The sequence below is a fragment of the Micromonospora phaseoli genome, assembly GCF_900109115.1.
Taxonomy (GTDB): domain Bacteria; phylum Actinomycetota; class Actinomycetes; order Mycobacteriales; family Micromonosporaceae; genus Micromonospora; species Micromonospora phaseoli.
On the sequence record NZ_FNYV01000011.1, the window covers coordinates 1 to 56,956 of the forward strand.

At 72.6% G+C, this 56,956-nt stretch carries 50 protein-coding genes and 1 pseudogene (1 of these 51 cut by a window edge); 22 read left to right on the plus strand and 29 right to left on the minus strand.

Translation table 11 applies throughout. From position 1 onward, the window contains the following. Positions 1-275 precede the first annotated feature (275 nt). The gene (locus BMY89_RS23700; protein ID WP_232521531.1) at positions 276-605 is read left to right on the plus strand and encodes an RDD family protein; all 330 of its coding nucleotides are present in this window, start codon (positions 276-278) and stop codon (positions 603-605) included. Positions 606-816: 211 nt separating this feature from the next. Here BMY89_RS23700 and BMY89_RS23705 read toward each other — a convergent pair whose 3' ends face one another. Beyond that, positions 817-1,506: a DUF4191 domain-containing protein gene (locus BMY89_RS23705; protein WP_092382276.1), complete on the minus strand. Its 690-nt coding sequence runs from the start codon at positions 1,504-1,506 to the stop codon at positions 817-819. Positions 1,507-1,713: 207 nt separating this feature from the next. Here BMY89_RS23705 and BMY89_RS30540 point away from each other — a divergent pair, with 207 nt between their 5' ends. Both BMY89_RS30540 and BMY89_RS23715 read left to right on the plus strand, forming a co-directional pair. Further along, positions 1,714-1,860, plus strand: a complete 147-nt coding sequence (locus BMY89_RS30540) for a hypothetical protein (RefSeq protein WP_170147687.1) — start codon at positions 1,714-1,716, stop codon at positions 1,858-1,860. 68 nt (positions 1,861-1,928) lie between these two features. Then, positions 1,929-5,057 (plus strand): helix-turn-helix transcriptional regulator, encoded by a 3,129-nt coding sequence (locus BMY89_RS23715; RefSeq protein ID WP_232521522.1) that lies wholly within the window; start codon positions 1,929-1,931, stop codon positions 5,055-5,057. Positions 5,058-5,166: 109 nt separating this feature from the next. On the opposite strand, the gene lipA is transcribed toward BMY89_RS23715, so the two are convergent. After that, on the minus strand, positions 5,167-6,159 hold the full coding sequence (lipA, locus tag BMY89_RS23720; protein ID WP_092382277.1) for a lipoyl synthase: 993 nt from the start codon (positions 6,157-6,159) through the stop codon (positions 5,167-5,169). A 502-nt stretch (positions 6,160-6,661) separates the two neighbouring features. On the opposite strand from lipA, the gene aspS reads away from it, so the two are divergent. Next, positions 6,662-7,948 carry an aspartate--tRNA(Asn) ligase gene (gene aspS / locus BMY89_RS23725; protein ID WP_092382278.1) on the plus strand — a complete coding sequence of 429 codons (1,287 nt, stop codon included), beginning with the start codon at positions 6,662-6,664 and terminating at the stop codon, positions 7,946-7,948. A gap of 124 nt (positions 7,949-8,072) precedes the next feature. Here the strand turns inward: aspS and lipB are convergent, their stop codons facing one another. After that, positions 8,073-8,717: a lipoyl(octanoyl) transferase LipB gene (gene lipB, locus BMY89_RS23730; RefSeq protein ID WP_092382279.1), complete on the minus strand. Its 645-nt coding sequence runs from the start codon at positions 8,715-8,717 to the stop codon at positions 8,073-8,075. A 223-nt stretch (positions 8,718-8,940) separates the two neighbouring features. Next, a complete protein-coding gene (locus BMY89_RS23735) occupies positions 8,941-10,758 on the minus strand; it encodes a DUF6311 domain-containing protein (RefSeq protein ID WP_092382280.1) in 1,818 nt (605 codons plus the stop codon). Positions 10,759-10,941: 183 nt separating this feature from the next. Here BMY89_RS23735 and BMY89_RS23740 point away from each other — a divergent pair, with 183 nt between their 5' ends. Next, positions 10,942-12,180 carry an extracellular catalytic domain type 1 short-chain-length polyhydroxyalkanoate depolymerase gene (locus tag BMY89_RS23740; RefSeq protein ID WP_092382281.1) on the plus strand — a complete coding sequence of 413 codons (1,239 nt, stop codon included), beginning with the start codon at positions 10,942-10,944 and terminating at the stop codon, positions 12,178-12,180. A gap of 100 nt (positions 12,181-12,280) precedes the next feature. On the opposite strand, the gene BMY89_RS23745 is transcribed toward BMY89_RS23740, so the two are convergent. The 6 genes and pseudogenes from BMY89_RS23745 to lpdA all read right to left on the minus strand — a co-directional run bounded on the left by BMY89_RS23745 (position 12,281) and on the right by lpdA (position 19,359). Next, a complete protein-coding gene (locus BMY89_RS23745; protein WP_092382282.1) occupies positions 12,281-13,180 on the minus strand; it encodes a TIGR01777 family oxidoreductase in 900 nt (299 codons plus the stop codon). A 47-nt stretch (positions 13,181-13,227) separates the two neighbouring features. After that, positions 13,228-14,301: an aldo/keto reductase gene (locus tag BMY89_RS23750; protein WP_092382283.1), complete on the minus strand. Its 1,074-nt coding sequence runs from the start codon at positions 14,299-14,301 to the stop codon at positions 13,228-13,230. A 125-nt stretch (positions 14,302-14,426) separates the two neighbouring features. After that, positions 14,427-15,752, minus strand: coding sequence for a low temperature requirement protein A (locus BMY89_RS23755; RefSeq protein ID WP_092382428.1), 1,326 nt, complete (start codon positions 15,750-15,752; stop codon positions 14,427-14,429). Positions 15,753-15,798: 46 nt separating this feature from the next. Next, positions 15,799-15,987, minus strand: a pseudogene (locus BMY89_RS31490) (SbtR family transcriptional regulator); the annotation flags it as partial. Between the two features lie 96 nt (positions 15,988-16,083). Then, positions 16,084-17,895, minus strand: coding sequence for a 2-oxoglutarate dehydrogenase, E2 component, dihydrolipoamide succinyltransferase (gene sucB / locus BMY89_RS23760; protein WP_092382284.1), 1,812 nt, complete (start codon positions 17,893-17,895; stop codon positions 16,084-16,086). Between the two features lie 72 nt (positions 17,896-17,967). Further along, on the minus strand, positions 17,968-19,359 hold the full coding sequence (lpdA, locus tag BMY89_RS23765; protein ID WP_092382285.1) for a dihydrolipoyl dehydrogenase: 1,392 nt from the start codon (positions 19,357-19,359) through the stop codon (positions 17,968-17,970). Between the two features lie 179 nt (positions 19,360-19,538). On the opposite strand from lpdA, the gene BMY89_RS23770 reads away from it, so the two are divergent. Beyond that, positions 19,539-19,868 (plus strand): hypothetical protein, encoded by a 330-nt coding sequence (locus BMY89_RS23770; protein ID WP_092382429.1) that lies wholly within the window; start codon positions 19,539-19,541, stop codon positions 19,866-19,868. Between the two features lie 103 nt (positions 19,869-19,971). On the opposite strand, the gene BMY89_RS23775 is transcribed toward BMY89_RS23770, so the two are convergent. Further along, on the minus strand, positions 19,972-21,543 hold the full coding sequence (locus BMY89_RS23775) for a leucyl aminopeptidase (protein WP_092382286.1): 1,572 nt from the start codon (positions 21,541-21,543) through the stop codon (positions 19,972-19,974). A 162-nt stretch (positions 21,544-21,705) separates the two neighbouring features. Here BMY89_RS23775 and gcvT point away from each other — a divergent pair, with 162 nt between their 5' ends. Beyond that, positions 21,706-22,830: a glycine cleavage system aminomethyltransferase GcvT gene (gene gcvT, locus BMY89_RS23780; RefSeq protein ID WP_092382287.1), complete on the plus strand. Its 1,125-nt coding sequence runs from the start codon at positions 21,706-21,708 to the stop codon at positions 22,828-22,830. A gap of 90 nt (positions 22,831-22,920) precedes the next feature. Here gcvT and BMY89_RS23785 read toward each other — a convergent pair whose 3' ends face one another. From BMY89_RS23785 to BMY89_RS23800, 4 genes are all read right to left on the minus strand, one after another. Next, complete coding sequence (locus BMY89_RS23785; protein WP_092382288.1) at positions 22,921-24,210, minus strand: DUF2314 domain-containing protein; 1,290 nt, start codon at positions 24,208-24,210, stop codon at positions 22,921-22,923. A gap of 67 nt (positions 24,211-24,277) precedes the next feature. Continuing rightward, on the minus strand, positions 24,278-25,051 hold the full coding sequence (locus tag BMY89_RS23790; RefSeq protein ID WP_092382289.1) for an adenosylcobinamide-GDP ribazoletransferase: 774 nt from the start codon (positions 25,049-25,051) through the stop codon (positions 24,278-24,280). Continuing rightward, the gene (locus tag BMY89_RS23795; RefSeq protein ID WP_092382290.1) at positions 25,041-27,068 is read right to left on the minus strand and encodes a bifunctional adenosylcobinamide kinase/adenosylcobinamide-phosphate guanylyltransferase; all 2,028 of its coding nucleotides are present in this window, start codon (positions 27,066-27,068) and stop codon (positions 25,041-25,043) included. The genes BMY89_RS23790 and BMY89_RS23795 overlap by 11 nt, the downstream gene beginning before the upstream one ends. 74 nt (positions 27,069-27,142) lie before the next feature. Continuing rightward, positions 27,143-27,349 (minus strand): Rho termination factor N-terminal domain-containing protein, encoded by a 207-nt coding sequence (locus BMY89_RS23800; RefSeq protein WP_092382291.1) that lies wholly within the window; start codon positions 27,347-27,349, stop codon positions 27,143-27,145. A gap of 225 nt (positions 27,350-27,574) precedes the next feature. On the opposite strand from BMY89_RS23800, the gene BMY89_RS23805 reads away from it, so the two are divergent. Beyond that, positions 27,575-27,775, plus strand: coding sequence for a hypothetical protein (locus BMY89_RS23805; protein WP_092382292.1), 201 nt, complete (start codon positions 27,575-27,577; stop codon positions 27,773-27,775). Next, positions 27,775-28,566: a site-2 protease family protein gene (locus tag BMY89_RS23810; RefSeq protein ID WP_092382293.1), complete on the plus strand. Its 792-nt coding sequence runs from the start codon at positions 27,775-27,777 to the stop codon at positions 28,564-28,566. The genes BMY89_RS23805 and BMY89_RS23810 overlap by 1 nt, the downstream gene beginning before the upstream one ends. A 73-nt stretch (positions 28,567-28,639) precedes the next feature. Here BMY89_RS23810 and BMY89_RS23815 read toward each other — a convergent pair whose 3' ends face one another. Together BMY89_RS23815 and BMY89_RS23820 are read right to left on the minus strand one after the other, a co-directional pair. Further along, on the minus strand, positions 28,640-29,638 hold the full coding sequence (locus tag BMY89_RS23815; protein WP_092382294.1) for an aldo/keto reductase family protein: 999 nt from the start codon (positions 29,636-29,638) through the stop codon (positions 28,640-28,642). A gap of 98 nt (positions 29,639-29,736) precedes the next feature. After that, positions 29,737-30,393: a TetR/AcrR family transcriptional regulator gene (locus tag BMY89_RS23820; RefSeq protein WP_092382295.1), complete on the minus strand. Its 657-nt coding sequence runs from the start codon at positions 30,391-30,393 to the stop codon at positions 29,737-29,739. A 110-nt stretch (positions 30,394-30,503) separates the two neighbouring features. On the opposite strand from BMY89_RS23820, the gene BMY89_RS23825 reads away from it, so the two are divergent. From BMY89_RS23825 to BMY89_RS23835, 3 genes are all read left to right on the plus strand, one after another. Beyond that, complete coding sequence (locus BMY89_RS23825) at positions 30,504-30,983, plus strand: quercetin 2,3-dioxygenase (RefSeq protein ID WP_092382296.1); 480 nt, start codon at positions 30,504-30,506, stop codon at positions 30,981-30,983. Positions 30,984-31,038: 55 nt separating this feature from the next. Further along, positions 31,039-31,587 (plus strand): DUF3558 family protein, encoded by a 549-nt coding sequence (locus tag BMY89_RS23830; protein ID WP_092382297.1) that lies wholly within the window; start codon positions 31,039-31,041, stop codon positions 31,585-31,587. Positions 31,588-31,742: 155 nt separating this feature from the next. After that, positions 31,743-33,275: a hypothetical protein gene (locus tag BMY89_RS23835; RefSeq protein ID WP_092382298.1), complete on the plus strand. Its 1,533-nt coding sequence runs from the start codon at positions 31,743-31,745 to the stop codon at positions 33,273-33,275. A gap of 38 nt (positions 33,276-33,313) precedes the next feature. On the opposite strand, the gene BMY89_RS31095 is transcribed toward BMY89_RS23835, so the two are convergent. The 4 genes from BMY89_RS31095 to nadA form a co-directional block, all read right to left on the minus strand. Further along, positions 33,314-37,384 (minus strand): WG repeat-containing protein, encoded by a 4,071-nt coding sequence (locus BMY89_RS31095; RefSeq protein ID WP_232521523.1) that lies wholly within the window; start codon positions 37,382-37,384, stop codon positions 33,314-33,316. Positions 37,385-37,892: 508 nt separating this feature from the next. Beyond that, complete coding sequence (locus BMY89_RS23845; RefSeq protein WP_092382299.1) at positions 37,893-38,495, minus strand: DUF3043 domain-containing protein; 603 nt, start codon at positions 38,493-38,495, stop codon at positions 37,893-37,895. A 90-nt stretch (positions 38,496-38,585) separates the two neighbouring features. Continuing rightward, complete coding sequence (gene murA / locus BMY89_RS23850) at positions 38,586-39,941, minus strand: UDP-N-acetylglucosamine 1-carboxyvinyltransferase (RefSeq protein WP_092382300.1); 1,356 nt, start codon at positions 39,939-39,941, stop codon at positions 38,586-38,588. A gap of 227 nt (positions 39,942-40,168) precedes the next feature. Then, the gene (gene nadA, locus BMY89_RS23855; RefSeq protein WP_092382431.1) at positions 40,169-41,344 is read right to left on the minus strand and encodes a quinolinate synthase NadA; all 1,176 of its coding nucleotides are present in this window, start codon (positions 41,342-41,344) and stop codon (positions 40,169-40,171) included. A gap of 68 nt (positions 41,345-41,412) precedes the next feature. Between nadA and BMY89_RS23860 the strand changes: the two genes are divergently transcribed. The 3 genes from BMY89_RS23860 (at position 41,413) to BMY89_RS23870 (ending at position 44,343) form a co-directional block, all read left to right on the plus strand. Next, positions 41,413-42,552, plus strand: a complete 1,140-nt coding sequence (locus BMY89_RS23860; RefSeq protein ID WP_092382301.1) for a glycerate kinase family protein — start codon at positions 41,413-41,415, stop codon at positions 42,550-42,552. 195 nt (positions 42,553-42,747) lie between these two features. Then, a complete protein-coding gene (gene erpA, locus BMY89_RS23865; RefSeq protein ID WP_092382302.1) occupies positions 42,748-43,116 on the plus strand; it encodes an iron-sulfur cluster insertion protein ErpA in 369 nt (122 codons plus the stop codon). 249 nt (positions 43,117-43,365) lie between these two features. After that, positions 43,366-44,343 carry a carbohydrate kinase family protein gene (locus tag BMY89_RS23870; protein ID WP_092382303.1) on the plus strand — a complete coding sequence of 326 codons (978 nt, stop codon included), beginning with the start codon at positions 43,366-43,368 and terminating at the stop codon, positions 44,341-44,343. Between the two features lie 93 nt (positions 44,344-44,436). On the opposite strand, the gene BMY89_RS23875 is transcribed toward BMY89_RS23870, so the two are convergent. Further along, on the minus strand, positions 44,437-44,667 hold the full coding sequence (locus BMY89_RS23875; RefSeq protein ID WP_092382304.1) for a sulfurtransferase TusA family protein: 231 nt from the start codon (positions 44,665-44,667) through the stop codon (positions 44,437-44,439). After that, entirely contained in the window at positions 44,664-45,815 is a 1,152-nt protein-coding gene (locus BMY89_RS23880; protein ID WP_092382305.1) for a cysteine desulfurase family protein, read from the minus strand. The genes BMY89_RS23875 and BMY89_RS23880 overlap by 4 nt, the downstream gene beginning before the upstream one ends. Before the next feature lie 195 nt (positions 45,816-46,010). On the opposite strand from BMY89_RS23880, the gene ctaC reads away from it, so the two are divergent. Further along, on the plus strand, positions 46,011-46,982 hold the full coding sequence (ctaC, locus tag BMY89_RS23885) for an aa3-type cytochrome oxidase subunit II (protein WP_092382306.1): 972 nt from the start codon (positions 46,011-46,013) through the stop codon (positions 46,980-46,982). A gap of 10 nt (positions 46,983-46,992) precedes the next feature. Then, positions 46,993-47,421, plus strand: coding sequence for a cytochrome c oxidase subunit 4 (locus tag BMY89_RS23890; protein WP_092382307.1), 429 nt, complete (start codon positions 46,993-46,995; stop codon positions 47,419-47,421). 167 nt (positions 47,422-47,588) lie between these two features. On the opposite strand, the gene trpD is transcribed toward BMY89_RS23890, so the two are convergent. The 3 genes from trpD to BMY89_RS23905 all read right to left on the minus strand — a co-directional run bounded on the left by trpD (position 47,589) and on the right by BMY89_RS23905 (position 50,291). Continuing rightward, entirely contained in the window at positions 47,589-48,641 is a 1,053-nt protein-coding gene (gene trpD / locus BMY89_RS23895; RefSeq protein ID WP_092382308.1) for an anthranilate phosphoribosyltransferase, read from the minus strand. An 83-nt stretch (positions 48,642-48,724) separates the two neighbouring features. After that, a complete protein-coding gene (locus tag BMY89_RS23900; protein ID WP_092382309.1) occupies positions 48,725-49,120 on the minus strand; it encodes a response regulator in 396 nt (131 codons plus the stop codon). Positions 49,121-49,289: 169 nt separating this feature from the next. After that, positions 49,290-50,291 (minus strand): cytochrome c oxidase assembly protein, encoded by a 1,002-nt coding sequence (locus tag BMY89_RS23905; protein WP_092382310.1) that lies wholly within the window; start codon positions 50,289-50,291, stop codon positions 49,290-49,292. A 108-nt stretch (positions 50,292-50,399) separates the two neighbouring features. On the opposite strand from BMY89_RS23905, the gene ctaE reads away from it, so the two are divergent. The 5 genes from ctaE to BMY89_RS23930 all read left to right on the plus strand — a co-directional run bounded on the left by ctaE (position 50,400) and on the right by BMY89_RS23930 (position 55,479). Then, positions 50,400-50,999, plus strand: a complete 600-nt coding sequence (gene ctaE / locus BMY89_RS23910) for an aa3-type cytochrome oxidase subunit III (protein ID WP_092382311.1) — start codon at positions 50,400-50,402, stop codon at positions 50,997-50,999. Positions 51,000-51,071: 72 nt separating this feature from the next. Next, complete coding sequence (qcrC, locus tag BMY89_RS23915) at positions 51,072-51,911, plus strand: cytochrome bc1 complex diheme cytochrome c subunit (RefSeq protein ID WP_092382312.1); 840 nt, start codon at positions 51,072-51,074, stop codon at positions 51,909-51,911. A gap of 11 nt (positions 51,912-51,922) precedes the next feature. After that, positions 51,923-52,999, plus strand: coding sequence for a cytochrome bc1 complex Rieske iron-sulfur subunit (gene qcrA, locus BMY89_RS23920; RefSeq protein ID WP_092382313.1), 1,077 nt, complete (start codon positions 51,923-51,925; stop codon positions 52,997-52,999). Beyond that, positions 52,996-54,621: a cytochrome bc1 complex cytochrome b subunit gene (gene qcrB / locus BMY89_RS23925; protein WP_092382314.1), complete on the plus strand. Its 1,626-nt coding sequence runs from the start codon at positions 52,996-52,998 to the stop codon at positions 54,619-54,621. The genes qcrA and qcrB overlap by 4 nt, the downstream gene beginning before the upstream one ends. A gap of 168 nt (positions 54,622-54,789) precedes the next feature. Beyond that, complete coding sequence (locus BMY89_RS23930) at positions 54,790-55,479, plus strand: DUF4142 domain-containing protein (protein WP_092382315.1); 690 nt, start codon at positions 54,790-54,792, stop codon at positions 55,477-55,479. An 83-nt stretch (positions 55,480-55,562) separates the two neighbouring features. Here BMY89_RS23930 and BMY89_RS23935 read toward each other — a convergent pair whose 3' ends face one another. The 3 genes in view from BMY89_RS23935 to BMY89_RS23945 are tightly spaced (at most 31 nt apart) and all read right to left on the minus strand, a layout consistent with a single transcriptional unit that may run on beyond the window. Then, positions 55,563-55,850, minus strand: a complete 288-nt coding sequence (locus BMY89_RS23935) for an Lrp/AsnC family transcriptional regulator (protein ID WP_092382316.1) — start codon at positions 55,848-55,850, stop codon at positions 55,563-55,565. Between the two features lie 31 nt (positions 55,851-55,881). After that, positions 55,882-56,760, minus strand: coding sequence for a sugar phosphate nucleotidyltransferase (locus BMY89_RS23940; protein WP_232521525.1), 879 nt, complete (start codon positions 56,758-56,760; stop codon positions 55,882-55,884). Then, a protein-coding gene (locus BMY89_RS23945; protein WP_092382317.1) for an NUDIX hydrolase crosses the window boundary here: on the minus strand, positions 56,757-56,956 show its final stretch. 343 nt of this gene lie beyond the right edge of the window; 200 of the gene's 543 nt are visible here — the last part of the coding sequence; its start codon lies beyond the right edge, outside the window — the gene reads right to left on this strand; it ends in the stop codon at positions 56,757-56,759. Before BMY89_RS23945 ends, BMY89_RS23940 begins: the two co-directional genes overlap by 4 nt.

Consider the following 56,956-nt stretch of genomic DNA (forward strand, 5'->3'; position numbering starts at 1 on the left):
TGGTGTCGCGGGTCGGGGGCAAGCGGTGGTGTCGCGGGTCGGGGGCAAGCGGTGGTGTCGCGGGTCGGGGGCAAGCGGTGGTGTCGCGGGTCGGGTCGGGCGATCGGTGTCGCGCGGGTCGGGCCATGCGGTGGTGTCGCGGTCGGGTCGGGGCCCGGTGCGTTCGGGGCTGGGCCCGGTGCGGCCGTCGGTGCTGACTAGGCTTGCCCGTTGTGACCGCCCAGCCGCACCGTCCACCGCCACCCGCCGCGGACCCCGAATTCACCCCGGCCGACCTGGGTCGGCGGTTCGGGGCCCTGGTCATCGACTGGATTCTCTGCCTGCTCGCGTCGGGCCTGTTCGCCAGCCCCACCCGGGACGCCTGGGCGCCGGTGGTCGTGCTGATCGTGGCGTACGGCTTCTTCCTCGGCCTGTTCGCCCAGACCCCCGGCATGTACCTGACCCGGATCCGCTGCGTCGACTGGACCGACGGCGGCCGGATCGGCCTGCTCCGCGCCCTGCTGCGCGGCGTGCTGCTGGCCCTGGTCGTCCCCGCGCTGTTGATGGACCGGCACCGGCGCGGCCTGCACGACCGCCTGACCGGCTCAGTCATCACCCCCACCTGACCGGGCCACCCCCCACCGGACCGCCCCACCGGACCGCCCCCACCGGGCCGCTCCCCACCCACCCCACCGCGCCCCCGCACCGCCCACGCGTGCGCGATCATGCAGTTGTGGCACCGAACATACCGTGAGAAAACCGGCAAAAAGGCAACCACAACTGCATGATCGCTGGCGCTGGCGCTGGCGCTGGGGTGTGGGGAGGGAGGGGGAGGAGTTAGCGGCCGCGGGACTGGCGGAAGGCGCCGCGGGGTGGGCGGAGGTTCTTGGGGATGGCGCCCTTGGGCATCTGGGGACGGGCGGTGAGGGCCTTGAGGCGCTTGTCCAGGGAGTTGACGTCCTTGCCGTTGAGGTTGCGCGGCAGCCGCATCAGCGTCATCCGCAGCTTGCGGATCGGCAGTTCGCCCTCGTCCTGCCCGATCACGTAGTCGTAGAGCGGGGCGTTGCCGATCACCTTCGCGAGCCGGCGCTTCTCCTGGCCGAGCAGCCCGCGTACCCGCTGCGGGTCCCCCTCGGCCAGCAGGATCACGCCCGGCCGGCCGATGACCAGGTGCACCATGTCCATCTGGGTGGTCGAGCTGACGGCGGGAGAGACCCGCCAGTCGCCCCGCATGTTCTCCATGATCTGCGCGGCGGCGCCCGGCTGGCCCTCGGCGGCGTTCATCATCGCCCGGTTGGACCGGAGGTTCAGCACGATCAGCAGGAAGAGCAGGGCGAACAGGATGCCCAGCGGCAACCACAGCCAGCCCCAGAGCATGACCGCGACCACGGTCAGCGCGAGCGGGATCAGCACCGCGCCGGTGGCCATCGGCGCGAACCACCTGTCCTGCTTGGCGGTGAACCGGAACACCAACCCGATCTGCTTCAGCCGCTGGCCGAACGAGACCTTCTCCTGGGGCTTTGCCATGGCGTCGAGTCTAGTGGTCGCCCGCCGCACCGTTGATCCGCGCCCGGTCCTCGGCCGACTGAGTACCTTACGCCGCCTCAGCGCTTCGTCGGGCCGGGTGTAAGGCGGACGAGCGGGCACAGATCAGGCGCTGCCCCCAATGCCCCGTCGGCACCTTCGCGAGCAGAGTCGAAGTCACCAGATGATGACGACCCGCAGGAGCCCGACATGTTCAGCAACGACGCCAACTTCCTTCTCGCCTACCACCGCACGCACTCGGCCGAGCTGCGCGCCGAGGCCGCCCGCGACCGGCTCGCCCGGACGCTGCCCCGCCGCTCGGCGCGGGGCTGGCTGAGTCGCCGCCGTGAGAGGTAAGGAAGGGCCCCTTCTTATCGCCTGGTGTAGAGGAAGGGCCCCCTGTTAACGAACTCGGGAGGAGCGACGTGGTCGGAGCCGGCTCGGCAGGACACCCGCTGGGCGGGGCGGAGGCGACCCCGCCCGGCTCCGGCGACGGCCCGGTCGGCGGGGACGGCCCGGTCGGCGGGGACGGCCCGGTCGGCGGGGACGGCCCGGTCGGCGGGGACGGCCCGGTCGGCGGGGACGGCCCGGTCGGCGGGGACGGCCCGGTCGGCGGGGACGGCCCGGTCGGCGGGGACGGCGCCGCGACGGGGCGTGGCATGCTCGGTGCCGTGAATCCCCGTACCAGCAGCACCATGCTCGTCGGCCGACAGGGTGAGCTGACCCGGCTGGGTGAGGCGCTCGCCCGCGCCCGCGCCGGGGAACCCGCCACCGTGCTGGTCGGCGGCGAGGCCGGGGTCGGCAAGACCCGGCTGCTGGAGGAGTTCGGCCGGTCGGCGGGCGACACCGCCCGCGTACTGGTCGGCCAGTGCCTCGAACTCGGTGAGGCCGGCCTGCCGTTCGCCCCGTTCGCCGCGGCGCTGCGCGCGGTGCTACGCCGCGACGGCGTCGGCGTCTTCGACGGGTACGAGGCCGAGTTCGCCCGCCTGCTGCCGGAGCTGGCCCGGGTGTCTCCCGGTACCGTCACGCCCGCCGCCACCGTCTCGGACGCCCCTCGCGGCTACCTGTTCGACCTGGTCGCCCAGCTGTTCGGTCGGCTCGCGGCGGAGCGGCCGCTGGTGCTGGTTATCGAGGATCTGCACTGGGCCGACCGGTCGACCCGCGACCTGATCGGCTTCCTGGTGCGAGCTGCCCGCACCGGCCGCCTGCTGCTGGTCTGCACCTACCGCACCGACGAGCTGCACCGGGGCCACCCGCTGCGGCCCTTCCTGGCCGAGCTGGACCGGGATCGGGGCGTCGACCGGCTCGAGTTGGCCAGGCTGGACCGGGACGGCACCGGTGCGGTGCTCGCCGGGCTGCTCGGCACCGAGCCGGGTGCCCGGGCGGTCGACGACATCCACGACCGTACCCAGGGCAACCCGCTGTTCATCGAGGAGCTGGCGGCGGCCGGCAGCCCGATCGGCTGTGCCGCGCTGCCGGACACCCTGCGGGACCTGCTGCTCGCCCGGGTGGACCGGCTGCCCGAGTCGGCCCAGCGGGTGCTGCGGATCGCGGCGGCCGGCGGTAACCGACTGACCCACCAACTGCTCGCCGAGGTCGCCGGGCTGCCCGAGCCGGAGCTGGACGACGCCCTGCGGGCCGCCGTCACCGCCCAACTGCTGGTCGCCGACCCGGATGGTGACTACGAGTTCCGGCACGCGCTGGTCCGCGAGGCCGTCCACGACGAGTTGCTGCCCGGCGAGCACGCCCGCCTGCACGCCCGGTTCGCCGCCGCCGTCGAGGCCCAGCCGCACCTCGTCGCCGCCGGCCGGGCCCCGGCCGAGATCGCCCATCACTGGTACGCCGCCCACGATCATCCCCGGGCCCTGGTGACCGCCCGGGTGGCCGCCCGCGCCGCCCGCGACCGGTACGCGTACGCGGAGCAGACCCGACTGCTGGAACGGGTGCTGGAGCTGTGGGAGCTGGTGCCCGACGCGGCCGACCGGCTCGGCATGGACCACCTGGCGGTGCTGGAGGAGACGCTGACCGCGGCGACCACCGCCGGTGACTACCAGCGCGCGTTGACCCTGACCCGGGCCGCGCTGGCCGAGGTGGACAGCGAGGCGCAGCCGCTGCGCGGGGCGCGGCTGTTGGACCGCCGCGGCCGGATGCTGGCCATGCTCGGCAAGAGCGACGGCGCGGTCGAGCTGCGGGAGGCGTACCGGCTGGTGGCGGGGGTGCCGGACGGCCCGGAGCGGCTGCGGCTGCTCGCCGACCTCGCCGACCACCTGGCCCGCATCGACCACGCCGACGGGGCCCGGATCGCCGCCGAGGTGGTGGCGGCGGCGCAGGCCGTCGGTACCGACTGCGCGCTGCTGCCGGTGCAACTCGCGGTGCTGCGGCGTCGGGACGGCGAGCCGGATCTCGGGCTCGCCGAGCTACGCCGGTGCGAGGCGCTGGCCCGGGCCGCCGGAGAGGTACCCGCCCTGGTCAGTGCGCTGGTGCACATCTCCGACGTGCTCTTCGAACTGGGCCGCTACGAGGAGTCGGCGCGGGCCGCCGCCGACGGGGTCACCGAGGCGCGCCGAGTCGGCATCAGCCGCTCCACCGGTGCGTACCTGCTCTCCAACCGTGCGGAGGCGCTGCTGGCGCTGGGCCGCTGGACGGAGGCCGACCAGGTGTGCGCAGAGGCGGCCCGCCTCGACCCGCCCGGCGTCTCGGGGCTGCACTGGCTGCAACTGCGGGCGGTGCTGCGGCTGGCCCAGGGTGATCCCCGCGCCGACGAGACGGTCGGTCGGGCGCTGAGTTTCCTGACCAAGCCGTACCTGCACCCACACAACCGGCTCCCGTTGCACCAGTTGCGCCTGGCGGCGGCGCTCGTCGCCGACGATCGGGACGAGGCACGCAGGGCCGCCCAGGTGAGCCTGGTCGATCCGGCGGTCGCCGACTATCCCCGCTACGGCTGGCCGGTGCTCGCCGCCCAGGCCGAGGTCGCCCGGCACACCGGCGACGAGGCGCTCGCCGCCGAGGTCGCCGCGTTGGCCGGCACCGTACCGGCCCGTTTTCCGGCCGAGCTTGCGTACGCCGCCGAGGTCGCGGCCACGGTGGCGCCCGGCACCGATCCGCTCGACGCCGGGCGGGCGGCGGTCGCGGCCTGGCGGACCGCCGGCCAACCGGCCGCGCTGGCGAGGACGCTGCTGGCGTACGCCGAGAGGGCGGCCGGTGCGGGGGAGCGGGACGAGGTGGTGGCGGCGGTGAGCGAGGCGATCGCGCTCGCCGACGGACTCGGCGCGATCCGGCTCGCCGAGCGGGCGGCGACCCTGGCCCGGCGGGTCGGGCTACGCGGCGCGGGCCGGGGCCGTCCGGGCGCTGACCTGTTGACCGGGCGGGAGCGGGAGGTGCTGCGGCTGGTCGCCGAGGGGCACAGCAACAGCCGTATCGCCGAGCAGTTGTTCATCTCGCCCAAGACGGCCAGCGTGCACGTCTCCCGGATCATCGCGAAGCTGGACGTGACCAACCGGGTGGAGGCCGCCGCCGTGGCCCACCGCCTGAACCTCCTCACCAACCCGTCCTGACCCCCACCGCCCCAGCCCCGCCGATCTTGGAGGTCTGGTCGGTGCATATGCCGCGCACGCCGCAGAACGGCGACCACAACTGCATGATCGCCGAGCCGGGCGGGTGGGGTCAGGGGGTGGGGAGGGCGACGGTTTGGCGGGCGGCGAGGGCCTGCTGGTAGAGGCGGCCGGCGCGGTAGGACGAGCGGACCAGGGGGCCGCTCATCACCCCGGCGAAGCCGATCTCCTCGGCCTCGGCGCTCAGCTCGACGAACTCCTCCGGCTTCACCCAGCGCTCCACCGGGTGGTGCCGGGGCGAGGGGCGCAGGTACTGCGTGATGGTGATCAGCTCGCAGCCGGCGGCGTGCAGGTCACGCAGCGCCTGGGAGATCTCGGCGCGCTCCTCGCCCAGGCCCAGGATCAGGTTGCTCTTGGTCACCAGGCCGGCCTCGCGGGCCTGCCGGATGACATCCAGCGAGCGCTCGTAGCGGAACGCCGGACGGATCCGCTTGAAGATCCTCGGCACCGTCTCGACGTTGTGCGCCAGCACCTCGGGCCGGGCGCCGAAGACCTCGGCGAGCTGCTCGGGTACGGCGTTGAAGTCGGGGATCAACAGTTCGACACCGCAGCCGGGCTGCAGGGCGTGGATCTGCCGGACGGTCTCGGCGTACAGCCAGGCCCCGCCGTCGGGCAGGTCGTCGCGGGCGACGCCGGTGATGGTGGCGTACCGCAGCCCCATCGACACCACCGACTCGGCGACCCGGCGCGGCTCGTCGGCGTCGAATTCGGCCGGCTTGCCGGTGTCGATCTGGCAGAAGTCGCAGCGGCGGGTGCACTGGTCACCGCCGATGAGGAAGGTCGCCTCGCGGTCCTCCCAACATTCGTAGATGTTGGGGCAGCCGGCCTCCTGGCACACCGTGTGCAGACCCTCGCGGGCGACCAGCCCACGCAGCTGGGTGTACTCCGGGCCCATCTTGGCCTTGACCTTGATCCACGGCGGTTTGCGCTCGATCGGCGTCTCGGCGTTGCGGGCCTCGATCCGCAGCAGCCGGCGCCCCTCCGGTAGGGGCGTCGCGGTACGCGCGGCCTGGCCGGTCGTCGGCGCGGAGTGCTCGATCGTCACAAAACGAGCCTACGCCGGATGGTGGCGGTCGATGAACGACGGGCGACGGCCGTCACCCCGGAAACTCTGTGACGCCGGACACCGAGGGCAGGAAAAACACGTAACAGGAGGAGCCGGCCGGGTGTTAGCGTGCCGACCGAGAGCGACGACGGAGCCGAGTAGCGCCCCGATCCGCCAGTTCAAGAGAGCCGCCGGTTGCTGCGAGGCGGTCTGGCGCCGGGCCGCGAAGACCCTCCCGAGCTGCGGGAAGAACGGCGTGCGGTGTTAGGAAGGGCCCCCTTGTAACGCCTGCGGTAGAGCAGGGGCCCCCTGTTAACACCCGCGCCCAGTAGAGCCCGCCCGGCTGGCCCCGGTGAAAAGGCGACGAACGAGGCCCCTGCCGATGCGGGGGCGAAGGTGTGGTGGCACCGCGAGGTTCCCGCTCGCCCACACCTCCCGGGGCCGAGGCGACGCTTCGCACCCGAGGGGTGCGGCGTCGCGATCGACCGAGGAGCAGCCCACCGTGCAACGCATCCTGTCCGACCAACTCGTCCCGCACACCGGCCGTACCGTCCGTATCGCGGGCTGGGTGCACCGCCGCCGACTGCTCAAGTCGGTGGCCTTCCTGATCGTCCGGGACTCCGCCGGCCTCGCCCAGGTGGTGGTCACCGACCCGGTGGTCCGAGCGGCGGTCGAGGCGCTGCCCGAGGAGACCGTCGTCGAGGTGGTGGCCACGGTGGTCGTGAACGCCGCGGCGCCCGCCGGGGTCGAGCTGACCGACCCGGTGGTACGTCCGCTCGGCCCGCCCGCCGCACCGCCCCCGTTCGACCTCTACCGGCCTGTCCTCGGCGCCGGCCTGTCCACCCAGTTGGACAACGCGCCCGTGGCGCTGCGGCACCCGAGCCGATCGGCCGCGCTACGGATCTCGGCGGCGGCGGTGGCCGGCTTCCGGGCCGCGCTCGACACCCGGCGGTTCGTGGAGATCCACACGCCGAAGGTGGTCGCCTCGTCCACCGAGAGCGGGGCGAACGTCTTCGCGCTGGACTGGTTCGGGCGGCCCGCGTACCTGGCCCAGTCACCGCAGTTCTACAAGCAGCTCATGGTCGGCGTCTTCGAGCGCGTCTACGAGGTCGGGCCGGTGTTCCGAGCCGAACCGCACGACACCGTACGGCATCTGGCGCAGTACACCTCGCTCGACGCCGAGCTGGGCTTTGTCGCCGACCACCGGGACGTGATGGTCGTGTTGCGGGACACCCTCGCCGGGATGCTCGACGCGGTCGGCGGCCGGGCCGGCGAGGCGTTGGCCGCGCTCGGGGCGCAACTGCCGGCCGTGCCGACGCAGATCCCGTCGGTGCACTTCGCCGACGCGCTGCGGATCGCCGGGGCACCCGCCGACGAACCGGACCTGGCTCCCGCTCACGAGCGCGCGCTCGGCGAGTGGGCACGACGCGAACACCGGTCCGAGTTTCTCTTCGTCACCGGGTACCCGATGGCCAAGCGGCCCTTCTACACCCACCCGGACCCGGCCCGGCCGGGCTACTCGAACGGCTTCGACCTGCTGTTCCGGGGATTGGAGCTGGTCACCGGCGGGCAGCGGCTGCACCGGCACGCCGACTATCTGGCGGCGCTGGCCGCTCGCGGCGAGCCGGTCGAGCCGTACGCCGGGTACGTCGAGGCGTTCCGTCACGGCATGCCACCGCACGGCGGCTTCGCCATCGGCCTGGAGCGCTTCGTCGCCCGTCTGACCGGCGCGCCCAACATCCGCGAGGTAACCGCCTTCCCCCGCGACCTGCACCGGCTGACCCCCTGAACCCTCAGCGCGCATCCACCCGAAACACGGGAGTTGATCAAGAAGTTTGCGTCGGGTACATGGCGAATTTCTGACGCAAACTTCTTGATCAACACGGCTGGCGCGGCCGGGCGCGGCCGGGGTGTTAGGGGGTGGGGAGGAGGGTGGGGAGGTGGCGTTCGACGACCGGGAGTACGTCGGCCACGGTGACCGGGCGGCCCAGCTCGGCGGTGAGCGAGGTGACGCCCGCGTCGGAGATGCCGCACGGCACGATCCGGTCGAAGTACGTCAGGTCGCAGTCGCAGTTGATGGAGAGGCCGTGCAGGGTGACGCCACGGGCGACCCGGATGCCGATGGCGGCGACCTTGCGTGCCGGCCCCCGCTCGTCGGCCGGTACCCAGACCCCGCTGCGGCCCTCGACCCGGCCCGCGGTCAGGCCGACCTCGGCGCACACGTCGATCAGCAACTGCTCGACCCGGCGCACGTAGGCGACCACGTCGACCGGGTCGGGCAGGCGCAGGATCGGGTAGCCGACCAGCTGCCCGGGGCCATGCCAGGTGATCTTCCCGCCGCGGTCCACGTCGACGACCGGGGTGCCGTCGACCGGGCGGTCCCATGCCTCGGTGCGCTTGCCGGCGGTGTAGACGCTCGGGTGTTCCAACAGCAGCACGGTGCCACCGCTCGCGCCGGCCACGACCGCCTCGTGCAGGCGGCGCTGCTCGTCCCAGGCGGCGGCGTAGTCGAGGACGCCGGCACGGATGGCCGTCAGGCCGGAGGTCGTCGTGGTCACGGCATTCAGCCTAGTCCGGTACCGGCTGGTCACCTGTGGTGAGCCGGCTCACCACCCGACCCGACCCGGCCGGCCCGACCCGCCCGGCCCGCTGGGCTGGCAGGCCCGGCCCGCTGAGCTGGCAGGCCCGGCCCGCTGGGCTGGCAGGCCCGGCCCGCTGGGCTGGCAGGCCCGGCCCGCTGAGGCGACAAACCCGGCCCACTGAGCCGCAGGACCGGCCCGCTCAGCCCTCCTGGACCCGCCAGAGCCAGACGTCCTCGACCCGCTCCGGCTCTCCGAACAGCATGATCAGGGTCCGTCGGATGGCGTCCTCGTCGACCGGCCACTTCGCGCCGTGCACGGCGTCGGGCAGCACCACCGTCTCGATCCGCCAGTGCTCCAGGTCCGCCCGTACCTCCTCGCGGGTGCCCTCGGTGACGATCGGCGGCAGGCCGCTGCGGGCGGCCTGGTCCAGCAGCGCGCCGAAGGGGCGCGGCACCGGCCCGATCCGGCCCCGGTCGTCGGGGCCGCCGGGGCCGAGGAAGAACCCGGACGGGATGGCGAACTCACCCTGCCGGTTCGCCAGCGCGTACGCCTGCCAGCGCTGGCCGTCGGGGTAGACGTCGAGGGCGAGCGGCGCGGGGGTCAGCACCCCGCCCGGGGAGACGTGGTCCCGCCAGGCCCCGGAGGTGATGAAGCGGGGGATCGGCTCACGTTCGCTGGTCAGCAGCGGTGTCGGGAACAGCGGCACCAACGCCACCGCGAAGCCGACCGTCCAGGCCACCGCGACCTTCCCCGACGGTGGGCGCCGGCGTAGCTGGTCTATCGCGTACGCCAGCAGCAGGCCGATCACCGGCGTCACCACCAGCGCGAACCGGGCGGGCAGCGCGGCGTTCACCACCGGCAGTTGCCCGAACAGGTCGAAGGGCATCGGCAGGTCGGTACGGTCCCCGTCGACCTTGGCCACCGGTCCGAAGGAGAGCGCGGCGAAGACCAGCGCGACGACTCCCAGCGCCCACAGGGTGGCCCGGCGGCGCGCGTCGGCGCGTTGCCACACCAGCACGAAGCAGCCGACGGCGAGGACCAGCAGCGGCAGCCCGAAGAACGAGTTCTCCTCGGTGGGATTCGGCGCCAGTGAGGTGCCGAACCCCGCCTCACCGGCCAGCGAGCGGCGCGGATAGGCGGCGTACGCCGCGATGTCCTCGGAGTGGATCACCGCGTCGAAGCCGGTGCCGTGGAACCGCTGCGGACCGGCGAAGTGCAGCCAGAGTGGGTAGGCCAGCAGCACCCCGGCGACGACCGCGGTCACCGCGAGCCCGCGCAGGAACGACGGCAGTACGGCCCGGGCCTGCACCCGGTTGGCGGGGTGCAGCGCCCACACGGCGACGAAGAGACCGAGCGCCAGCGCGGTGAAGAACAGCCCCTCCGCGGCGATGGAGAAGGCGATCGCGACGAGCACACCGAGGATGACGCCGTCGCGTAGCCAGTGTCCCGGCCGGCGCAGTGCGAAGACCCGCCACACCAGCAGCGGCACCAGCCAGCCGGCGGTCCAGTTCAGGTGGGCGTTGGCGTGCGAGACCATGCCGGGGGAGAAGCCGATGAACAGCCCGCCGATAGCGGCCGCGAGCGGGCTGCGGACCAGGTGTCGGGAGAGCAGCCAGTACCAGGCGACGGCGGTCGCGGCCAGGTTGAGGGTCAGGATCACCAGGAAGGTGGCCGGCGGGCCGATCAGGTACGTCAGCGGGGCGAAGACCACCGCGTACACCGTGATCGAGGTGTTGACCGCGAGGTTCACCCCGTCCGGAACGTTGATCAGGTAGGTGAAGAGCGGGTTGTCCCCGTGGGTGACCGCGTGGCCGCCGAAGGCCAGCAGCCATTCGAAGAGCGCCTGGTCGCTGGAGTTGACCGTGATCGCGCGCCCGTTCGGGTCGATCCACAGCCCGCTGGTCACCCAGACGGCGAGTGCCAGCGCGACCAGCGCCACGGTCAGGTCGGCGCGACGGTCGCGGGTGACACGTGGCGGCGAGGCGGGCGCGGAGGCCAGGGACGCGGAGGTGGGCACCTAGCGGACGTTACCAACCGTACCGGGACACGCTTGCACCTTCCCGGTGCATGCGCTGGTCGAGGAGCCCACACCTGGACATCGACGAATGTGTGAACCGCCGCCATGTCATAGGTATGACACATCTGCGTAACGTCGCGGCAATTGTTGGTGACTCAGCTCACATCATCCAGGAGGCTCCCTGTGCGCCGAACTCGTACCGTCCGCGGCCGGCTCGCCGGTGTGCTGGCCGGGCTGGTCCTGGCCGCCACCGCACTCGTGGCCGTCGCCGCTCCCGCCCAGGCCGCCTCGCTGACCCAGGTCAGCAGCTTCGGCTCCAACCCCGGCAACCTCGCCATGTACGCCTACCGGCCGGACAACCTGCCCTCCGGCGCCCCCGCCGTAGTGTTGCTGCACGGCTGCGCCCAGAACGCCACCGGCTACTTCACCAACTCCGGGTGGCGGAAGTACGCCGATCAGTGGAAGTTCGCGCTGATCGTGCCCGAGCAGCGGTCCGCCAACAACTCCAGCGCCTGCTTCAACTGGTTCGAGACCGGCGACACCGCCCGCGGCCAGGGCGAGGCGCTGTCGATCAAGCAGATGGTCGACCACGCCCGAGCCAACTACGGCACGGCCGCCAACCGGGTGTACGTCAGCGGGCTGTCGGGTGGCGGAGCGATGAGCGCCACCATGCTCGCCACCTACCCGGACGTGTTCGCCGGTGGCTCGGTCATCGCGGGCATCCCGTACCGCTGTGCCACCAGCATGCTCAACGCGTTCTCGTGCATGAGCCCGGGCGTGGACAAGACTCCGGCGCAGTGGGGCGACCTGGTGCGCAGCGCGTACTCCGGCTACTCCGGTCCACGCCCGAAGGTGGCCGTCTGGCACGGCGCCGCCGACTACACGGTGGCGGTGGCCAACGCCACCGAGTCCCGCGACCAGTGGACCAACGTGCTCGGCGTGGCGCAGACCCCCACCAGCACCGCGCAACTGCCGTCGGGCACCAGCCTGGAGGTGTACGGCAACGACGTGGTGCGGGTCTACCGGGTCTCCGGCATGGGCCACGGCACCCCGGTCGACCCGGGGACCGGCGCGGACCAGTGCGGCACCGCTGCGGCGTACTTCCTGGACACCATCTGCTCGACGTACCGCGACGCGCTCTTCTTCGGCCTCGACGGCGGCGTGACCCCCACCCCGACCCCGACGGCGTCGCCCAGCCCCACCGCGAGCCCCACCCCGACTCCCACCGCGTCGCCGACCCCCACCGGCGCCCCCACCTGCATCACCGCCAGCAACTACGCCCACGTCACCGCGGGCCGCGCCTACCACTCCGCCGGCTACGCCTACGCCAACGGCTCCAACCAGCGGATGGGCCTCTACAACACCTTCTACACCAGCACCCTGCGTCAGACCGCCGCCAACCACTGGGTGATCGGCTGCTGACTCGCCCCCCGGCATCCCTCGTCGGTCATGAGGTTGGCGGCAGTTCTGGAGATCGTCTTCGCCGCCAACCTCATGGTCAACCGCATCGGGCGAGCTGGCGTCAGTCGTGCAGGGCGGCGTGCAGGGCGGTGGGGAGATCGGGGTGGCGGAAGCTGAAGGCGGCCCGGTTGAGCACGCCGGGCAGTACCCGGGTGCTGGTGAGGGCCTCCTGGGCGAAGCCGCCGAGGGCCACCTTCAGGGCCAGGGTCGGGATCGGGATCACCGCCGGGCGGTTCAGTTGGCGCGCCAACTCGCGGGTGAACTCGGCGTTGGTGACCGGCGCCGGACCCACCACGTTCACCGGGCCGGCCAGGTCGGCGCGGGCGAGCAGGAAGGTGGTCGCGTTCAGCCAGTCGGTCATCGAGATCCACGGAATCCACTGCCGCCCACTACCGAGCCGGCCGGCGATGCCCAGCCGGAACGGCAGCAACTGCGGTTTGAGCAGCCCGCCGTCACGGTGCAGCGGCAGCCCGGTACGCAGCCGCACCACCCGTACCCCGGCGTCCTCGGCCGGCCGGGTGGCCGCCTCCCACACCCGGGACACGTCGGCGAGAAAGCCCTCACCGGCCGGCGCGTCCTCCTCGACCACCCGGTCGCCGGTGTTGCCGTACCAGCCGATCGCCGAGGAGTTCACCAGCACCTCGGGCCGGTCGGCCGCCGGCAACCCGGCGATCGTGGTGGCCAGGGTGCTGGTGGTGTCAACCCGACTCGACCGGATGAGCTGTTTGTACCGGTCGTTCCAGCGCCGGTCGCCGACTCCGGCGCCGGCCAGGTTGACCACCGCGTCGGACTCGGCAACCAGCGCCGGGTCCAACTGCGCCGCCGACGGCGACCACTGCCGCTCGTCGACGGCGCGTGGCGGCCGTCGTACCAGCCGGGTCACCTGGTGCCCGTCGGCGACGAGCAGGTCGACCAGCCGGGTGCCGAGGAAGCCGGACGCGCCGGCCATGAGGATCCGCATGCCCTACATCTTCGGGTACGCGCGGCGGCTCGGCCCGGTCGAGGCCGTTACGCCCCCGCGCCGGCCGGGCGCAGGTCCTCCGGCGGGTGCCCGGCGGTGGCCGGGCGCAGGTCCGCTGGCAGCTGCCCGGCGGTGGCCGGGCGCAGGTCCGACAGGAGCAGCTCGACCTCGGCGTAGGCGTCATCGGGCAGCGGGCCATGGGCCAGCACACCGACGTTCTCCTCGACCTGGGTCACCGTCCGGAAGCCGGGGATCGGCACCGTACGGGGGCTGCGGGCCAGCAGCCAGCCGAGCGCGCCCTGGGCGAGGGTACGGCCGTCGGAGGTGAGCGCGGCGCGGACCCGGGCCACCCGCTGCGCCCACTGCGGAGCCGGTCGACCGTCGGCGAACCAGGGCAGCCACTCCGGTGCCCGGCCCCGCACGTCGTCCGCGCCGAGCCTCCGGGTCGCCGCGGTGAGCAGCCCCATCGCCAGGGGCCCCCGGGCGATACTGCCGAGGTCGTGGGACTCGCAGACCGCCAGCATCTCGGCGTTGTCCCGCAGCACCGACTGCTCGTGCTGGATCACCGTGCAGTGCGGGGCGGAAGCCGCGAAGACCGCCGCCGAGACGGGATCGTCGGTGCTCCACCCGTACGCCCGGATCCTGCCCTTGCTGACCAGGGCCTCCAGCGTGTCGACCAGGTCGAGCGCGAGCGTCGGGGCAAGGTCGTTGAGGTGGAGTTGGTACAGGTCGACGTGATCGGTGTCGAGCCGACGCAGCGACGCCTCCAGGCTGGCCACCGCGTACTCGGGCCGATGGTCCTCGCCGGTAGCCCGGCGGGTCGCCTCGTCGGAGGTGAAGCCGAACTTGGTGGCGATCACCACCCGGTCCCGGCGGCCGGCGAGGGCCCGGCCGAGCACCCGCTCGCTGTGCCCGGCACCGTAGTTGCTGGCCGTGTCGAAGAGGGTCACCCCATGATCGAGCGCCGCGTGGACGGCCCGGACCGACTCCTCGTCGTCCACCTCACCCCAGCCCAACGGTTGCTTGTCGTCGCCCCACAGTGGTCCGCCGATCGCCCAGCACCCCATGCCGATCGCGCTGACCTCGATCCCGCTGCGACCCAGTACGCGTGTCGTCGTCATGGCGACCAGCGTCCCGTTTCGAGCACACTCGAAGTCAAGCGCACCCCGGGCAGGGCTCCCCGCCACTCGTCGGATCAGCGCTCACCCGGGCGGTGGTGCCATGACTCGCCCGCGCCTCGGTCCGGTCAGGTCGTGCCGGGGGGCATGCCGTGCCAGCGGGCGCGGTACTGCGCTTCGTATGCCTCGTAGGCGGTTCGTTCTTCGAGGACGACCGCGCGCAGCGCGTGCCGGGCCTCGGACATCAGCACCACCTCGGCGGCGATCATGCCGACGCAGATCGCGGTGAGCAGACCGAGGGCGGCGAGCCCGGGCAGGAGCATGGCGACCGGGACGCTGGCGGCGAGCACGCCCAGCGTGCCGAGCCGCAGCCAGGACAGGGTGTGCAGGGTGCGCAGCTGGAACAGCATGTTCCCGGCCAGGTAGAGGAACACCCCGCCGAAGAGCAGCGGTACGTCCGGCCCGGCCGCCTGCTCGGTGACCGGCACGCCGGGCTCGGCGACGTCGTGCACGATGCCCTCGGCGCCGAGGGCGAACATGATGATCCCGGCGATCATCGGCAGGTAGAGGTACGCGTACGCGTCGCGGGCCATCAGCACCCGTCGTCTACCCAGGGTGGAGTGCAGGGCGATCCGGGCGGCCGGACCGACCAGGTCGTAGTGCGCCCACCAGAGGGCGGCGGTGAAGACGATCCCGAACACGGCGGCGGTCACCCCCGGCCAGGTCGGTGCCTGGCCGAGCAGGTTGCTGCCGACGCCGACGGAGATCACCGACTCGCCCAGCGCGATGATCAGGATCAGGTCGTACCGCTCGGTCCAGTGCTCCGCCGAGGTCACCTGCCAGCCCCAGGTCTTGGCGAGCAGCCCCGTTCCGTACTGGAGCAGGACGACGGTCACCCAGAGCGCGTCCCGGACGATCTCGGCCATGGCGGTGTGGGGAATGTGCGCGGGCAGCAGTGCGGCGACCAGCAGCAGGACGGTGCTCAGGGCCAGCTCGGGGGCGTAGCGCAGGAGTTGCCGACGTTCCGCCGGCTTGTCGCGGACGATATGCAGGAACAGGGTCAGGTGCACGGCGCGGATCACCACGTAACTGATCGCCACCACCATCGGCCCGGCCTCGCTGGTCTGCGGGTCCCCGAACGCCTGCGGCAGGGCGAGCGCGAAGCAGAACAGCGCGGCCATCCCGACGACCATCAGCACGGGCACGAAACCCTCGCCGATCCGGACCCGGGTCGCCACCACCGTGTGCACCACCCAGCACCACCAGAGCACCGCGAGCACGAGCAGTGCGTGCAGCAGTTGCCGGCCGTTGATGTTCGCGGCGGTGGCCCGGGTGATGATGAAGAACGAGAAGACGAAGACCAGGTCGAAGAAGATCTCGAACTTGTCGACCCGGGCGGCGGGCGCGATGCTGACGGCCGGCCCCAACCGTCCCCGCCAGCCGCTGTCGCCCATCGCCTGAGTCTGGCAGCGCACACCCGGGCGGGAGGCGGGTTTCGGATCAGCCCCGCGGGCGGTACCGCAGGCCGTCCATCAGCAGGTCGAGCAGCCGTCGTGCCTGGTCACGCTGCTCCCGTACGCCGGTGGCCAGGGACACCCCGAGTACGTCACCGGGGTCGACGTCGGGCCGGATCGTGCCGGCCGTCGGGCCCGCTTCGAGCAGTCGGGCGACGGCCGCGCGAAGCCGGTCCCGGCGCGGCGACCGAGGTGCAAGATCGCGGAGCCCGTGGGGAGAGGGAAGGGCGCCCCGGGGTGGACCCGGGGCGCCCTTTGCCGAGGCGGTGGGTTACAGGCCCAGCTCGGCCTCGAAGTTGCCGGCCTCCAGCCGCTCCTTGACCGAGACCAGGAAGCGGGCCGCGTCGGCGCCGTCGATCAGCCGGTGGTCGTACGAGAGGGCCAGGTAGACCATCTGGCGTACCGCGATCACCTCTCCCAGCTCCGGGTCGTTCACCACGACCGGACGCTTGACCACGGCACCCGTGCCCAGCATCGCCGACTGCGGCGAGGGCACGATCGGGGTGTCGAACAGGGCACCCCGGCTGCCGGTGTTGGTCAGCGTGAAGGTCGCACCGGCGATCTCGTCCGGGCTGATCTTGTTGGTCCGGGTGCGCTCGGCCAGGTCGGCGACCCGCTTGGCGATGCCGCCCAGGTTCAGGTCACCGGCGTTGTGGATGACCGGCACCAGCAGACCCCGCTCGGTGTCCACGGCGATGCCGAGGTTCTCGGCGTCCGGGTAGGTGATCGTCCCGGCGTCGAGATCCATGCTGGCGTTGACGATCGGGTAGGCCTGCAGCGCCTCGATCGCCGCCAGGGCGAAGAACGGCAGGAACGACAGCTTGACGCCGTGCCGCTGGAGGAACGAGTCCTTTGCCTGCGCCCGCAGCTTGGCGACCTTGGTGACGTCCACCTCGATCACCGTGGTGAGCTGCGCCATGTCGTGCAACGACTGGAGCATCCGCTTGGCGATTGCCGAGCGGATCCGGGGCAGCTTCTCGGTGGTGCCGCGCTTGGTGCTCGGCTGCGGCTTCTCGGCGGCCCGGGCCGAGGCAGCGGCCGGCTGCTGCGCGGGGGCCGGGGCGGCCTTGGCCGCCTTGGCCTTCTCGGCCGCGTCCAGCACGTCCTGCTTGCGGATCCGACCGCCGACGCCGGTGCCGTTGACCGAGGCCAGGTCCACGTTGTGCTCGCCGGCCAACTTGCGGACCAGCGGGGTGACGTAACCGGCGGCCTCGCCGTTGGCGGCGGGTGCGGCGGCGCGCTCCGGAGCCGCAGTCGGCGTCGGCGGCTGCGCGGCCTGCTCCGCCTTGACCGGCTCCGGCGAGGTCTCGGCCTCCGCCGCCGGCTCGTTGTACGACATGCCCGGCGTCGGCTCCGACACCTGCGGTTCGGGCTTCGGTTCGGGCTTGGCCTCCGCCTTCGGCTCGGGCTTCGGCTCCGGCTTCGGCTTCGCCTCGGCCGGGGCGCCGCCGGCGGCACCGACCACGGCCAGCGTGGCACCGACCTCGGCGGTCTCGTCCTCGGCGACCTTGATCTCCAGGACCGTACCGGCGACCGGCGAGGGGATCTCCGTGTCGACCTTGTCGGTGGAGACCTCCAGCAGCGGCTCGTCGACCTCGACGGTCTCACCGACCTGCTTGAGCCAGCGGGTGACCGTACCCTCGGTGACGCTCTCACCGAGCGCGGGCATCTGCACCGGGGTGCCCTCGCCCGACGCCGCGGGTGCGGCCTGGGCCGGCTGCTCGGCCGGCTCCTCGACGGCCGGCTGCTCCGCCTCGGCCTGCGGCTGCTCGGCCGCCTCGGCGGCCTGCTCCGCTGGGGCCTCTTCCTGCTGCTGCGGGGCGGCCTCGCCGCCGGCCGACTCGCCCTCGCCGGAGATCACCGCCAGCTCGCTGCCGACCTCAGCCGTCTCGTCCTCGCCCACCACGATCCGGGTCAGCACGCCGGCCGCGGGGGACGGGATCTCGGTGTCGACCTTGTCGGTGGAGACCTCCAGCAGCGGCTCGTCGACCTCGACGGTCTCGCCCTCCTGCTTGAGCCAGCGCGTGACGGTGCCCTCGGTGACGCTCTCACCGAGCCGGGGCATGGTGACCGATACCGGCATGTTCTCCAGACTCCTTCATTTCCCTGGTGGGGGGATCATCGCCCGTCGCCGGACGCCGCGGATACGTCGTGGTCAGGCGTGCGCGTGCAGCGGCTTGCCGGCGAGGGCGAGGTGCGCCTCGCCCAGGGCCTCGTTCTGCGTCGGGTGGGCGTGCACGAGCTGCGCCACCTCGCCCGGGTACGCCTCCCAGTTGTAGATCAGCTGCGCCTCGCCGACCAACTCGCCGACCCGGGCGCCGACCATGTGTACGCCGACCACGGGACCGTCCTCGATCCGCACCAGCTTCACGAAGCCGGCCGTCTTGAGGATCTGGCTCTTGCCGTTGCCGCCGAGGTTGTAGTTGTAGGTCTTGACCTTGTCGGCACCGTACTGCTCCCTGGCCTTCGCCTCGGTGAGGCCGACGGAGGCGAGCTCCGGGTCGCAGTAGGTCACCCGGGGGATGCCCGCCTCGTCGATCACCGCCGGGTTCTGGCCGGCGATCTCCTCGGCGACGAAGATGCCCTGCTGGAAGCCGCGGTGGGCGAGCTGGAGGCCGGGCACGATGTCGCCGACCGCGTAGACGTTCGGCACCCCGGTTCGCAGCCGCTCGTCGGTCAGCACGTAGCCGCGGTCGATCTTGACGCCCTGCTCCTCGTAACCGAGGTCGGCCGTGTTCGGGCCCCGACCCACGGCGACCAGCAGCAGTTCGGCCTCGACGGTCTCGCCGCCGGCGATGGTCACCTTGACGCCGTTGTCGGTCTTCTCGACCTTCTCGAACGGCTTGCCGACCTTGAAGTTGATCTTCCGCTTGCGGAACGCCCGCTCCAGCGCCTTGGACGACTCCTCGTCCTCCGCGGCGACCAGCCGGGGCAGCGCCTCGATGATGGTCACGTCCACCCCGAAGGACTTCCACACGCTGGCGAACTCGACGCCGATCACGCCGCCGCCGAGCACGATCGCCGAGGTCGGCACCCGGTCCAGGGTCAGGGCGTGGTCGCTGGTGATGACCCGCTCGCCGTCGACCTCCAGGCCGGGCAGGCTCTTGGCGTACGAGCCGGAGGCCAGCACCACGTTGCGGCCGGTGTACCGCTTGCCGTCCACCTCGACCGTGTTCGGGGCGACCAACCGGCCGTGCCCCTCCACGATGGTGATCGACTTGTTGCCCTTGAGCATGCCCTGCAGGCCCTTGTAGAGCCGGGAGACCACGCCGTCCTTGTACGAGTTCACCCCCGCCATGTCGATGCCGACCAGCTCGGCCTTGACGCCGAACTGCTCCGACTCGCGGGTCTGGTCGGCGATCTCGGCGGCGTGCAGCAGCGCCTTGGTCGGAATGCAGCCGTTGTGCAGGCAGGTGCCGCCCAGCTTGCCCTTCTCGACCAGCGCGACCGTCAGGCCCAACTGGACGGCGCGCAGGGCGGTCGCGTAGCCGCCGCTACCACCTCCGAGGATGACGATGTCGAAGGTTGCGTCGTTCGGCTCGCTCACGTCCAACTCCCAGGTCGCTTCGCTGCATCGGGGGTCACGGTGGGGTAACAAGGACACACCCCACCCCGGTCATCTTGTCACCACCGCGCGGCACCCGCGTACCGAGGTGCCCAACGACACGTCGCGGCCACGTACCCTTGGCACTGCTTTCGATGACGGACGGGTGGGGAGACGGCTCGGTGGGACTGTTCCGGCGACGTAAGCGGGCACGCGCGGCTGACCCCGACCGTACGGTGAATCGTGCCGACCTGGAGCACCTTGAGAACTTTATCCGCAGCCGAAAGGGCGTCGAGGCGTTCATCGAGCCTCGCACCACGGTCACCGAGACCACCGTCATCCTGATCGCCGACGACGGTGAGTGGACCCGGCGCCGCATCGACGGGCCGGACGGTGCGCGGCGCTTCGCGTACCGGTTGAGTATCCCGATCTACGACGTCGCGCTGATGGGCTACCCGCAGCGGATGCGCGACTACAACGAGCGCCGCAAGCGCCGCCCCGAGCGGTACTGACACACCGCACCGCACCGCGCCGCGCCGGCGGCCGGTCGGGCCAGGGCGTTAAAAGGGGCCCCCTGCTATACGCCAGGCGTTAACAGGGGCCCCTCCTTGCACGTCAGCCGTTGGCGGCGACGTCGTCGATCAGGTGGAGCAGGGTGCGGACGGGCACGCCGGTGCCGCCCTTGGTCCAGTAGCCGGTGGCCTCGCCCGGGTGGTAGGACGGCCCGGCGATGTCGAGGTGCGCCCAGGAGACGTCGTCGGTGACGAACTCGCGCAGGAAGACCCCACCCTGGAGCATGTGGCCGGCCCGATCCATGCCCGCGTTGACCTGCGAGATGTCGGCGACGTCGGAGTCCATGCCCTTGCGTACGTCGTCCGGCAGCGGCATCGGCCAGGCCGGCTCACCGACCGCGTCGCCGGCGGTGCGGACCCGCTCGCACAGCTCGGTGGTGCCCATCACGCCGGAGATCCGCTTGCCCAGCGAGACCACCTGCCCGCCGGTGAGGGTGGAGGTCTCCAGGAGGTAGTCGCAGCCGTCCGCGCAGGCTCGCGCCATCGCGTCGCCGAGGATCATGCGGCCCTCGGCGTCGGTGTTGAGCACCTCCACCTTCTTGCCGTTGAACATGGTGATCACGTCGCCCGGCCGGTACGAGGTCCCCGACGGCATGTTCTCCGCTATCGGCACGTACGCGGTCACCGCCACCGGCGGCTTCAACTCGGCCACCGCGAGCATGGTGGCGGCCACCGCCGCCGCCCCGGCCATGTCGGACTTCATCTCCCACATGCCCTGCGCCGGCTTGATCGAGACGCCGCCGGTGTCGAACGTGATGCCCTTGCCGACCAGGGCGACCCGCTTGCCGGTGCCGCCGCCGTCCGGGGTGTAGGTCAGCTTGACCAGCCGGGGCGGGGCCTCCGAGCCCTGGCCGACGGCGATGATGCCGCCGTACCCACCTTCGCGCAGCGCGACCTCGTCGAGCACCTCCACTTCGAGGCCCGCCCCGCGACCGGCCTCGGCGACCGCGTCGGCGAAGGCCGGTGGGCGCTGCTCGTTCGGGGCGATGTTGACCCAGTCCCGGGTACGCCGGACCGCGGCGGCCACCGTCGCAGCCCGGACGACCTCGGCCTGGGCTGCCGCGTCCGCGGCGTCCGGCACGGCCACCAGCACCTCGGCCACCGGCTCCCGCCGGGTCGGCTGGGGACGGGTCTTGTACCCGGCAAAGCGGTACCCGCCCAGCAGCGCGCCCTCGGCGACCGCGCGCAGCGCGGCGTTGGCGTCGGCGTCGTCGGGCAGCGGCAGCGCGACGGCCACCCGGGGCGCGCCGGCCAGGGCCCGCACCGCGGCTCCCGCCGCCCGGCGCAGCGCCTCCGGCGCGGGCGCCGCGCCGCTGGGCTCCGGGCCCAGGCCGACCGCGGCGATCACCGGAGCGGTGACGGTGCCCAGCGTCGCCAGCTTGATCACCTCGCCCGGGCCGCCGGTCGCACCGAGCAGCGCGAGCGTCTCGGTCAGCTTGCCGTCGAAGGCGGCGGCAATGCTCTCGGCACCGCTGGCGAGCAGCAGGGTGCCGGCGAGGCCGCTGGTGGCGTCCTGTTCGCCGGTCGTAACGTGCACGCCGATCACGATCGCGTCGACGGCGAGCTCGGCGGGGTCGGTGTCGACCAGGCTCAGGGTGGTGCTGGGCGATGTCACGGAGGCTGCTCCCGGGCGGGCCGGGCCGGTCGCGGGGTGGCGTACCGGCGGTTAGGTTCCCCGGCGGATGATTTACCCGCCGGACGTCGTTGCTGCCCCGCCGGGTGATCCGACGGTCTCGCCGATGCTAACCAGCCGGGGGCGTCCCGGTAAGTTGCACCCATGACCGACGTGACCACCGATGCCGCCGTGACCCGGCTGCGTCGTTCTCCGCTGGGTGAGCGACACACCGCGCTCGGCGCCAAGTTCGCCCCGTTCGGCGGCTGGGAGATGCCGCTGGAGTACGCCGGCGGCGGGGTGCTCCGGGAACACGCCGCGGTGCGTACCGAGGTCGGCGTGTTCGACGTCTCGCACCTGGGCAAGGTGCGGGTGACCGGCCCGGGAGCGGCCCAGTTCGTCGACGCCTGCCTCAGCAACGACCTGGGACGGATCGGGCCGGGCCGGGCGCAGTACACCCTCTGCTGCGACGAGGCCACCGGCGGCGTGGTGGACGACATCATCGTCTATCTGCACGCCGACGACCACGTCTTCCTCATCCCGAACGCCGCGAACACCGCCGAGGTGGTGCGCCGGCTGCGCGCCGCCGCGCCACCGCAGGTCACGGTGACCGACGAGCACGAGGCGTACGCCGTGCTGGCGGTGCAGGGCCCCCGGTCGGCGCAGCTGCTGAGCGGCCTGGGCCTGCCCACCGAGCACGGATACATGAGCTTCTCGGCGGCGACGCTCGACGGTGTCGAGCTGACCGTGTGCCGGACCGGCTACACCGGTGAGCTGGGCTACGAGCTGGTGGTACCGGCCGGTGACGCGGTCACGGTCTGGGACGCGCTGTTCGCCGCCGAGCCGGCGCCCCGGGCCTGCGGGCTGGGTGCCCGGGACACGCTGCGCACCGAGATGGGCTACCCGTTGCACGGCCAGGACCTGTCGCTGGAGATCACGCCGGTGCAGGCCCGCTCGGGCTGGGCGGTCGGCTGGGACAAGCCGGCCTTCTGGGGCCGTGACGTGCTGCTCGCGGAGAAGACCGCCGGCCCTCGCCGTACGCTGCGCGGCCTGGCGGCCGTCGACCGCGCCATTCCACGTGCGGGCATGGCGGTGTACTCGGGCGACGAGCGGGTCGGCACCGTCACCAGCGGCACCTTCAGCCCGACGCTGAAGCAGGGCATCGCCCTCGCGTTGATCGACACCGCCCCCGCCCTTCCCGACGGCGCCGAGCTGCACGTCGACATCCGCAACCGCCGCACCCCCGTCCGCCTGACCCGCCCCCCCTTCGTCCACCCCTCCGTCAAGTAACCCACCCGAAGCCGAGACCGCGTTGATCAAGAAGTTCGCGTCGCCGATCACGGCGAGATCTGACCCAAACTTCTTGATCAACAGTGATGGTCAGGGGGTGGGGGGGTTGCCGGCGTCGAGGACGGCCTGGGTCCAGCCGCCCTCGATGACGCCGGTGGCGTCGAGGACGGCCCAGTCGACGATGTCGGCGGCCTCCACCGCGACGGGGGAGCCGATCCGCACCGTGGCATCGGTGTTGGAGTCGCTGGCGCTGACGCCGACGATCCGCTCCGGGGAGTCCCAGGAGGTGACGCCGGCCCAGACGTACTCGGGGCCGTCGACACCCGGCAGGCCGTACTTGACCACGAGTTGGGTCTCGGCGGGCAGGCGCCCGCCGCGGAACCGGGCCCGGATGTCGCCGAGGCCGGCGCGGGCGGTGGCGACCGCCCGACTCATCGCGTCGTCCGCACGGGCGTAGCGCACGTCGGGCTGGATGCCGGCGAAGAGCGTGGCGCAGGCGGCGGCAAAGTACCGTCCGGCCGGACCGGCATGCCCGGCCGGCGGGCGCAGGCTCAGGAACGAGTCGGCCTCCGGGTCGGTGGCCGGATCCAGCTCCAGCCGGAGCAGCACCGGCGCGGTCGCCCCGTGCTGCTCCGGATTGCCGTACGCCACCGCGATGTCGTGCCCGGTCACCGTCGCCAGCACCGGCAGCTGCACGAACGCCGGCACGTCGTCGCCGGTCAGCCCGTCGGTCCAGTCGCGCAGCAGCCGCCGGGCGGCGCCGGTCATCACCGCACCCCAGGCCCGGGTGAGATGGTCGGGCACGCCCTGGGTCTGCAACTCCAGCAGGCCGAAGCGGCGCAGCCCCTTGGTGGTGAACCAGAGTCCCTCGGCATCCGACGAGTAGGGGACGAGCACCCAGTCGACCAGCCGCACCCGACCCTGGGCGTCGGGCAGCGTACGCAGCGCCGCCGCCGGGTCCAGGAACTGCAGACCGAAGACGTCCACCACGTCGCTGCCGACGGTCTCCGCGACCGCGGCGGCCACCGCCCGGGCGGCCCATTCGTGCGCGGGCGGCCAGCCCGGCCGGTACTCGGCCTGCACCACCACCAGGTGGCTCGCGGCGGCCAGCCGGTCCAGCTGCTCCGCACCCGCCCCGAACGCGCTGAGCAGATCCGGCGGCAGCTCCGGGAACTCGCCGATCGGCCGCACGTCGACGCTCATCAGCGGGCTGTCCAGCATCTGCCGGGCCAACCCGTGCACCGGCTCGGCGAGCCGGCCGGCCAGCCCGCTCACCGCCGTCCGCGCGGTCACCGATGGCAGTCCCACCGTCGGCACCAGGTACGTCGCGCTGAGCGACTCCGGGACCGGGACGGGCAGGAAGTCGTCGGTGATGAGCATGTGTTTCCCCCGGGTGGCCGCGCCGGTGCTGTCGTGGGAGAACGCTACCCGGCGTCGACCGGCCGGATCAGCCGGACAGGGTCAGTCCCAGGTAGACCAGCGTGGTGACCAGTTCGACGGTCGCGCCGAGCACGTCACCGGTGATCCCGCCGAGGCGGCGTACCACGTGCCTGAGCAGCCCGGCCGCGACGGCGAGCGCGCCGAGCACGGCGACCGGCCCCTGCCAGGGACGCTCCGGCACCGCCGCGACCGCGAGCAGCGCGACGGCGATCGTCCCGGTGGCCAGCGCGACCGGCCCGACGGTGCCGGCCACCAGCGCGCCGAGGCCCTCCGGGCGGGCCGCCGGAACGCCCCGCCGGCAGGCGAGCGTCACCCCCAGCCGGCCGGCGGCGACCGCCGTCACCACGGCCGCCAGCGTCGCCGGCCAGGACCGGCCGGCCAGTTCCGCCAGCGCCGCGGCCTGCACCAGCAGGACGAGTACGAGCGCGACCACGCCGAACGGCCCGACGTCAGGCTTCTTCATGATCTCCAGCGCGGCCGGACCACGCCGGTACGACCCGAGCGCGTCCACGGTGTCGGCCAGCCCGTCCAGGTGCAGCCCCCGGGTCAGCAGGGCACCGACGGCGACGGTCACCGCGGCGGCGACCAGCGGCGCGGTGACCGCGCCGAGCGTCAACAGCACACCCGCCAGCGGTACGCCGAGCAGCGCGCCGACCACCGGGGCGAGCGCCATCGCCGTGCCGGCGGTGACCCGGTCGATCCGGCCGGCGCGCACCGGCGCGACGGTGAGGGTGGTCAGTGCCAGCCGCGCTCCGTCGCGCAGGCGTGGCTCAGCCGGCACGCGAGCCGGAGCTGTCCGCCGGTTGGGGTGCCGGTTGCGTGGTCGCCGGCCCCGGTCCGTGGGGCTCCGGCTCGCGGAAGTCGGGCTCGGTCTCCTCGACGGGCTCGGGCTCCGACCCGTCCTCGCCCGCCGCCGGGCCGTCCTCGCCCGCCGCCGGGCCGTCTTCACCCGCCGCCGGTCCGTCCTCGCCCGCGCCCGCCGCCGGCTCGTCCGGCCGGGGCGGCAGGGCGGCGGCCAGCGCCAGCACCGAGCGCAGCAACGGCAGCACGGTCAGCGCGTTCGCCCCCTCGCCGAGGTCGAGCCGCAGCTCCGCCAGCGGCGTCAGGCCGAGCACGTCGGCGGCGAGCGCCACGGCGGGGTGCCCGCCGTGGTCGGCCAGCAGGCACCAGTGCCGCGTCTGCCCGGCCAGATCCCGGCTGACCATCCCGGCGGCCACGCCGACGGGCCCGTCCAGCAGCACCGGGATCCGGCGCGCGGTCGCGCCGAGCAGGACGCCGGTGGCGACGGCGATGTCCCCGCCGCCCAGCTCGGCCAGCACGTCCCGGGCGTCGCGGGAGGACCGGCGGGTGCGGTGCAGCGCGTCCCGGATCGCCGCGCAGCGGGCCATCCAGGCGATGTCGTCGATCTCGCCGCCGCCGGTGACCACCCGGGCGAGCACCGCGGGCGGTTCGGCGCCGGCGGTCGCGGCAAGCACCGCGGCGGCCGTGGCCTCGGTGCCGGCGCCACACGCGGCCAGCACCAGCAGCTGTACGCCGGCGTCCGCGGCCTCCTCGGCGAGCCGCCAGCCGTAGCGCAGGGACGACTCCACCTGCTCGGCGCTGAGCGCCGGTCCGTGCTCGATGGGTGCGGCGGTGGGGGCGTCCACCACCTGCAGGCTGGCCGCGCTCCCGGCCGCCAGCCGGGCGAGTACGCCCTGGCCGGCGCGGGCCTGCTCGGCCCGCCGGGCCGACTCGCCGGCCACCGTGCCGGCGGCGACGCCACCGGCGTGGTCGCCGTGCAGCAGCAGCACCCGCACCGCCTGCCAGGCTGCCGGGGTGGGGGTGCCCTGGGTGGCGGCGGCGAACGAGACCACCTGCTCCAGCACGCCGAGGCCGGTGCCGGGCACGTCGAGGGTGGCCAGCCGCTCCACGGCCTGCGGCCCGGCGTACTCGTCCGGCATCGGCAACTGCATGCCGGGCCGGATGTCCACCTCGGCTGCGGTTGCCGGGCGGGCGGTGCTGGGCGCCGTCGGGCCGTCGGGGCCGATGGCGTCGGGGGCGGTGGCGTCGGGGGCGGTGGCGTCGGCGGGCGGGTCGGGGGTGGTCACCGGCGGCGACTCGGGCAGCGCGGGGCCGCTGCCGTTGACCTGCTGCACGCTAACGGGGCCGGTCTGCGCGCTGACGGGGCCGGTCTGCGTGGGCACCGTCGCACCGGGGCTGCCGGCGGCGGTCCGCACCGGCGGGAGCACGGCGGTCGGTGCCGGCTCGGCGGTGACCGGCTTCAGTCGGCACGGCTGGCCGGCGATGATCAGGACCACCGTGTCGCAGGCGTCGGCGACCGCCCGGTTGACTGTGCCGAGCGCGTCGGTGAACGCCCGGCCCAGCGGCGTCGTCGGTACCAGGGAGAGCCCGACCTCGGGGCTGACCAGCACCAGCCGCGCCGCACAGGCCCGAACGGCGGTGGCCAGTTCGTCGACGGTGGCGGTGTCGTCGGCCGGCTGGTGAGCCGGGTCGAGCAGGACGGCCACCCAGCCGCCGAGGTCGTCGACGAGCAGCGTCTCGTCCGGCCGCGCGCTGGCGATCACGTCGGCGAGCCGGCGCGGGTCGGTCGCGGTCTCCTCGATGCGCCAGGTCGCCGGTCGGCGGGCGCGGTGCGCGGCGAGTCGTCCCGCCCACTCCGGGTCGTCGTCGCCTCCGCTGGGCGCGGTGGCCACATACCGGACCGTGGCCGCGTCGGCCACCAGGGACTCGGCGAACTCCGACTTGCCGGACCGGATGCCGCCGAGGACCAGAAGCGTGTTCCACCCGTCTAGGGACATGGTCGTACCTTACGGCCAGCGGGCCGGGCGAGGCATCGCAGGTACGCGCCGCCGCCGACCGCTGCCGGGCCGGCTCAGTCCTGCCCGGGAGCCCGCTGGAGGTAGTCGTTCGGGTTGACGTCGGCCGGCTTCGGATCCTCCTGCCAGGCGCCCTCGCCGGGGCGCGCGATCAGGGCGTCGATCAGTTCCTGCCGGTCCATCTCCGGTGCCCCCTGGATTCCGCCGGTCACCGCGATGTCGCGTAGCTGCGCCGTGTCCATCTCCGGTATGGGTTTAGTCATCGCCGCCTCCCCGTCGCGAACGATCTCCTCCAGCGGGGCATACCCCGCCCGGTGATGGTTCAGTCGCCGTACTCGAAGGGACTGCCTCGGCGCGAGACCCGGGCCGGTGCCGAGCGGGGTGCCGGCGGTCGATCGACGCCCGTGGCCGGGTCGCCGGCCCGGCGGTGCGACTACGCTGGCGGGGGTCCGTCCCACGGGACATCAGCGGCGAGGGGAGACGCGCACATGGCGTGGAGCTGGCGGTACGAGGGCGCGAACGGCGAGTCGGTCGACGGCCCGGCCGAGTCGTTCGGCAGCCAGGCGGACGCCGAGTCCTGGATCGGCCAGTCCTGGCGGGAGCTCGCGGCATCCGGCGTCACCTCGGTCGCGCTGCTCGAGGACGATCGGGTGGATTACCGGATGAGCCTGCTGCCCGTGGCGGAGTGATGGCGCCCCGGGACGCCGAGCCGCTGGCGCTGGGCATCCCCCGGGCGGCGTTCCGGCCCAGCCCGGTCTTCGGAGCCCTGGTCGCGTTGCTGGTCACCAGCGCCCTGCTTACCTGGCACGGGATCGGCAACGTCCGGCTCGCCGTGTTCGGCTTCGTCGTCTCCGGTTGGCTGGTCTCGCTCTGCCTGCACGAGTACGCCCACGCCGTGCTCGCGTACCGGTTCGGCGACCGGGGCGTGGCCCACCGCGGTTACCTGACGCTCAACCCGCTGAAGTACAGCCACCCGCTGCTGTCCATCGCGTTGCCGGTGGCGGTGGTGCTGCTCGGCGGCATCGGGCTGCCGGGCGGCGCGGTCTGGGTGGACCGGCACGTGATCCCCGGTCGGCTGCGGCACACCCTGGTCAGCCTCGCCGGCCCGGCCACCAACGTGGTCTTCGCGCTGGTGCTGGTGGCGGTGCTGCGCATCGGCGCGCCCGGTGGCGGGCCGGTGGAGTTCTGGGCCGCCGTGGCGCTGCTCGCCTTCCTACAGGTCACCGCCAGCCTGCTCAACCTGTTGCCGGTGCCCGGCCTGGACGGCGGCAACATGATCCAGCCGTGGCTGGGCCCGCAGTACCGGCGGATGTACGACCTCTTCGCGCCGTACGGTTTCATCCTGCTCTTCGCGCTGCTGTGGAACCCGCGCATCGGTGGCTGGTTCTTCGACGCGGTCTTCGCGATCGGCGACCTCATCGGCCTGCCGCCCTGGCTCTACGCCACCGGCCTTGAGCTGATCCGCTTCTGGCAGAGCTGACCGGGCCACCGGTCGGCGGCGGTCACGCCGAGCGCCCGGCCGGCGCGTGCCGCACCGGCCGGGCGCGGTGTGGTCAGGGCCGCTGCGCCGGCGACTCGGTACGCGCGGGGTCGCGCTCGGCCACCGGGTCGACGATGTCGTCGATCGCCTTGAGCAGGCCGGCGTCGAGCTTGACGCCGGCCGCCTTGACGTTGTCGTGCACCTGCTCGGGGCGGGACGCCCCGATGATGGCCGACGACACGTTGGGGTTCTGCAGCACCCAGGCGATGGCCAGCTGGGCCATGCTCAGCCCGGCCTGGTCGGCCAGCGGCCGCAGCTGCTGCACGCGGGTCAACACGTCGTCGGTCAGCCACTTGGCGATGAAGCCCGCACCGGACTTCTCGTCGGTGGCCCGGGAACCGGCCGGCGGCGGCTGGCCGGGGAGGTACTTGCCGGAGAGCACGCCCTGCGCCATCGGCGACCAGACGATCTGCCCGATGCCCAGCTCCTCGCTGGTGGGCACGACCTCGGTCTCGATGACCCGCCAGAGCATCGAGTACTGCGGCTGGCTGGAGACCAGCGGGATGCGCAGCTCCCGGGCGAGGGCGTGGGCCTCGCGGATCTGCGACGCCTTCCACTCCGAGACGCCGATGTAGTGCGCCTTGCCGGAGTGCACGACGTCGGCGAAGGCCTCCATCGTCTCCTCCAGCGGAGTGCTGTAGTCGAACCGGTGGGCCTGGTAGAGGTCCACGTAGTCGGTCCGCAGCCGGCGCAGCGATCCGTTGATCGACTCCATGATGTGCTTGCGGGACAGGCCCCGGTCGTTGCGACCCGGGCCGGTGGGCCAGTACACCTTGGTGAAGATCTCCAGGCCTTCGCGCCGCTCCTGCTCCAGCGCCCGGCCGAGTACGTCCTCGGCGCGGGTGCCGGCGTATACGTCGGCGGTGTCGAAGGTGGTGATGCCGGCGTCGAGGGCGGCCCGGACGCAGGCGAACGCCGCATCCTCCTCGACCTGCGAGCCGTGGGTGATCCAGTTGCCGTACGAGATCTCACTGACCATGAGGCCGGAGCGGCCCAGGTGTCGGAATTCCATCCTCCGACCCTAGCCCGCTCGCCAGGATCGACGGCGACCGCGATCAGACCGGCGACCGCGATCAGCCCCGGCGGCCGTGCTCGGTCCGGTGGCCGTGCTCAGTCCGGCAGCAACGCGTACCGCATGCTCCGGGCCAGCCAGCCCCGATACGTCTGCTCGTCCCAGCCGAGGTCGTGCACCAGCGCGCCGTAGTGGGCCGGGTCGTTGTAGAACCACACCTCGTCGATGGCCCGCTCCACGTCGGACCCCTGACGTAACGGTCCCAGGGTGACCAGTCGCTCGACCACCATCCGAGCACCGAAACGCCGGTTGCGCAGCAGGGTCTGCCAGACCTCGGCCGTCTCGGAGGATCCGTCGGCGGCCCGCCGTACGGTCTCGAACACCCGGGCGGTGCGCCCGCCGATCAGGGTGCACACGTCGGCGTACGCGTCGAGCACCGCCGTTGGGCTGTCCGCGTCCCACACCGGCCGGTACCAGGGCCGTTGGGCGACCGGGATCGGCTCGTCGTCGCCGGCCAGCGCCTCGTCGAGTACCTGGCGCAGCAGCGCCGCCTTCGAACCGAAGGCGGCGAAGACGGTGGGCCGGGCGACGCCGGCCGCCGCGGCGACGTCGGCCAGTGAGGTCGCCGTGTAGCCCCGGGCGACGAACAGTTCGGTCGCGGCGGTGACCACCGCCTGCCGGGTACGCCGGGCGCTCTCTTCACGGACCCGGGAGCGGTACGGCCGGGTCGGCTTTTCGTCCTTGACTTCATCCATGACCCGGTCATACTAGCAATGTATTCACTAGACAACGTGCTATCGATTAGCGATCAGCTATCCAATAGTGCCGTGTATGCCGAAGTCGGCATCCGACCAGGGGAGGTCCCGTGTCGATCCGCCCGCAGCTACTCCGCCACGACGAGGGGGAGGCGTACTGGTTCACCGGCAACCTCGTCACCGTCAAGGCCGCCGGCACACAGACCCGTGGGCAGCTGACCGTGGTCGAGTTCGTCAACCCGCCCGGCTTCGCCCCGCCGCTGCACCGCCACCAACTGGAGGACGAGATGTTCTACGTCCTCTCCGGATCCGCGGTGTTCCACTGCGCGGGGGAGGAGCTGAAGGCCGGACCCGGCGACTTCGTCCTGCTGCCGGTCGGCCTCCCGCACACGTTCGTGGTCGGCGCCGACGAGCCCCTGCGGGTGCTGCAGATCACCACACCGGCCGGCTTCGAGGGGTTCGTCGCCGAGGCCGGGGAACCGGCGACGGAGCTGCGGCTGCCGGACCCGGCACCGGTCGATCCGGCGGCGCTGGGCCACGCCGCCGCCCGGCACGGCATCGAGCTGCTCGGCCCGCCGCCCGGCCACTGACCGATCACAACCCCCGGGGCACTGACCGTTTCCGATCCTCAACTGGAGAACCACCATGACCCTGCTGCTGAGCACCAGCGGTTCCCGGCGGCGTCCCGTCGTCGCGGCACGGATGACAGCGACCATCGCCCTGGCCATGACCCTGGGCCTGGGTCTGGCCGGCTGCACGGCCGAGCCGGCCACCTCGACCGGCCCGGACCAGGCCGCCCCCGCCTCCGGCGGATCCAGGCCCGACGCCGGCGGTGAGGAGATCGACGGCTGCTCGCTGCTGACCGACGCCGAGGTCACCGACATCATCGGGGACAACCCGGGCGGAGTGCCCGGCTCCGAAGGCGGCTGTACCTGGGAGAACCCGGACACCTACCACTCGGTGACACTGGGCATCGGCAGTCCCGGCACCGCCGTCGACGGGAAACTCCCGTCCGCCGATCCGATCCTCGGCGAGCCCGAGGAGGCCGCCGACGGGATGCGGTTCTCCACCGGCGAGGTCGAGTTCGCCAGCGGCGACCGGTACTGCACGCTGCGGGTCGTCACGAGCGTCGTCGACCGCCGCGACCGGCCCACGATGATCCGGCTCGCCGAACTGGTCCGGGACCGGCTCTGAGCGCCCGCCCGCCGGTTCCCCGGTGTGGTCCGACCCGGCCGGGTTGACCGGCCCCTGCTGACCCGGCCGGGTTGACCGGCCCCTGCTGACCCGGCCGGGTGACCGGCCTCTGCTGACCCGGCCGCCGGCCGGGGCCGAGGCGACGAGGTGGACAGATGCGCAGATCACTGCTGGCCGGCCTGCTGGTGGTGCTGGTCGCGGCGACCGGCTGCACGCGGGGCGGGGCCGACCGACCCGGCGCGGCGGAGCACGTGGTGGCCGGGCAGCGGCTGACCGAGAACGAACTCCACTACGGGCAGGCGCCCCGCCCGCATCCGAAGGTCACGTACCAGCCGGACGTCGTGCTGGTCGAGGCCGGCGCGGAGGCGGTGCGTTCGGTCACCGTGGACGGGCTGACCTGGACGTTGGACGCCGCCGCCCGTGGGGTGTCGGAGCTGACACCGGGCAAGGTCATGTTCATCACCTCGCGCGGAGTGGGCCGGGTGGTGGCGGCGGGTGACGCGGGGGACACCCGGACGGTCACCATCGCACCGGTCGAACTCACCGACGTGATCCGCGACGGTGAGTTCGCCAGCGACCAGCCGGTGCCGATCGACGAGCCCATCGCCTACAGCGCAGAGGGTGCGCTGTGGACCGATCACGACGCCGTGACCGCCGCGTCGCCGCCGTCGCCCGGGGTACGCCCCGCGGCGTTCACCGGCTCGCCCACCGCCGGGGCCGCGGCGGCCCTACCGGCGGTGCGCCGCGCACCCGCGTCGCCGGCTCCGGAACGCGTCGAGATGCCCCGCCCGTCCGTCGGCGGCAAGCCGGTGAGTGCGAACGGCTTCACCACCAGGCCCCGGTGCTGCCGCGGCGGCGTCGGCGCGGACATCACGTACGACGACGGGCAGATCCGGTTCGTCGCCAGCGTCATGCTGGCGATGCAGAGCCCGTCGGCGCGGTTCCGCCTGGCCGTCTCCGGCGGCGGGATCAGCGTGGCCGAGTTGCAGGTCTACGGCGGTGGCGGCCTCGACATCAGCATCAAGGGGGCCAGCACGGTCGGTACGGACCGGCAACTGGACCGACGTTTCACCATCCCGGTCGACTTCACCGTGCCGGTCGGCCTCGTCCTGGGGATCCCGTTCACCCTGAGCGTCAGCCAGGAGGTTCTGGTCAAGACGGCGTTTAGCGCCAAGGACGGCAACCTCAGCGCCGCCGGCAGCTACGACCTGCGGGGTACGCTCGGCTTCGGCTACCGCGACGGCGGGTGGGGCGTGCACCGGCCGGCGGGACCCGTCATGCGCTCCAGCCTGGTGGACTCGGTGAAGGGCATCTCGGTGGGCGCCAACGGCGTGGTGCTGGCCTACAAGACGACCTTCACGCTCGGCATCGGTGCCCTCGGCTTCAAGGCGGGGCTGCACCTCGGGTTCAGTGTCTCCACCGGGGTGGCGCGAGGTTCGGCCCTCGCCCAGTTCTTCCCGGTCGCACCGGGCACCCGCAGCATCCACTGTCGCGGCGCCAGCCTGTCGATCTACCTGACCTACTCCGTGGGGTACGTGATCCCGGAACCGGTGGTGAAGGTCGTGAACTTCTTCCTCCGGATCTTCCAGGCGAGACCCATCGCGAGTTCGGGCGGCATCCCGAAGCCACCGGGCCGAGTCAAGCTGTTCAAGAAGGAGCAGTACGAGCCGGCGGGTTGTGCGGCCTGAGGCGTCACCATCCGCCGTCGGGCTACCCCGTAGCCCGCTCAGAGCACCGGGTTGGCGTCGGTGAGCAGCCCTTCGATCTCGGTGACCACCGCGGCCGGATGTTGGAACATCGGGTCGATCAGTCCCGCGCCCCGCCGGTCCAGCGCACCCCAGTTTCCGGCACTGTTGGTCGCCAGGAAGGCGACCGGGTGGATCAGCAGCGCCGGGTGCGCCGGTGCGACGATCACCTGCCCGGTGCGGTCCACCACACCCTTGCGGCCGGCCAGGTCGACCACGGCCAGCCCCTCGTCGGTGAAGCCGTCGATGTAGCGACCGTCGGCGAGGGTGGTGTGGAAACCGTGGTAGCGGGTCGGCACCACGATCCGACCGGTACGGTCGACGGCGCCCCAGCCCTCCCGGCGGACCGTCGCCACGCCCTTACGGAACGGCCGTACCTCGGCGAAGCCGGGCGGTACGGCCACCTCCCCGGCGGTGTCCACCGCCATCCAGCCACTCTCGTCCCGGACCACCCAGGCCAGGCCGTCGGAGAACGGGCGTGCCGCGAGGTAGGCCGGCTCGATCACGGTCTCGCCGGCCAGGTCGATCAACGACCAGCGGTCGGTCTGCGGCCCGCGTACCCAGGCCAGACCGTCGCGGAACGGCTGCGCCTCGGCGTACCGGGCCGGCACGACCATGTCGCCCTCGGCGTCCGCGTAACCCCACAGGCCCTGGCCGCCGTCGCGGGCGGGCACCGGGCTCCGGTCGCGCTCCAACACCTCGTCCCAGCTGCGCGGGTACGGCCCGAAGCCGGTCTCGGCGGCTTGGGCGGCGATCGCGTCCAGCCCGGTCCGGACCCGGTCCAGCAACTCGGCGTCGCCCTCGCCACGCAGATCGAGCGCGCGTTCGAAATGGTGGCAGGCCTCGATCAGCCGGCCCTGGTCGTAGCAGCAGCGGGCGGCGTGCTCGTGCAGAGCGGCCCGCAGTCGATCGGGCAGCTCGACCGAGTTGGCCTCCGCGAACAGCCGGTCGGCCTCCGCGAACTCGCCGCGCCAGCGCAGCACGTGGGCCAGCCGGGCCTGGGCCAGCGCGGTTCGCCGCAACTCTCCGGTCGCCTCGGCGTAGGTCAGCGCCATCCGACCGTCGGCCAGCGCGTCGTCGAGGTCGCCGAGCACCCGCGAGGCGACCGCGCGCAGGCTCAGCAGCCGGGCCCGGGACCGGTTGTCGAGGGCCGTGGCGAGCTTGTCGGTGAGCCGTTGCCGGGCGGTACGCAGTTCCTCCGGATCGTCTACGACTTCGCGCAGGGTGGCCGCGTCGAGTTGCCAACGGTAGTTCGCCAGCACCTGCTCCGGATCGGCCGGCGCCTCGGGTACCGGCTCAGCGTCGTCCGCCGGCTCGGCTGCCTGTTCACCGTCGGTCGGTTCTCCGGAGACGGGTGTCTCGGGGGGCGCGGTCTCGTCGGGTGGCGCGGAGCCGGGGAGCGGTGGGGCGGAGACCGGTAGGGCGGAGACCGGTTCGATGACGTCCTGGTCGGCCGGTGCTGCCGAGTCGGGCGGTGCCGCGACGGGCGGCCCGGAGACCGGCGCCGAGGGTGTGGCGGCGGGGGGTCCACTGACGGGTGCCGCCGCCGGAGCGGACGGTGCGGCGTCCGACGGTGCCCAGGCGGGCGGGGCGGTGGCCTGCTCGGGGTCGACTGTCGATACGGAGCGGGGGGCGGCGGGCGGTGCTCCGCCCGCCGCGGGCGACACCGGCTCGTCGAGGGCAGTCGGCAGTGCCCCGTCCCCGCCGGCCGGCGTCGACGCCGCCGTCTCGGGCGGTGGTGGCGGATCCGCCGGGACCGGTGCCGGTGCGCCGAACCATCCCGGTGCGCCCTCGGACGTTGGTTGGGCCGGTGCGGGCGCGACTGGCTCCGCCGGCGGCGGGACGTACCGGGTGGGCTTCTTGGCGACCCGGGCGGCCGGCGCGTCGGGTTCGCTGCTGGTCCGGTCGGGCGTCGGACCGACCGGTGCCTGGTCGACGAGGTGTCGGGTGGGCCGCTCCGCCGATCCGGAGTCCCGCCCCGGGGTCGCCGGCGTGGCGGCGGGTGGCGCGGAGACGGGGCGGTGGCTGGGTGGCGCCGGGACGGGGCGGGATGTGGCTGGTGCGGCGACGGGTGGCGCGGCGGCGACCGACGGCGCCGGGACCGGCGGCGGGGTGGCCACGACCGGTTGGTCGTGCAGTGGCGCGGGACGGACCTGGTGCTCCTGCAGCGGCGCCGGGCGGACCTCCTCGTGGTGCAACGGCGCCGGCCGTACCGTGTCCCCGGCCGGTCCCCGCTCCGCCGCGGCGACAGGCCGGTCGCGGTGCTGGCCGGGCAGGCCGGTCCGACCCTGGTCGGGGCGTCCGGTCGCGCGTCGGTCCGGTCCTGGAGAGGGAGCGTCGGTCCGGTCCCGGGCCGCCCCCGGGGCAGCGGACCAACCCTGGTGTGCTGCCGCCTCGTCGGGCTGGTGACGCTCCGGGGCGGGCGAGACCGGCCGGGCCCGCCCGGCGGCGGGCGAGACGGGTCGGTCGTGCTCCGGGGTGGGCGAGACGGGCCGGTCGGGAACGACCGACAGGTGACGTCGAGGTGGACCGTCGGGCGCGGGTGAGACGGGTCGCTCGGTGTCGGGCAACTGAGCCGCCGGCCGGTCGACGAATCGTTCCGGCCCGGGCGTCCCGGGCCCGCCGGTCGACCGCCGGTCGTCGCGCCACGGCCGGTCGGCACCCTGCTCAGGGGCGTCCGGACGCTGGTACTCGCGATGATCCCGGCCACTGCTCGGACGCACCGGTCCGGGCGCGGGCCAGGGGAGATCACCACGGGCCGGCGCGGCTTTCGCCTGCTGATCCAGCGACGGCTCGGGACGACCCCGCTCCGGCGACCAGTCGGGTCGGGACCCCTCGGCGGGTGTCGGGCGGACCGGCTCGTCGATGTAGCCGTCCGGGTACGGGGCGCCGTCCGGGTCTCCGACACCGAACTCGGTCCGGTAGCCGTCCACCACCGGGCCGTCGTCGAACGCCGGCTGTCCCGGATGGCTGCTCCACTGGTAGCGGGAGCGTTGGGGGGAGTCCGTCGACGGTCGCCGATCAGCACCCTCCACCGACCGCCGTGCGGCGGACCGGCGGGCGTCGTCGCCCGGCTCCGGCACCCGACCGGCCTCCGGCCAACTGGCGTCCGGCCGCCCCGTCGAGGACACCGGCGTACCACGGCGGAACTGGTCCCGGTCGGTCGGTTCGGAACGACGTGGACGCTGGCCGTAGGGGTCGGGCTCGCGCCGGTCGGGCTCGCGCCGGTCGGGCTCGCGCCGGTCGGGCTCGCGCCGGTCGGGCTCGCGCCGGTCGGGCTCGCGCCGGTCGGGCTCGCGCCGGGCGTACCGGTCGGGGTCGCGGCGGTCGGGTTCGCGCCGGGCGTACCGGTCGCGCTGGTCGGGGTCGCGGCGCGGGTACCGGTCCGGGTCGCGCTGGTCGGGGTCGCGGCGGTCGGGTTCGCGTCGGGCGTACTGGTCGGGTTCGCGTCGATCGGGTTCGCGTCGGCCAGGGTCGCGGCGGTCGGCGTCGCGCCGGGCGTACCGGTCGGGGTCGCGCTGGTCGGGCTCGCGTCGGGCGTACCGATCCGGGTCGTGCTGGTCACGCCGGTCGGCATAGCGGTCCGGGTCGTGGCGGGGCGAGGGGCCCGAGCCCGCCCCCTGCGGCCCGAAGTCCGACCAGGTGACTCCGTCACGTCGGCGGTCGGGATCGCCCTGCGGTGACCGTCGCCGGTCACGCCGGGCCTGCTCCGGCCGTGGCTCGGCAGCGGCCGACCGGTCAACCGGTCGAGCACCGTTGGGGCCGTCGGGACGGCGCGGCCCGGGTAGCTCCTGCCGGCCCGGTCGTCCGTCCGGTTCCTCGTCCCAGGACCGACCCACGTATGTCCCGTCGGGCCTGGTCGGGGCCAGCGGGGGTACCTCGGCCCGCCCGACGGCGCTCGCCCGGCCCCGGGCGGCCCGTGGCTGGCGGTCGACGCCGTCGTCGCCGGGATAGCGCTGACCCGGAAACTGTGGCTGCCACTCGGCCGTCGGCTCGGCGACCCAGGACGGCTCGGCGGGATCGTGCCACCGGTCGGCGTAGCCTCGACTCATCCGGCGGACCCGTCGCTGCCGCCGGGACGTCGCCGGGAGGCGGCGCCGGCCGCGACACGAGGATCCAGGACCGGCCCGGCCGACCCGACGGGACGGCGCCACCGGGCCCCGGCCGTGGCAGCGCCCCGAGCCAGGGTCCGTTCGCTCACGGCCGCGCCCCGATTGTCGGCTCGCGTCCGCTCGCTCACAGCGATGTCACCTCGTCGGAAATGGTCGCGCTGGGCACCCCGGGGCCGGCAAAGTCGCTCGTCCGGGCACCGAATGGCTGCGCATGGAGGGTAGCGGCGCGGGCTTGGTCACCGCCACTGCGGCACCCTCGTCGACCCAAACATTATCCTACTGATCCGGACATTTAGGTCTTTGGCTGAATCGTGCTTCCGACGATACTGCACCCACCGTCAGCCAACCGTCGCCGCAACGACCCGGCCCCTGGATCCTGGTACGTAACCGCCCCCTTCAAGGGCCGGCGCGTACCAGGATCCAGGGGCGGCGGGGCGCGGAGGTGCGGTCAGATCTTGTCGCCGATGGCGACCCGGGGCGCCGGGGTGCGCAGCTTGCGGAAGGTGATCGACCGCATGATCGCGTAGACGTAGAGCGACCCCATGCGCTGGGTGGAGTTCGGGAAGCGCTCCCGGACCAGCTTCTTGATCTTGCGTGAGATGAGCACGGAGTCGATCACCACGCCGATGGCCAGCGCACCCCAGAGCAGGTTGGAGGCGAGCCGGATCACCGGCGGCATCGCCTGGTTCGACCCGATCAGCACCACCAGGGCGCCGCCGAAGAACCAGGTGCCGACCGTACGCCGGGAGTCGACCACGTTGCGCGCCAGCAGCCGCTCCGGACCCCGGTCGCGGGGCCCACCCTCACGCCGGAACTCCGCGGCCGCCTCGGCGCGCCGTTGCCGGCGTACCGCCTTGGCCTCTTCCTTGCTCAGCGCCTTGACGGCGCCGGCCGGGCGGCGGCCGGTGGCGGGGCGCTTGGGCGTCTCCCGCCCCTTGCTCGGGGTGTAGCCACGGGAACGGGCGGCCTCGGCCTCCTCCTCCGCCGGGGTCAGCGGCTCGGTGGCAGGCTCGGCGAGGTCAGCGGACTTGCGGCGAAACAGCGACGGCACGCGGCAAGGGTAGCCAACGCCCGGCGTCCGGTGCACATCGCGGGTGCACCGGACGCGAGCGGCCCGGCGGCGCCGGGTACGCGGCCGGAACTACGGCCGCTCGACGTGCGCGCCGAGGTCGGCGAGCTTGGCCTCGAAGTCCTCGTAGCCCCGGTTGATCAGGTCGACGCCGTACACCCGGGAGGTCCCCTCGGCCGCCAGCGCGGCGATCAGGTGGCTGAAGCCGGCCCGCAGGTCGGGAATGACCAGATCGGCGGCGTGCAGCTTGCTCGGCCCGGCGATCACGGCCGAGTGCTTGAAGTTGCGCCGGCCGAAGCGGCACGGGGTACCGCCCAGGCAGTCCCGGTAGACCTGGATGTTCGCGCCCATCGTGTTCAGCGCCTCGGTGTAGCCCAGCCGCTGCTCGTAGACCGTCTCGTGGACGATCGACAGGCCGCGCGCCTGGGTCAGCGCCACCACCAGCGGCTGCTGCCAGTCGGTCATGAAGCCCGGGTGCACGTCGGTCTCCAGCGCGGTGGCCTGGAGCTCGCCGCCCGGGTGCCAGAAGCGGATGCCACCCTCCTGGCCCGGGTTCCCCAGCCGGGGCGGCCGGGTGTCGGTCACCTCGTACTCGCCGCCGACCGAACGGAAGACGTTGAGGAAGGTCATCATGTCGGCCTGCTCGGCGCCGAGCACCTCGACGTGGCCACGGGTGGCCAGCGCCGCCGCGGCCCAGCTCGCCGCCTCGATCCGGTCCGGGATCGGCCGGTGGTGGTAGCCGTGCAGCTTCGGCACACCCTGGATCTCGATCACCCGGTCGGTGTGCACCTTGATGATCGCGCCCATCTTCTGCAGGATGCAGATCAGGTCGATGATCTCCGGCTCCACGGCGGCGTTGCGCAGCTCGGTGACACCCTCGGCCATGACCGCGGTGAGCAGCACCTGCTCCGTCGCGCCCACACTCGGGTAGGGCAGCGCGAACTTGGTGCCGTGCAGACCGTTCGGCGCGGAGAGGTGCAGCCCCTCGGGGGTCTTGTCGATCGTGGCGCCGAACTCCCGCAGCGCCTGCAGATGGAAGTCGATCGGCCGCGGCCCGATGTGGCAGCCGCCCAGGTCCGGGATGAAGGCGTGCCCGAGGCGGTGCAGCAGCGGCCCGCAGAACAGGATCGGGATCCGGCTGGAGCCGGCGTGCACGTTGATCTGGTCGGTGCTGGCGCTCTCCACGTTCGCCGGGTCGAAGACGAGTTCGCCGTCCTCCTCGCCGTCGGTGACCTTCACGCCGTGCAGTCCGAGCAGGCCCCGGACCACCTCCACATCACGGATCCTCGGTACGTCGAACAGGCGGCTCGGGCTGTCGCCGAGCAACGCGGCGACCATCGCCTTGGAAACCAGGTTCTTCGCGCCGCGCACCCGGATCCGCCCTTGCAGCGGGGTGCCTCCGTGTACGACCAGGACGTCGTCGGTCAACGCAACCTCCAGCGCGTGCGTGCTGCCGTTTCGATGGGGGGACACCACCGGTCGCTACCCGGGGCGCGGTAGCGGCCAAACTCCCGCGCCCGCGTTTGTCGTCGCCCGGCAGCATAGCCCTCCGTGATGAGAATGGATCCGGTCACACCGCCGTGGAGGGCATTTATCGGTGATCCGGCACTTTTGTGTACCACTGGCACTACCGAGGGTGATTGCCCTTCCGGTGCTCAGGCACCGGGTAGCGCGAGCATCTGGTCCAGCGCCACCCGGGCGTGGTGGGCGGTGTCGGCGTCGACCGTGATCCGGTTGGCCACCCGACCCGCGACCAACTCCTCCAGCGCCCACACCAGGTGCGGAAGGTCGATCCGATTCATCGTCGAGCAGTAGCAGACCGCCCGGTCCAGGAACATGATCTGCTTGTCGGGGTGGGCCAGGGCGAGCCGGCGGACCAGGTTCAGCTCGGTGCCCACCGCCCACGCCGAGCCGGCGGGCGCCGCGTCGATGGTGCGGATGATGTACTCCGTCGAGCCCACCAGGTCGGCCGCGTTGACCACCTCGTGCCGGCACTCGGGGTGCACCAGCACGTTGACCCCGGGTACCCGCGAGCGGACGTCGTTGACGCTGTCCAGCGTGAACCGGCCGTGCACCGAGCAGTGACCGCGCCAGAGGATCATCCGCGCGTCGCGCAGCTGCTCCGGCGTCAGCCCGCCGCCCGGCTTGTGCGGGTCGTAGAGCACGCAGTCGTCCAGGGAGAAGCCCATCTCCAGCACCGCGGTGTTGCGGCCCAGGTGCTGGTCGGGCAGGAAGAGCACCTTCTCACCCTGCTGGTACGCCCACTCCAGGGCCCGCTTCGCGTTCGACGAGGTGCACACCACACCGCCGTTGCGCCCGACGAAACCCTTGATGTCCGCCGAGGAGTTCATGTAGGTCACCGGGACGGTCCGCTCCGCGACGCCCAGCTCGGTGAGCACGTCCCAGGCGTTCTCCACCTGCGGCAGCGCCGCCATGTCCGCCATCGAGCAGCCGGCCGCCAGGTCCGGCAGGATCACCTGCTGGGTGTCGGAGGTGAGGATGTCGGCGCTCTCGGCCATGAAGTGCACGCCGCAGAAGACGATGTACTCCGCGTCCGGTCGGGCGGCGGCCTCCCGGGCCAGCTTGAACGAGTCGCCGGTCACGTCGGCGAACTGGATCACCTCGTCGCGCTGGTAGTGGTGGCCCAGCACGAAGACCTTCTCGCCCAGCGCGGCCTTGGCCGCCGCCGCGCGGGCCACCAGGTCGGGGTCGCTCGGTGCCGGCAGGTCACCCGGACACTCCACGCCACGTTCGGTGGCAGGGTCGCTGCCGCGGCCGAGAAGCAGCAGCGCAGTGGCGGTGTTGGAGGGTTCAACCCAGGTCGACGTCACGCCCTCCATGGTCCCACAGCGTGACCGGCGCGCCGTCCCCGTCGGTGTGGGCTGCCACACTGCCAGACATGCGCGTACTGCTCTGCCCGGACAAGTTCGCCGGCACGCTGCCGGCCCCGCAGGTGGCCGCCGCGGTGGCCGACGGCTGGCGGGAGGTGGCACCCGGCGACGACCTGCTGGTCAGGCCACTGGCCGACGGGGGACCGGGGTTTCTCGACGTGCTCGCCGAGGCGCTGCCCGGCCGGCGGGTGCCGGTGTCGACGGTCGATCCGCTGGGGCGCCCGACGTCCGGTGAGATCCTGCTCACCGACGGCGGCGCGACCGCGTGGCTGGAGAGCGCCCAGGCGTGCGGGCTGCACCTGCTCGACGCCGCCGAGCGCGACCCGAAGGCCGTCACGTCGTACGGGCTGGGCCTGCTGATCGCTGCCGCGGTCGAGACCGGCGCCCGTACGGTGGTCGTCGGTCTGGGCGGTTCGGCCACCAACGACGGCGGCGCGGGCATGCTCACCGCGCTGGGCGCGGTCCCGCTGGACGAGACCGGCTCCGCCCTGCCGTACGGCGGCGCGGCGCTGGTGGCGGTGGCCACGCTCGACGGCGCACCCCGGCTGCGCGAGGTGCGGCTGATCGCCGCCACCGACGTCGACAACCCGCTGCTCGGGCTGCACGGGGCGAGCAACGTCTTCGGGCCGCAGAAGGGCGCCGACCGGGCCGACGTGCTGCTGCTCGACGGCGCGCTGCAACGCTGGGCCGAGGTGCTGGAGCGTGACCTGCCCGGCTGCCCCACCGGGCTGGGCGCGCTGCCCGGCGGTGGCGCGGCCGGCGGCATCGGCGCGGCGCTGCTGGCCCTCGGCGGTCGGTGCGAGTCGGGCATCGGGCTGGTCAGCCGGGCCGTCGGGCTGGACACCGCGCTCGACGGGGTCGACCTGGTGGTCACCGGGGAGGGCAAGTTCGACCACCAGTCGCTGCGCGGCAAGGTGGTCGCCGGAGTGGCCGGCGCCGCCCGTGACCGAGGCGTACCCTGCGTCGTGCTCGCCGGCCAGGTGAGCACTGGCCGGCGCGAGGCGGCCTCGGTTGGGGTGACCGACGCGTACAGCCTGGTGGAGCACTTCGGCGGTGAGGAGCGCGGCGGGCTGACTGCCGCGCTGGACCGCCCGGCGGAGGGACTGCGGGCGCTCGGCGCCCGACTGGCCCGGCAGTGGAGCCGCTGACGCCGATCGCGTGTCGCTCCCGGCCGCCCGGGTATCAGGTGTCGGGGCGGGGCCGCTGGAGTGGCTGGTCACGCCGCCGGGCCGTCGGCGCTCCGGCGGCCTACAATCAGGTACTGGACCACTGTGGGAATCACCGACCGGCTGCTGAGGTTGGCCAGGGGAGACCACACCGAACGCGCGCAGGGAGAATTCCACGTGACCACGCCAGCGCAGACCGAGTCGACCGAGGCCAAGGCCCCCACGTCCGTCGTCCTCACCGACGTCGCGGCGCAGAAGGTCAAGGCCCTGATCGAGCAGGAGGGCCGCGACGACCTGCGGCTCCGGATCGCCGTGCAGCCGGGCGGCTGCTCCGGCCTGCGGTACCAGTTGTTCTTCGACGAGCGTTCGCTCGACGGTGACATCGTCACCGACTATGACGGTGTCGAGGTGGTCGTCGACCGGATGAGCAGCCCTTACCTGACCGGCGCCACCATCGACTTCGCCGACCGGATCGACGCCCAGGGCTTCACCATCGACAACCCCAACGCGGGCAACTCCTGCGCCTGCGGCGACTCCTTCAGCTGAGTCGGTCGGTCTTCACGACGGCGGGACGGCCCTACCCGGGCCGTCCCGCCGTCGTCATCTCCCACCACACTGCAGGCGTTGATCAAGAAGTTCTGGTCGCGACACACGCGGCGGCGCGACCAAAACTTCTTGATCAACGCCGCAGTCGGGTTGGGGACTGTGGGGTGGGTGAGATGGGGTCGGCCGGTCGCTGCGGGGGCCGGGTGCCGGTAGGCTGACCGCGCCCTGCTGCCGACCCTGAGGGTTGCCATGAAGATCGCCGTGACCGGCTCGATCGCCACCGACCACCTGATGAGCTTCCCGGGCCGGTTCGCCGACCAGCTCATCGCCGACCAACTGCACAAGGTCTCGCTCTCCTTCCTGGTGGACGACCTGGTGCTGCGCCGGGGCGGGGTGGCGGCCAACATCGCGTTCGGCATGGGGCAGCTCGGTCTGCGCTCGGTGCTGCTCGGTGCCGTCGGTGCCGACTTCGCCGACTACCGCTCGTGGCTGGAGCGGCACGGGGTCGACTGCGACTCGGTGCACGTCAGCGAGGTGGCGCACACCGCGCGCTTCGTCTGCACCACCGACACCGACATGTGTCAGATCGCCTCGTTCTACGCGGGGGCGATGAGCGAGGCGCGCAACATCGAGCTGCACCCCGTCGCGCAGCGCCTCGGCGGGCTGGACCTGGTACTGGTCAGCGCCAACGACCCGGAGGCGATGCTGCGCCACTCCGCCGAGTGCCGTGAGCGGGGCTACGCCTTCGTCGCCGACCCCTCCCAGCAGCTCGCCCGGATGGCCGGCGAGGACGTGGCGTCGCTGATCGACGGCGCCGAGTACCTGATGACCAACGACTACGAGAAGTCGCTGCTGCAGAGCAAGGCCGGGCTGAGTGACGACCAGTTGCTGGAGCGGGTCCGGGTCCGGGTCACCACGCTGGGCAAGCACGGGGTGGAGATCGCCGGGCGGGACATCGACCCGATCCACGTGCCGATCGCCCGGGAGGCCGAGGCGGTCGACCCCACCGGCGTCGGCGACGGCTTCCGCGCCGGCTTCTTCACCGCCCTGTCCTGGGGCGTCGGGCTGGAGCGCGCCGCCCAGGTCGGCTCGCTGCTCGCCGCGCTGGTGCTGGAGACCGTCGGTACCCAGGAGTACCAGGTGCGCCACGACCTGTTCGTCAAGCGCCTCGCCGAGTCGTACGGCGACGAGGCCGCCGACGAGATCCGTCCCCACCTGCTGCCCTGACGGCGCGAGCCGGCGCGAGGCGGCGCGAGGCGGCGCGAGGCGTTAATAGGGGGCCCTTCCTATACACCAGGCGTTAACAAGGGCCCCCTCCTTTCACCTCACCCGGCGGACGTCGTAGGCGGGGCCGGGTGCGGGTGCGGCGCCGAGGAACTCCTGGTTGCGCATCCGGCACCAGGCCGGGATGTCGACCGCCGCCGCCGGGTCGTCGGCCAGCACCCGGATCACCGCGCCCACCGGCAGCTCGGGCAGTCGGCGGGCGAGCGCTATCACCGGCAGCGGGCAGCGCTGACCGAGACAGTCGAGCACCTCGTCGGGCGTCGTCACAGCCCCACCACCCCCGCCTGAGCCCGAAGGTCGGCGACGATCTGCGGCAACTCGGCGAGGAAGCGGTCCACGTCGGCCTCGGTGCTGCCGGAGTGCAGCGAGACTCGCACGTTGCCGTGCGACAGCACCCCCATCGCCTCCAGCACGTGTGACGGGCGCAGGGTGGAGGAGGTGCAGGACGAGCCCGACGAGACGGCGAAGCCCCGCCGGTCCAGCGCGTGCAGCAGCGCCTCGCCGTCGACGTACAGGCAGGAGAAGGTGACCAGGTGCGGGAGCCGGCGCTCCGGGTCGCCGACCACCTCCACGTCCGGCACCTCGGCCGCCACCCGGGTGCGGATCCGGTCCACCAGTGGCGACAGTCGGGCCGCCTGCGCCGCCGCGTCGGCCGCCGCCGCGCGCAGGCTCGCCGCCGCCGCCACCACCGCGGGCAGGTTCAGCGTGCCGGGCGTACGCCCCGACTCGCGCTCGTCGGCCGGCCACGGTGACTCCCAGCGGGTGCCCTTGCGGACCACCAGCAGGCCGACGCCGGGCGGGCCGCCCCACTTGCGGGCGCTCGCGGTCAACACCGACCAGCCTGCCGGCACCGGTACCCGGCCCACCACCTGGGCGGCGTCGACGTAGAGCGGCACGCCCGCGTCCGCGCAGGCCGTCGCGGCGGCCTCGACGGGTTGGACGGTGCCCACCTCGTGACTGGCCGCGATCAAGGCGGCCAGCGCCACCCCGGGACCGGCCACGGCGGTCGACCAGGCGGTCAGGTCCAGCCGGCCGAGGCGGTCGACCGGAACCTCGACGGCCGTGCCACCCCGCGCCACATGGTGCTCGGCGGCGTGCAGCACGGCCGAGTGTTCGATCGTCGAGTGCACCAGCGCGCCGCCGGTGCGCCGCCGCCCGAGCAGGCCACCGAGCACGGCGGTGTGCGCCGCGCTCGTGCCGCTGGGGGTGAAGGACAGCTCGTCGGGGCGTACGCCCAGGGTTTCCGCCGTGGCCTCGCGGGCGGCGTCGAGCAACTGACGGGCGCGCCGTGCGGCCCAGTAGAGCCGGGCGGGATCGGCCCAGCCGTCGTCCAGGGCGGCCAGCAACGCCTGCCGGGCGACCGGATGCAGCGGCGCGGCGGTGGCCGCGTCCAGGTAGACCGGGGAAGGAATCACGTTTGCCCACGCTATCGCCTCGGTCGGGGCAGGATCCCCCGTCGGGTGCGGACAACGACCCCAACCGGGTCCAGCCCGTCATGGTCGAGTAATCTGCGACCGTCGGTGACGCCTTTGCCGCCGGTGCGCCGGTTCCGCTGCACGGAGCCGGCCAGATCGAGCAGACACCGCGGCGCGCTAGGGAGGCAGGACCAGGTGGTCGCAAGGAGTTCGGAGGTACGGCCGAAGGCCGTGCGGCGCAGCGCATCCCCAGGAGCCGGTGGGCGGCGGGGGCGTCGCGCCGGGCGTCTCGCCGGGCTCGGATTCGGTGGCGCGGCGCTGCTGATCCTGCTCACGGGCTGTGACGTCGGTGCGGCGTTCGGCGGCTTCGGCTGGCCGCAGGGCGGCATCACCCCCGAGGCACGCCGGATGTACGACCTGTGGATCGCCTCGTGCATCGCGGCGCTCGCGGTCGGGTTCCTCGTCTGGGGCCTGATCTTCTGGTGCGTCGTGCGCTACCGCAAGCGCGGCAACGAGCTGCCGGTGCAGACCCGCTACAACCTGCCGATGGAGTTCCTCTACACCATCGCGCCGGTGCTGATCGTCTCCGTGCTCTTCTACTACACGGCGGTCGTGCAGACCGACGTGGTGAAGACCACCAACAACCCCGACGTGACCGTCGAGGTCGTCGCCTTCAAGTGGAACTGGCAGTTCAACTACCGCGACGGCCAGGGCACCGAGGCGGAGACCGTCGCGTCGGTGCTCGGCACCAGCGAGGTCATCCCGATCCTGGTGCTGCCGACCGACCGGTCCATCCGGTTCGAGGAGACCAGCCGGGACGTCATCCACTCGTTCTGGGTGCCGGAGATGCTGTTCAAGCGGGACGTCATGCCGGGCAGCATCCGCAACGTCTTCGAGGTTTCCTCGCTGGAATCCGAGGGGGCGTACGTGGGCCGCTGCGCCGAGCTGTGCGGCAGCTACCACGCCTTCATGAACTTCGAGCTGCGGGTGGTTTCGCCGGAGAACTTCGACCGGTTCCTCGCGGCCAAGCAGGACGGCGCCTCGACCCAGGAGGCGCTGACCGCGATCGGCGAGGAACCGTACGCGCAGACCACGAGGCCGTTCGAGACGCGGCGCACCGAGAGCAACTTCAACCCGGACACTGCTCCGGCCGGCGCGGGAAGCTGAGGCAACCGGTATGAAGACCGAGTGGCGTATCTTCCTGATCATCGCCGGGTTCCTGCTCTTCGCGACCGTCCTGTACGGCGGCTGGACGGCGGCCGACTCGGGTGGTCAGGTCGAGTGGATCGGCACGGTGGCCCTGCTGCTGTCGTTCCTGCTCTGCACGATGTGCGGTGGCTTCTTCTGGTTCGTCTCGCGGCGCATCGACCTGCGTCCCGAGGACCGGCCGGACGCCGAGATCGCCGACGGCGCGGGCGAGATCGGCTTCTTCAGCCCGGGCAGCTACTGGCCGTTCGGGCTGGCCCTGGCTGCCGCGACCGCCGGCATGGGCCTGGTGTTCTGGCAGCTCTGGCTGCTCGGCCTCGGCATGCTGTTGGTGATCCTGGCGGCCTGTGGCCTGCTGTTCGAGTACTACACGGGCACCCGGCGCACCGCCGAGCACTGACCCGCGCGACGCACGAAGGCCCGCCCCCCGATCGGGGAGCGGGCCTTCGTCATGCCGGGGGCGTCGGTCCGGGATGCCGTATGTCGCGGGATCCGGGTGGGTCTACCGGCCGACCTGCGGGATCTGGAGTCGATCAGGCCCGTCAGCGGTCGGCCGGCCGGAGTCGATCAAGCTGAGGCGGTGTTGGCGACCTTGATCCAGCGTTCGAGTGTGCGGGCGGCGGCGCCGGAGTCGATCGACTCTGCGGCCCGGCCCAGGCCGGCGCTCAGCGCGTCGGTGAGGTCACCGTCCAGCGGGCCCTGGGTGGCCAGCGCCGCCGCGGCGTTGACCAGGACGGCGTCGCGTACCGGGCCGGGCTCGCCGGCGAGCAGGCGCCGGGCCACGTCGGCGTTGTAGGGCGCGTCACCGCCGCGCAGGTCAGCGAGGGTGGCCCGGGGTACGCCGAGGTCGGTCGCGTCCACCACGGTCTCCCTGACGGCACCGTTCTGGGCGATCCAGAAACGGGTGGCGGCGGCGGTGGTGAACTCGTCCAGCCCGTCCTCGCCACGCATCACCAGCACCGAGTCGCCGCGGGCCGCGAAGACCGCCGCCATCACCGGTGCCATCGTGGCGTCGAAGCAGCCGACGGCACCGGCGCGAGGGCGGGCCGGATTGGTCAACGGGCCGAGGAAGTTGAAGGCCGTGGGCACGCCGAGCTCCCGGCGTACCGGGCCGGCGTGGCGCATGCCGGGGTGGAACCGGGCGGCGAAACAGAAGCCGATGCCGGCCTCGGCCACGCACCTGGCCACGCCCTCGGGCCCGAGGTCCAGTGGCACACCGAGGAACTCCAGCAGGTCGGCGGTGCCGCAGGAGGAGGAGGCCGCCCGGTTGCCGTGCTTGACCACGCGTACGCCGGCGCCGGCGACGACCAGCGCGGTCATCGTGGAGATGTTCACCGTGTGCGCGAGATCCCCGCCGGTGCCCACCACGTCGAGCGCGCTCGCGCGTACCTCGTCGGGCAGCTCGACCTGGACGGCCCGGCTGAGCATCGCCTCGACCAGCCCGCTCACCTCGGCCGGGGTCTCACCCTTGGCGCGTAGCGCCACGGCGAAGCCGGCGATCTGGGCCGGGGCCGCCGAGCCGGACATGATCTCGCCCATCGCCCAGGCGGTGTCGGCGGTGGAGAGTTCCGCACCACGCAGCAGCGTGGTGAGCAGGTGCGGCCAGGTCCGATCGCCCATGCGGGCCTCCCGAGCAGACGGTAACGGGTGGGACGGGACCGGCGCCGGCTCGCCCGGCGCCGTGGCGGTGCCGCAGTGGCGCGTCAGGCGGGTGCGTGCGTACGCAACAGCTCGGTCACGGTGGCGGCGGTCGTCACCGGGTCGAGCGGATACACCAGGGTGGCGTCGACCTCGGCGTAGGAGGCCAGCCATCGGTCGGCGGCGCGGGCGATCACCACACAGGTCGGGGGAGCGGTCTCGTAGTCGTCCTTGACCTGCCGGGCGATGCCGATGCCGCCGCCGGGCGACGCCTCACCGTCGAGCAGCATCAGGTCGATCTGGTAGTCGTCGACCAGCCGGATGCACTCGGCGTAGGTGGCTGCCTCGACGAACTCGACGCGCAGGTCGGTCGCGGGTCGGGTGCCGACGGCGAGCCGCATCCGGTCCCGCACCTGCGGGTCGTCGCTGTAGAGCAGGACGGTGCACAGACGCTCGCTCATGCCGACACTCCGCTTCGCTTCCTGCCGTCCGGACCGGCCACCGCGCCGGGCCGGATGACCCGCCCGCTGATGGCTGGCGAGACGGTGCTCACCTCGTAGCTGCGTGGCCGATCGTACCGGTCGGTGTGGTGTGCGTGACGCGCCGCCCCGCGTCCGACCCCGCCGCGGCTCAGGCGGCGGATTCCGCGGCGCGCTGACGGGCCTCCTGGCGGTCCAGCTCGCGGTCGACCCGGCGGGCCTCCCGCTCGGCCTGGCGCATCCACTGCACGACCAGCACCGCGAGCATCGTCACACTGACGAACTCGCCACCGGCCCACAGGATCCCGCCGGCGAGCACCTGGTCCTCCCACGGGTCGGCCCAGCTCAGCCCGAGCGAGGGGTACCAGTCGCCGCCGAAGAGGGTGGTGCTCTGCATGATGGTCAGGCCGAGGACGGTGTGGAACGGCACCGACAGCAGCATCAGCAGCGCCCGGCCCGGGTAGGGCCAGCGCCCCGGCAGCGGGTCCAGGCCGAGCAGCGGCCAGAAGAACACGCAGCCGGTCATGATGAAGTGCGCGTGCACCACCTCGTGCGCCCAGGCGTGTTCCAGGGTGTAGCGGTACAGGTCGGTGAAGTACAGCGCGAACGGGTTCACCACGAAGATGGCGAAGGCCACCAGCGGGAAGGTGTAGACCCGCGCGACCCGACTGTGCACCACCGCGAGGAGCCGCTTGCGCGGACCGGTCGGCAGGGTGCGCAGGGCCAGCGTCACCGGTGCGCCCAGCGCCAGGAAGATCGGCGAGACCATGGACAGCACCATGTGCTGGACCATGTGCACCGACAGCAGCGTGGTGTCGTACGCGTGCAGCCCACTGACCGTGACCGAGGCGATGCCGCCTAGACCGGGGCCGAGGAAGAAGATCGTCCGGGCGATCGGCCAGCGGTCGCCGCGTGCCCGCAGCCGGTGCACCCCGTAGAGGTAGAGGCCGGCGGCGAGCACCAGGCCCACGGCGAGCCAGCTGTCCAACCGGGCCTCGGTGACCACGGAGGTGACCGAGAACGGCGGTGGCGCGGCCTCGGCCGCGAGCGGCCCGAAGCCGGCGCTCAGCTCGGTCGCACCCGCGCTGGTCGCACCCGCTGTGAGCAGCGGCGCGGCCGAGCTGGCCAGGGAGATCGGATCGACGTGCAGCACGCCAATCAGCCTAGGTCAGGCGAACCGGACGGTACCGATCGGGCCATGTGTACCCCCGGTTTGGCCCCCCGCTGATCGCCGGCAGTGGTCAAGGGCAATAATGACCGCGTGACTGCGGCCCCAGCCATTGACAAGAGCCGGATCCACTCTCTGACGCGGCCCAACATGGTCAGCGTCGGGACGATCGTCTGGCTCTCCAGCGAGCTCATGTTCTTCGCGGCGCTGTTCGCGATGTACTTCTCCATCCGCGCGGCGGCGCCGGAGCAGTGGGCGGAGCACACCGAGGTACTCAACATCCCGTACGCGACCACCTTCACGGTGATCCTGGTGTTGTCCTCGGTGACCTGTCAGATCGGCGTGTTCGCCGCCGAGCGGGGTGACGTGCACGCGCTGCGGCGCTGGTTCACGATCACCTTCGTGATGGGCCTGATCTTCATCCTCGGCCAGGCGAACGAGTACCGCGAGCTGGTGCACGAGGGCATTAAGATCAACAGTGACGGCTACGGCTCGATGTTCTACCTGACCACCGGCTTCCACGGCCTGCACGTGGCCGGCGGTCTGGTCGCCTTCGTGATTTTCATGATCCGCACCACCATGGGCCGGTTCACCCCGGCGCAGGCCACCTCGGCGATCGTGGTGTCGTACTACTGGCACTTCGTCGACGTCGTGTGGATCGGGCTCTACGCCATGATCTACTGGCTTCAGTGATCTTGGCGTGCCAGGCGCCTAACCGCTGCTCCACCCCCGCAGACAAGGTCCAACCGGTTAAGGACACAGGTCATGACTTCTGACAACGACCGCCGACGCGGTCTGCTCGCGCGGCTGCGCGGGCGGCCCGTGGCGCGCAGCAGGGGCCGCCGCCGGCTGGGTGCCGCGGTCCGGCTGGTCGCCGCGCTGATGCTGGCCGGCGGTGCCTACACCGTCCTCGCCCCCGGCGCGTCGGCGCAGGAAAACCCGCCGCTGAGCGGTGCCGCCGCGGAGGGCAAGGCGCTGTTCGACGTGAGCTGCGTGACCTGTCACGGTCGCAACGCGCAGGGGGTCGAGGGGCGCGGGCCGAGCCTGATCGGCGTTGGTGCGGCCTCGGTCGAGTTCCAGGTCAGCACCGGCCGGATGCCGATGGCCCGGCAGGAGGCGCAGGCCGCGCGCAAGCCCGAGGTGTTCACCCGGGACGAGATCGACCAGCTCGCCGCGTACGTCCAGGAACTGGGCGGCGGGCCGGTCGTACCGGCCGGCGAGAACCTGCACGCCGACGGCAACGTCGCGATCGGCGGCGAGCTGTACCGGATCAACTGCTCGCAGTGCCACGCGTTCAGCGGCGGCGGCGGCGCGCTCTCCTCCGGCAAGTACGCGCCGAGCCTGGCGCCGGCCACCGACCGCCAGATCTACGCGGCGATGTTGAGCGGCCCGCAGAACATGCCGGTCTTCGGGGACAACCAGATCACCCCGGAGCAGAAGGCGGACATCATCGCCTACATCCAGCAGTCCCTGAAGCACGACGGCGACCCGGGCGGCTTCTTCAACCTGGGTCGGTACGGGCCGTCCACCGAGGGTGTCGCGATCTTCCTGGTCGGCATCGTCGCGCTCGTCTTCGCCAGCCTGTGGATTGCGGGCAAGTCGTGAGCGGGGGAACGATGAGCAGGCAGACCGAGCAGTCGGCCGGCCAGGAGCCGTTCGACGTGGACGACCCCCGGCTGACCCGGTTCGACGTCGTCCGTGAGGGCGCCCGCCGGGACGACATCGAGATCGTGCACTACGAGCCGCAGGTCGTCGCGGGCAGCAAGGCCGAGCGCCGGCTGGTCCGTACGGTGGCGGGCTTCTTCCTGCTCACCGGTCTGGCGGCGACCGCCTTCCTGGTGATCTACATCTGGTGGCCCTGGGAGTACCAGCCCGGTCGCGGCGGCGACAAGCTCTACACCCCGCTGCTCGGCCTGACCCTGGGCGTCGCCCTGCTCGCCGTCGGCTTCGGCATCCTCACCTGGGGCAAGAAGCTGCTGCCGAAGGAGGTGTCGATCCAGGATCGGCACGGGGGCGTCTCCACCGAGGACCAGAAGATCACCGGTCAGACCATGGCATACATGGTCGACGAGCTGGGCGTGAAGCGCCGGCCACTGCTCGGCGTCTCGCTGCTGGCCGGTCTGGCACCGGTGGGCGCGGTCGTCGCGGCGCCGCTGGTGGGTGGGTTGATCTCCGACCCGCACAAGGACGACCAGATGATGACCACCGGGTTCGCTCCGCGGGACGGCCAGAAGATCCGGCTGGTCCGCGAGGACGGACGGCCGATTCGACCGGCGGACATCAGCGCCGGCGGCCAGATCACCGTCTTCCCCGGCGTGGAGCACGGCGTGAGCAACCGGTACGCCGACTCGCCCGCCCTGCTCATCCACCTGCGGGACGCCGACGCCGAGGAATCGCGCCGCAACAACGAGCGCGCGGGACACGGCGACTACATGTGGGGCAACTACGCCGCGTACTCGAAGATCTGCACGCACGCCGGCTGCCCGGCGAGCCTGTACGAGCAGCAGACCAACCGCCTGCTCTGCCCGTGCCACCAGTCGCAGTTCCTGATCACCGACAACGCCAAGCCCATCTTCGGTCCGGCCAGTCGGCGGCTGCCGCAGCTGCCGATCGAGGTGGACGCCGAGGGATACTTCGTGGCGAGGTCCGACTACACCGAAACCGTCGGGCCCGACTTCTGGGAGCGGCCGTGAAGCGGCGAAAGTTTGACATTGCAGCGGCACCCGCCAACACCGGGCGGGCCGTCGACGAGCGCTTCCAGGTGGCGACCCCCCTGCGCCGGCTGCTGAACAAGGTCTTCCCCGACCACTGGTCGTTCCTGCTCGGCGAGATCGCGCTCTTCTCGTTCATCGTCCTGCTGCTGACCGGTGTCTTCCTGACCTTCTTCTACGAGCCGGCGCTGACCGAGGTCATCTACAACGGCAGCTACGCACCGCTGCGCGGCACGCCGATGTCGGTCGCGTACGCCTCCACCCTGGACATCTCGTTCGACGTCCGCGGTGGCCTGATCATGCGCCAGATGCACCACTGGGCGGCCCTGCTGTTCATGGCCGCGATCGTGGTGCACATGCTGCGGGTCTTCTTCACCGGCGCGTTCCGCAAGCCGCGCGAGACCAACTGGATCATCGGCTCGCTGCTGTTCTGGGTCGGCTTCCTGGCCGGCTTCACCGGCTACTCGCTGCCGGACGACGGTCTCTCCGGCACCGGCCTGCGGATCGCCTCGGCGATCATGCTGTCCATTCCGGTGATCGGTTCCTGGGTGACCGCGGCGGTCTTCAACGGCGAGTTCCCCGGCACGATCATCATCAGCCGGTTCTTCATCGCCCACGTCCTACTCATCCCGGGCCTGCTGATCGCGCTGATCAGCGTCCACCTGGGGTTGGTCTTCAAGCAGAAGCACACCCAGTGGCCCGGCCCCGGACGGACCAACGCCAACGTGGTCGGCGAGCGGATGTTCCCCCGCTACGCGATCAAGCAGGGCGGCTTCTTCATGGTCGTCTTCGGGGTCATCGCGCTGTTGGGCGGCCTGTTCCAGATCAACCCGATCTGGCTGTTCGGCCCGTACGAGGCATGGGTGGTCTCGGCCGCCAGCCAGCCCGACTGGTACGTCATGTTCCTCGACGGGTCGACCCGTCTCATGCCGGACTGGCAGATCGACATCCCGATCGGCGACGGATACGTGATTCCACCGCTGTTCTGGCCGACAGTGGTGCTACCCGGCATCCTGGTCGGGCTCTCCACGCTCTATCCGTTCCTGGAGGCCCGCTACCTCAAGGACTACCGGAGCCACAACCTGCTCCAGCGTCCCCGCGACGTGCCGTTCCGTACCGGCCTGGGTGCCATGGCGGTCACGTTCTACGTGGTCCTGACCCTTTCCGGCGCGAACGACGTCATCGCCGACAAGTTCCAGATCAGCCTGAACGCGATGACCTGGGCCGGCCGGATCGGTCTGCTGATCCTTCCGCCGCTCGCGTACTACGTCACCTACCGGATCTGCCTCGGCCTTCAGCAGCACGACCGGGAGGTGCTGGCCCACGGCGTGGAGACCGGCATCATCCGGCGCCTACCGGACGGTCGGTTCGTGGAGGTGCACCAGCCGCTCAGCGCGGCCGACGGGAACGGGCACGGCGAGCTGGACTACGCCGGTTGGGTGGTGCCGAAGAAGATGAACCGGCTCGGTGCCCTCGGCCCGGCCATCCGGGGCTTCTTCTACCCGATCGAGAAGCCGGTCGAGGCGCCGGTCTCGCCGGGGCACCCGCCGGTCGAACCGCGCGCCGAACGCGAGGAGATCGGTAGCGGGGAGACCCGCAGCTGAGGTCCGCCACAGCGTGACGTGGCGCCCGCCGGAGAGCTTCCGGCGGGCGCCACTCCCATTCCGGTCCTCCCCGACCGTCGGCGCCGCGTCCGGCCCGTCGGCGGAACGCAGGAATAACCCCGGCCAGCCGGGTATCCGTGCGGTCCAACGTCTCAACGGGGAGGAAGCATGTTGGGTATGAAACGTCTCGGCCTGCTGGCCGCGCTGGTGCTGGTGGGTGTGGCACCCGCCGCGGCGGCGCAGGCGGCGCAGCCATCGGAACAGGACACCCAGTACCTGCAGGCGGTCCACCAGGTCAATCTGTACGAGATCGCCGCCGGCGAGCTGGCCCAGGAGAAGGCCCAGAACGAGCAGGTCAAGGAAGTGGCGCAGCAGTTCGTCACGGACCACACCGAGCTGGACCAGTCGGTGCAGGACCTGGCCGGACAGCTCAACGTCGAGCTGCCGAGCGAACCCACCAGCGATCAGCGGTCGGCTCTCGACCAGCTGAACAACGCCAGTGGCGCGGAGTTCGACCGGCTCTGGGTGACCCAGGAACTGGCCGGCCACGTCCAGGCCATCCAGGCGACCCAGACGGAGATCTCGCAGGGCACCGAGCCGCAGGTGGTGCAGCTGGCGCAGACCGCGCTGCCGGTGCTGCAGGCGCACTACGACGCCCTGGTGATGCTGGCCGAGGAGCTCGGTATTCCGGTTCCGGAGACCAGCCCGTCCGGTACGGCCAGCCCGGGTGGCACCGCTCCGGCCCCGGGTGGCACCACGCCCGCCCCGGGTGGCACCACGCCTGCCCCGGGTGGCACCGGCACCGAGGAGGCCCCGGTCCCGGGTGACACCGAGGTCCCGGTACCGCAGCAGAGTTGATCCACCGGTACGAGACGAGCCGGCCCACCCCGCACGGGGTGGGCCGGCTCGCGGTCGGACACCTGTCGGCGGCCGCCGGTGGCTCAGTCCGTGCTGCCCAGCCCGATGGCGAAAGCCTCCTCCAGGTCGTGCCGGGAGTAGGCGCGGAAGGCGATGTGCGACTCGGTGTTGAGCACGCCCGGAACCTTCGAGATGCTGCCGGCGATCACCTGGGCGATCTCGTCGAACTCGCGGACCCGGACCATGGCGACCAGGTCGACGTGCCCGGCCACCGAATAGACCTCACTCACCCCGGGCAGGTTGGCCAGGGCCTCGGCCACCTCGGGAATCGAGTCGGTGGCGCAGTCGATCAGCACGATCGCGGTGATCACTGGTGGGCTCTCCGTTCGTCGGCGTCGCCGCTCATGCTAAGGCCTGTCCAGTGGCTCGGGCGGCCGGGACGGTCAGGTCGGCACCGACCCGGATCACATCCCGCAGCTGTTCCTCCGCGCCGACCGTGGCGTCCGGCCAGACCACGCTGCGGCTCACCGCCCCGCGGACCGTGGCACCCGCGCCGACGACGCAGCGGTGGCATCGGCCGGTGACCGTGGCGGCCGGGTCGATCAGGCAACCGTCGCCGGCGGCGTGCAGGTTCGCGGCGAGATAGTCGGCCGGCGTACCGGTGTCGATGAAGGTCCCCGGGTAGCCGACCACGGTCAGCCGGCCGGCGGCCTCGGCCGGGCGCCACACGGCGCGTACCAGGTCGCCGAAGACCGCGGGCAGGTCGCGGACGAGCCGCCAGGGCAGCAGGGAGAAGCCGGTGAAGAGGTGCCCGGCGAAGGTGCCCGGGGCTCGCGGGTCGCCGGCCGGCCGGCCGAGCAGGCGCACCGAATCGCCGTCCCAGCCGTGCAGCAGCGCCGCGATGTCCGGGCCGGGTGGCAGCGCCGGGTCGGCGAGGTACGCGTCGGCGTTGCCGACCAGCACACCTCGGCCGGCTATCCAGTCCCGCAGGTTCCCCACCCCGCCCGCGGTGCCGAGCGGACTGCCCGGTTCCACCGACAGATGAGCGCGGCCACCCACCTGTTGCACAACCTGGTCACCGAGGTAGCAGGCGTTGACCGCGACCGTCCCCGGCCCGGTCAGGCCCAGCCCGGCGAGCCGGGCCAGCGCCCGGTCCAGCAGCGGCACGTTACCCACCGGGCAGAGCGCCTTGGGTACCCGCTCGGTCAGCGGGCGCAACCGGGTGCCCTCGCCGGCGGCGAGCACCACCGCGCAGATCCCATCGCCCGCCGGACCGGTCACGGCGCGGTGTCGGGCAGCGGCGGTGGGAACTGTCCGGCCAGCGGACCGATGCCGTAGTAGCCCAGCAGGCGGGCCGTCGGCCAGGTCAACTTCGGCAGGTCGTCCAGCGGGTGCCAGGCGGCCTCGAAGACCTCCGCGCCGTCGACGGTCAGCTCGGTGCTCGACGCCGGCACCTCGGCGGTGAACACCATGTCCA

Bases quoted from the DNA above. Each gene is read 5' to 3' on its own strand.
- BMY89_RS23860 (WP_092382301.1), top strand. From the start codon at position 41,413: ATGCGCGTACTGCTCTGCCCGGACAAGTTCGCCGGCACGCTGCCGGCC.
- BMY89_RS23795 (WP_092382290.1), bottom strand. From the start codon at position 27,068: ATGTCCCTAGACGGGTGGAACACGCTTCTGGTCCTCGGCGGCATCCGG.
- BMY89_RS23900 (WP_092382309.1), bottom strand. From the start codon at position 49,120: ATGAGCGAGCGTCTGTGCACCGTCCTGCTCTACAGCGACGACCCGCAG.
- BMY89_RS23870 (WP_092382303.1), top strand. From the start codon at position 43,366: ATGAAGATCGCCGTGACCGGCTCGATCGCCACCGACCACCTGATGAGC.
- BMY89_RS23820 (WP_092382295.1), bottom strand. From the start codon at position 30,393: ATGGATGAAGTCAAGGACGAAAAGCCGACCCGGCCGTACCGCTCCCGG.
- BMY89_RS31095 (WP_232521523.1), bottom strand. From the start codon at position 37,384: ATGAGTCGAGGCTACGCCGACCGGTGGCACGATCCCGCCGAGCCGTCC.
- gcvT (WP_092382287.1), top strand. From the start codon at position 21,706: ATGACCGACGTGACCACCGATGCCGCCGTGACCCGGCTGCGTCGTTCT.
- BMY89_RS23785 (WP_092382288.1), bottom strand. From the start codon at position 24,210: ATGCTCATCACCGACGACTTCCTGCCCGTCCCGGTCCCGGAGTCGCTC.
- BMY89_RS23815 (WP_092382294.1), bottom strand. From the start codon at position 29,638: ATGGAATTCCGACACCTGGGCCGCTCCGGCCTCATGGTCAGTGAGATC.
- BMY89_RS23930 (WP_092382315.1), top strand. From the start codon at position 54,790: ATGTTGGGTATGAAACGTCTCGGCCTGCTGGCCGCGCTGGTGCTGGTG.
- BMY89_RS23750 (WP_092382283.1), bottom strand. From the start codon at position 14,301: ATGACGACGACACGCGTACTGGGTCGCAGCGGGATCGAGGTCAGCGCG.
- BMY89_RS23830 (WP_092382297.1), top strand. From the start codon at position 31,039: ATGACCCTGCTGCTGAGCACCAGCGGTTCCCGGCGGCGTCCCGTCGTC.
- BMY89_RS23835 (WP_092382298.1), top strand. From the start codon at position 31,743: ATGCGCAGATCACTGCTGGCCGGCCTGCTGGTGGTGCTGGTCGCGGCG.
- BMY89_RS23705 (WP_092382276.1), bottom strand. From the start codon at position 1,506: ATGGCAAAGCCCCAGGAGAAGGTCTCGTTCGGCCAGCGGCTGAAGCAG.
- qcrC (WP_092382312.1), top strand. From the start codon at position 51,072: ATGACTTCTGACAACGACCGCCGACGCGGTCTGCTCGCGCGGCTGCGC.
- BMY89_RS23810 (WP_092382293.1), top strand. From the start codon at position 27,775: ATGGCGCCCCGGGACGCCGAGCCGCTGGCGCTGGGCATCCCCCGGGCG.
- BMY89_RS30540 (WP_170147687.1), top strand. From the start codon at position 1,714: ATGTTCAGCAACGACGCCAACTTCCTTCTCGCCTACCACCGCACGCAC.
- trpD (WP_092382308.1), bottom strand. From the start codon at position 48,641: ATGGGCGATCGGACCTGGCCGCACCTGCTCACCACGCTGCTGCGTGGT.
- BMY89_RS23755 (WP_092382428.1), bottom strand. From the start codon at position 15,752: ATGGGCGACAGCGGCTGGCGGGGACGGTTGGGGCCGGCCGTCAGCATC.
- BMY89_RS23890 (WP_092382307.1), top strand. From the start codon at position 46,993: ATGAAGACCGAGTGGCGTATCTTCCTGATCATCGCCGGGTTCCTGCTC.
- BMY89_RS23805 (WP_092382292.1), top strand. From the start codon at position 27,575: ATGGCGTGGAGCTGGCGGTACGAGGGCGCGAACGGCGAGTCGGTCGAC.
- BMY89_RS23800 (WP_092382291.1), bottom strand. From the start codon at position 27,349: ATGACTAAACCCATACCGGAGATGGACACGGCGCAGCTACGCGACATC.
- qcrA (WP_092382313.1), top strand. From the start codon at position 51,923: ATGAGCAGGCAGACCGAGCAGTCGGCCGGCCAGGAGCCGTTCGACGTG.
- BMY89_RS23745 (WP_092382282.1), bottom strand. From the start codon at position 13,180: ATGCGGATCCTCATGGCCGGCGCGTCCGGCTTCCTCGGCACCCGGCTG.
- sucB (WP_092382284.1), bottom strand. From the start codon at position 17,895: ATGCCGGTATCGGTCACCATGCCCCGGCTCGGTGAGAGCGTCACCGAG.